This window comes from Klebsiella indica, assembly GCF_005860775.1.
Classification (GTDB): Bacteria; Pseudomonadota; Gammaproteobacteria; order Enterobacterales; family Enterobacteriaceae; genus Klebsiella; species Klebsiella indica.
This window is the reverse complement of the sequence record NZ_VCHQ01000020.1, coordinates 1-57,671: the sequence shown is the minus strand read 5'-3', so window position 1 is coordinate 57,671 and position 57,671 is coordinate 1. Positions and strand designations below refer to the sequence as shown.

Genomic DNA, 57,671 nt, shown 5'->3' with positions numbered 1-57,671 from the left:
CGCGCATAACGCAGTGCATTACGCATACCGCCACCGCGCCGCACGGCAGTCGCGCCGTCACCAACTCGCATACCGCGCACCGCCAGCAACATCGTTATCAGCCCGCAAAGTGAGAGGCAGAAACCGGCCTCCGGGCCATAATGGTTAAAACTCCATGCCGCAATCGCCGGGCCAAACATCCGTCCAAGATTAAATACCATGGTGTTGGTGGCCACGGCGTTATACATCAGCGACTTATCCTGCAGGCTGCTGGTCAGCAACAACTGACGGGTGGGGAGTTCCATCGACGCCACACACCCCGCTATCGCCGCCATCAGCAGAATAAATAGCGGAGAGACAAACCGGAGCAACACACTGGTCAGCAGCAGACTGCTGACCAGCATCGACATGCAGAGGATGCGCAGCATAATGCCCTTCACCCGCGCTGGCGTTAAGCGGCTGCCAAACAACAACGGTACGATCAGTGACGGGCAGTAGAGCAAAAAGTTCAGCACTCCCAGCAACCACGGTGAATGACTGAGTTGCCACATCAGCAGGTTGAGCGTCACATTCTGCGTCCATAAGCCGATGATGGACGCCGCCTGGCCCATCAGGTATCTGCGCGTCATCGGTTCCTGTAATACCGGAAAAGCACCTGCCAGTATCATGTTCTGTCCTTCCGCTGCGGGTCTCCTCCGCAGCGCATTGCAAGGGGTCGGCGGCAGACCGCTTATGGTCTGCCGTCAGTATTATTTCAGAGTGCGACAGAAACGCTGGATGCGCGTACAGGCGTCTTCCAGTTGCGCCATTGACGCGGCATAGGACAGGCGAAAATTAGGCGCTACACCGAATGCCTCGCCATGCACTAATGCCACACCTTCGCTCTCCAGCAGCGCCTCCGTGAAATCTTTATCACTGCGGATCACCCGCCCCTGCGGCGTGCTTTTATTCAGCAGATCCGCGCAGGAAGGATAAACATAAAACGCGCCCTGCGGCGTCAGACACGACAATCCCGGCGCATCATTCAGCGCCGCAACCACATAGTTGCGGCGAGCGACAAAGCTGGCGCGCCATTCGGCGAAGAATTCCTGCGGTCCCGTCAGCGCGGCGACTGCCGCCCACTGGGAAATCGACGAAACGCCTGAGGTCGTCTGACCCTGAATAGTCTCCATCGCTTTGATCAATGCAGCCGGACCCGCGCCGTAACCGACGCGCCAGCCGGTCATGGCATAAGCTTTCGACACGCCGTTAATCACCAGAGCACGCTCGATTAACGCGGGCTCAACCTGCGGGAAAGTAACGAATTGACTGTCGTCATATACCAGTTTTTCGTAGATATCATCCGCCATCACCCAGACATGAGGATGGCGCAGCAGTACATCCGCCAGAGCGCGTAACTCCTGCCAGCTGTAGACCGCACCGGACGGATTCGACGGAGAGTTAAACAGTAGCCATTTGGTGTTCGGCGTAATGGCCTGCTCCAGTGCCTGCGCCGTCAGTTTGTAACCCTGTTCAGCGCCGGTCGCCACCGTGACGGGCGTGCCGCCGCACAGCGCCACCATTTCCGGATAAGAGACCCAGTACGGCGCGGGAATAATCACCTCATCTCCGGGGTTCAGCGTCGCCATGAAGGCATTGGCGATAATCTGTTTCGCGCCATTGGAGATAATGATCTGTTGGTTGTGATACGCCAGTTGATTATCCTGGCGAAATTTCTCTACCACGGCCTCACGCAAGGCCGGGATGCCGGCAATCGGCGGATATTTGGTTTCGCCCCGTATCATCGCCTGCAGCGCCGCCTGTTTAATGTGTTCCGGGGTATCAAAATCCGGCTCACCGGAACTCAGGGCAATCACATCAATTCCCCGCGCTTTCATATCACGGGCCCGCTGGCTGGCGGCATTACTGGCGGAAGGTTTAATTCGATCAAGGGTCCGGGAAAACATCTTCATCTGTGAGTCCTGTCAATGGCGAATATCGGCGACAAATTTCTGTGCGCGTGGATGTTGCGGGTGATGGAAAAAGGTTTCAGGTGGGGCGCGCTCAATAATTTCGCCCTGATCCATAAAAATGACGCGATCGGCGACTTCGCGTGCGAACCCCATCTCATGGGTAACGCACACCATCGTCATGCCCTCTTTACCCAGTTGTTTCATTACCTGTAAGACTTCCCCCACCATTTCCGGATCGAGGGCGCTGGTCGGTTCATCAAACAGCATGACGGGAGGTTTCATTGCCAGCGCACGGGCTATCGCCACGCGCTGCTGCTGGCCGCCGGACAGTTGATGCGGATAAGCCCGCAATTTGGTCGCCAGCCCCACTTTCTCCAGCAGCGTACTGGCGATGTCATCCGCTTCGTGCTTGCTGGTTTTACGTACCCGACGCTGCGCCAGGGTGACGTTCTGCAATACCGTCAGATTAGGAAACAAGTTGAACTGCTGGAAAACAAAACCGATATTGCTGCGAAACTGATTCAGATCGACGCCTTCCGCACGGCTGTCAACCCCATCCACCAGAATGCGCCCGCGCTGAATCTCTTCCAGCCGATTAATCGTGCGGATCAGCGTTGATTTGCCCGAACCGGAGGGGCCGCATACCACTACGACCTCACCTTTAGCGATCTCTTCGCTGATGCTATTAAGCACTTTATGCGGACCATACCATTTTTCGACATTTTCAAGCTTTAGCATTGCCATTGCTTCACTCCTGGGGATTAATCTGACGTTTACGCTGAATCATATTTTCCAGTTTGCCGACCGCGCGCGTCAGTGAAAAACAGATGATAAAATAGATAATTGCCAATATTGCAAAAACCTGCAGAGGCTGAGTTAATTCCAGTGTATTAATCTGATATGCGGAATACGTCAGTTCCGCCACGCCGATGACATACCCCAGCGAGGTATTTTTAATCAAATTAATAAACTGATTCAGAATGCTGGGAATCATGGTAAACAACGCCTGCGGTAAAATAATTTCGCACATGGTTTGCGAATAGCTAATTCCCAGCGTACGAGCGGCTTCAATTTGGCCACGCGGCACGGAGTTAATGCCCGCGCGCACAATTTCCCCTAAAAATGCCATTTCATAAATCACCAGTGCGACGATCAACGTTTTTACACCGGAAATAGAGTGGCCTGAAATCAGCGGCACGGCAAAATAGGACCAGAACACCAGCATCAACACCGGCAATCCTCGTACCACGCTGCTGAATAGCGTCACCGGCAGATAAAAAATCTTATATTTGCTGGTACGCGCGATACCGACCAGAATCGCCAGCGGAAAGGCGCAGAGTAATCCAGCGGCGGCAATCAGCAGCGTCAGCGCCAGCCCGCCTAATGGTCCATTGGGGTAACTGCCGGTAAAAAGTAAATGGTGATACTTCGTAACAATATTCAGCATATCGTTCATTAGCGGCTCCCGGAACGCAAGGCAAAACGGTCATACGCCGCGCCGACGGTGACAATCAGTAGTGAACCCGTCAGGTAAATCACCGAAATAATGGCAAACGCATCAAAGGTACGAAACGTTTCATTCTCGATCTGTTTCGCCGCGTAGGTCAGCTCCGCGACGCTAATTGCCATTGCCAGACTGGTGGATTTATACAGCGCCAGCGACTGGCCGATCAGCGGCGGAATCGACACACGAATCGATTGAGGCAGAATCACATCGCGCATCGCCTGCGAAAAGTTCAGCCCTAATGCACGACAGGCCTCCATCTGCCCGCGGGCAATGGAACGCAGGCCGCTGCGCAAATCCTCCGACATAAACGCAGCGCTGTTCAGCGTCAATGCTACATAAGCAAAAAAGAATTCACTGCCATGTTGATTGACCCAATCCGACCAACTGTATGGCAAGATGGCGGATAAGCCGAAATACCACAGCAGTAATTGCACCAGCGCCGGTACATTACGGTGATATTCCACATAACACACCACAAACCAGCGCAATGGAGCAATGCCAGAAATACGCATCGAGGCAAGTAGCAGCGCCAGAATGAACCCCGAAATAAGACAAAGAAAAAACAGCAGTAGCGTATTTTCCAGACCGGACAATATCCACTGTAAATATTCACCTTGCAGTAAGGTAATGGGGTTAAAACTTACCATCAGACTTCACTCCCTGATGCAGAAATAACGACATAAATACGCAGCCATGTTTCGGGAAATAGCCCGAGCGACTTTCCGCGCAAACTATTCCCCGCCATGAAAAAATTCGCCCATCGGATGCAGATTGTTATTTATTATGACTCAATTACTGCAGAGTTTGTTTCACCTGGGCAATAGACTCTAATTTATGTTCACGTTTAATTTTATAAACCGTATCAGCCCCCAGCCATTTATTCCAGATAGTATCAAGTTTGCCGTCCTGATCCATTTTTGCCAGTGCATCATTTACCGCCGCAAGGAATTCTGGCTCATTTTTGCGAATCCCCAGGGCATTCGGTTCCCAACCGATCGCCTGGTCAATAAAGGTGTAAGCGCCTTTACCGGCACGTAAATAACGCACTCCTGACGTTTGTGCAAATGCCTGACCACTGATTTTACGCTGCTGCAAGGCAAGGAACGCCGAAGGTGAATCGTGATAGGTCACCACGTGAATATTCGGGAAGGATTTGCGTAGCCAGTATTCCGAGGTCGAACCGGAGGTCATACCAACCCGTTTACCCGCCAGATCTGCCAGCGTTTTATAGCCCGCCGCCGTCGGCACCAGCACTTTCAATGGCACCTGGAAATGCGAAGATGAAAAATCAATCTGCTTTTCACGTTCAGCGGTATAACCCAGCGCTGCGGAAAGAATATCTACCCGACCAATCTGCAGTTCCGGAATACGCGCTTCCACTGACAAACTTTTCTGTACCATTTTGACGCCCAGTTGATCCGCCAGCGCCTGGCAGACATCCACATCAAAACCCACCACTTTCAGGGTTTTCGGATCGGTAAAACCCAACGGTTCAGTCGTGGACAGCGTGCCGCATACCATTTCACCACGCGCTTTGATATCCGCCAACTGATTCGCGGAAGCGAGCCCGGCGATACTGAACAACCCCAGCATCAATAGCGCCAGCATGCCGGGTTTTTGGGATTTCGGAGTAAAGCTTGTTGCATTTCTGACCACAGGTTAACCCTCCAGAGTAAGCACAAGGGAACAAGCCGTTGCGGGCTGTCCGGACCATGTTTAAACGCCAGCACTTATGCAAATCACATTTTCATAATTGCATTATGATTTTGTAAAAAGCATGAATGATGCCAATCCTGAAAAAAACTGGAAACATTAATTTAACACAATGAAATTCAGATAATTACAATCACCGGCATCGCCAACACGCCGATCAGATCGGAACAGACAACCGCGTTTTTCTCTCGCCTGACTGCACTTTTTCGGTGAGCGCTGTTCCATATTGGTGAAAAGATCCTCTCCCCGATCCGCATTTATCGGCGTGAAAATCTTTTTTAGGGGGTTTTGGGCGAAACGAGGTATTTTTTGTTTTTTACCACGTTTGGATCAGTTTGGATCAGCAACCTGTTCCGCTCACACCGCACATTGCGGGTGACGACAAGCGTCAACATGGCGCTCGCCAACGATGAACACGTCATACTGCAATCCAAGACATCCGCAACCAGCATCAACAACTATCGCCACATTATGATGGCATCAGAGGAGTCCGTATGATGGAAAATAAAACCGCTTTTCCACAGGGGTTCTTGTGGGGTGGCGCGATCGCCGCAAATCAGGCCGAAGGGGCATGGAACATCGATGGCAAAGGGCCTTCAGTGGCGGACGCCATTAGCTGGAAACCAGGTCTGGACCTCACCGACTATCGCGGGCATATGGCGCTGACCGATGAGAATATTTCCGACGCGCTAAACGGCAAAAACGACAAACTGTACCCGAAACGGCGTGGGATTGATTTCTATCATCGCTATAAAGAAGATCTGGCTTTGTTTGCCGAAATGGGATGCAAAGTGCTGCGAACCTCCATTGCCTGGTCTCGTATTTTCCCGACCGGTGAAGATGCGCAGCCGAATGAAGCCGGACTGCAATTCTATGAAGATTTGTTCCGCGAAATGCGCCGTCTGAATATTGAACCACTGGTCACCCTGTCACACTATGAAATGCCGCTCATCCTGAGTGAAAAATATAACGGCTGGGTTCACCGCAATGTGCTGGATGCGTTTGTGCGTTTTAGCAACGTCTGCTTCGATCGCTATAAAGATCTGGTGCGCTACTGGCTGACCTTTAATGAAATCGACAGTATTCACCGTCATCCGTTTACCACTGCCGGTATTCGGAAAGAGAAAAGTAAACCAGGTAAAGAGACTCAGGATATTTATCAGGGGCTGCATCATCAGTTTGTCGCCTCAGCGCTGGTGACGCGCGACTGCCACAGGAAGATCCCGGGCAGCCAGATGGGCTGTATGCTGACTAAACTGACCACCTATCCGCGCACCTGTCATCCGAATGATGTCGAAGCGACGCTAAAAAAGAATCTGGAAAACTATTTTTATGCTGACGTACAGGTGTTCGGTAAATATCCGCCGCTGATTAAGCGCGATCTGGCACTGCGTGGCATCAGACTGGAGATGCAGCCGGACGATCTGGCTATCCTGCAGCAGTACACGGTAGATTTTGTCTCATTCAGTTACTATATGTCGCTCACCGAATCGACCCAGCCAGAGATGGAGCGTACGCCTGGCAATACCCTACTCGGCGTAAAAAACCCGTACCTGCCCTCTTCCGCATGGGGCTGGCAGATCGATCCTCAGGGGCTGAAAATCTCGCTGCTGGAGTTGTATGACCGCTATCAGAAGCCACTGTTTATTGTGGAAAATGGTATCGGCGCGAAAGATATTGTCGAAGACGGCAAAGTACACGATCGCTACCGCGTCGATTATTTCCGTGCGCATTTCGAACAGATGCTGGCGGCAATTGACGAAGGTGTGGAATTAATGGGCTACACCAGCTGGGGCGCGATTGATCTTATCAGCGCTGGCACTTCGCAAATGTCGAAACGTTATGGCTTTATTTATGTTGATCAGGATGATAAAGGCAATGGGTCGCTCGCTCGTCTGAAGAAAGACTCGTTTTACTGGTATCAGAAAGTCATCGCCAGCAATGGCGGCGACCTTGCCTGATCGCCGACGGCGGTGTCGTTAGATGGATTGATTACGAGTGTAAACGGTCATATTCGGTCTGACGACTAAGCTGGCGGAATCCGGGAGTCAATACGGCATAACTTAGGGGGCGGGAACGCCCCGGAAGCGAACAGATCGTACATCCACCGATAAGTGCTGGCGACGAGAAAAATGCTGCTTAAAATGCAATAAATATATAAAAATCAATTATATACACATGTTAATGCCGGTGAATACAGGTTTTGTATCACATAGGCATTTTTCATCTTCTGGATTTTGATATACCGTCCGGAATTTGGATCCGGACTAAAAAAAACTTTCTGCATTACACTTTCAACCATGTTGTCCGCCTCTCTTTTGGAAAGCGAGGTTCTGACTAAGTGGTAAATATTATTGCCCTGATTTTCATATTCAAAATGATACGATCTTGCAACGTTGTAACGGGTATCGTTGAGCATTACCTTGCCTGACACATCAAAATATCCGGAATGATTATCCCGCATAATTAAGAAAGTCTTCAATTGGGCATCAAACGCGGGTGACGTGGATTCAATACGCAAATTTGCTGAACAATCAAAACCACGTCTATGATGACCGGCGTAGATCAACAGGCCAAAAACCAAAATGAGGCATAACACTGCAGAGATAATATACCCCCTAACGCCCCGGCGTTTACTGAACAATTGCATAATCAGCCCTGTAATAGTTTTCACATGAATAAAAATCACCTTTTTTTTCATCTAAATATATGCAGTGCGCTAGAAATACCCGTCCCGGATTTCCATTTAGTACCGTCTCTGCAACATTAAAGTAAAAAACACTGTTATCTGAACAGCGCATGCCCTCTTTTACGATGAGATCTTTGGCCATCGCAATAACCTGCTTTCTGTATTCCATCGGTACGATGCTAAAACTCTGAATCCGGCATTTTCCTGTATCCCCTAAAGAATAGACCTGAGCCTGCCCCGTCAACAAACGCGGATGATAAAAATCCGTTTTAAAACCGACAAACAACAACGTAAACAGGAGCAGTGCAAAGCACATATACGAGGCGGCTTTAATCACCGCGACCGATACGCTGCTTTTTTCTTGGTCAGGGCGGTTTTCATGGTGATTAACACTGTCGCTGCCATGCTCTTTTTGCGCGTTAACCTCATGGGCAGGGGGCGTTATTCTCTCTATCACAATACGTTCAGACACCATAAATCCAACCCTGGGCACAGTAACAATAACGTCCTCGTCACAGCCCATATTCCTGAATACGGCTCTCAGATCCGAAATATACTTATTGAGACTATGGCTGGAAGTCCGTAATCCATGTGCATCCCAGACATTTTGCAGTATCTCATCCCGATAAACCACATGTTCTTTGTGGTCTAAAAGATATTTAAGCAGACGACTTGTTGTTGCCGTCAACGTGACGCCCGATTCATCATCGAGCCATAGCAGTCCATCATCACTGCGGAAATGAATCGTATCTTGAATTTTGTAGATCATATACTAGCCTTAACAATCATCCTCAGAAGCACACCCCCTCTATACACCTTGGTATATCAAGCATTTTATGCTGAAATTGGTTATATTTTTCTTATAATCCAGATTATAACACCTAAAAAACAAAAAAACAAAATACATATAACCAAATGAAAATGCGATGGTATTATTGTCCTCAGCAAAACGACGGGCTACCTGCCATCCTGTGCAACGCACAGCAGGCATGTCAGCGCAGCGACGCGTTCAACGTATCCGGACGCATTGGCAGTATCTGTCACCATGATGAAAATGAGGACAAAGACATGATCGCATAATAGTCACTCAGGCAATTAACGGCCTGATACAAGAAAGTGTTGCTAATGAGATTTTCCTTAGTGGAATAAAAGAACTAAAAGCAGTGCAAATACTCTTGCGCAAGCATTTTTATCGGGATATTTAAAATTGAGAAAAAGAAAATCTGACATGTTAAGGATAAAAAAATGCAGGTCCAGCAGAGAATGTTCCCTAAGAAAAATCCAATATAAAGAGTGTGCCTATTGTTCTGGTTAAAATGATAACCAGCCCCTATCGCATTTTTTATAAAAAACACCAACTTAAGGAAAAATTACGATATATATATCTGTTTTTTATATAAAAACAAGATTATAACACCACAATAAACCACTCATGCAGACATAAGAACTTTTAGGGCTTCTACCGCATGTGTCATTGATATGGGCGATGATAGATTACTCTCAATTCGCTGAATGGTTTTATTAACGATGAGTTAAAGGTCAACCCAAGGATGAGATTGCGTTCAGATATGAATCTATCAAATAATATTTTATCTAAGGATAAATATTTTACTCTGGGCCTTATTGAATTGCTCGGGGTAGAGTTTATTGACAATTTCTTCCTGATTATAGACCTGGATTGCAACGATCTTACGGGGGCGGAATGGATTTATTTTTCAAATAAGAACATTGTCGCCTTTGCATCCAATGACTTAGCTTTTTATAAGTCTGAACTATTTGAAAAAATAACCGTACTGGACAAAAAGAGTAACACGAAAAGTATCCTGAACTTTTTCCTGAAAAAGGAAATGTCGGGCAATTACCATACAAAATTCCATCTGAGTCTGCGCGAAAAGCAGATGTTAAATATGTTGAGTAGAGGGGAAAGCAACCAGGAGATCGCAGAAGAGTTTGGCGTGAAACTTAAGACTATTTATACGCATCGCCGTAACCTGATGAATAAATTAGGTTGTAAAAACAGGATTATGTTTCAAAAGCTATTTTTTAACAACAAGTGTTTTATTAAGTGAAGCACCGCTTCCGAATTATTTAGTTAACAGGAGATTTATCATGAAAAAATTAGCACTCATCGTTGCTTCAGCACTGTCCCTGAGCTCTGCAGTCGCCCTGGCCGCCGAGTCCACGTCTACCACCGTCAATGGCGGTACGGTGCATTTTAAAGGAGAAGTAGTGAACGCCGCCTGTGCGGTTGATGCTGGTTCTCTCGACCAGACCGTACAGTTAGGCCAGGTGCGTTCGGCAAAACTGGCAAAAGCGGGCGCCACCAGCTCCGCTGTCGGTTTCAACATCCAGCTGGATGACTGTGATACCACGGTTGCAACCAAAGCTTCTATCGCGTTCGCCGGTACATCTATTGACAGCACTAACACCACCGTACTGGCGCTGCAAGGTTCCGCGGCGGGCAGCGCGACGAACGTCGGCGTACAGATCCTTGATCGCACCGGTACTCCGCTGGCGCTGGATGGCGCAACATTCGGCGCTGCCACCACGCTGAACGACGGTACTAACGTCATTCCGTTCCAGGCTCGCTACTACGCAACCGGTGCCGCCACTGCCGGTACTGCTAACGCTGACGCCACCTTTAAAGTTCAGTACGAGTAATTCATCAGGCAGGGAAGCATGTGGGGCCAGGATGGCCCGCTATCCGAATAAACCTGAGGTGATAAAGATGCAAAGGATGAAATCAGGTCTGTTGCTATTTTTGCTGCCACCGCTGGCGCTGGCCGGCAACCAGTGGAACGTCATGCTGCCCGGCGGCAGCATGCGTTTCCAGGGGATTGTCATTGCCGAGTCCTGCCGCGTTGAAGCGGGCGACCGCCAGATGACGGTCAGAATGGGGCAAATCAGCAGCAACCGCTTTCATTCCACAGGGGAAGATACCAATCCCATCCCCTTTGATATTCACCTGCAGGAGTGTAGTACCACCGTGAGCCAGCGCGTTGGCGTCGCGTTTCACGGCATCGCCGATGGTAAAAACCCGGACGTGCTCTCGGTTGGCGAGGGGCCGGGTATCGCTACCGGCATTGGTATCGCGCTGTTTGATAAAACCGGCAGGCAAATCCCGCTGAATGCGCCGCCTGCGTCATGGACACAGCTGCACACCGGCCCGACCACGCTGCACTTTGTCGCCAAATATCGTTCCACCGGGAATCAGGTCACCGGAGGCGCTGCAAATGCTCAGGCCTGGTTCTCCCTGACCTACCAGTAATCAGTACCGGTAACAGGAAATAACAGTGAGTAAGAAAGAGGTAAGCATGAAAAATACACTGGGTACCCTGCGTCGGATGCGCGGTTTACTGGCAGGTCTTTTACTGGCCGCCACAGCGGGCTTCAGCGTTCAGGCGGAAGCGGGCGTATCATTGGGCGCAACGCGCGTCATTTACCCGGCTGGACAAAAGCAGGTTCAGCTGGCGGTGACCAATAATGATGACAAAAGCACCTTTCTGATCCAGTCATGGGTGGAAAATGCCGACGGAGCAAAAGACGGCAGCTTTGTCATCACGCCGCCGCTGTTCGCCATGCAGGGGAAAAAAGAGAGTACCCTGCGCATCCTCGATGCCACCAGTAACCAGTTACCCCAGGACCGGGAAACCCTGTTCTGGCTGAACGTTAAAGCGATTCCGTCCATGGACAAATCAAAGCTTAGCGACAACACCCTGCAACTGGCGATTATCAGCCGTATCAAGCTCTACTACCGCCCGGCGAATCTGCCGCTGCCGCCGGATCAGGCTGCGGAAAAACTGCGGTTTCGCCGCAGCGCGGGCTCGCTGACGCTGATCAACCCTACGCCTTACTACCTGACGGTCACCGAACTTAATGCCGGTACCCGGGTGCTGAAAAATGCACTGGTTCCACCAAAAGGGGAAGCCAGCGTTAGTTTACCGTCCGATGCGGGTAGCGACATTACGTACCGGACGATTAACGACTACGGCGCGCTCACCCCGCGAATGAAAGGCGTAATGCAATAACTGTCCGGGGAGCAGCGTTCTCCCCGGAACGAAAAAATACCGAATGCCGGGCGATTTTGGACCGGAGGGACTATGTCACATCTTAAATATGGACCTGAGCGTTTGGATACCCGCCGTATGACCCCAGGATCTGTTCACCTTTTAGCTCAGATCCCCATTGCTCTTCTGCTTGCCTCCCCGGCTTTTTTCGCCCAGGCAGATCTCTATTTTAACCCTCGTTTTCTGGCGGACGATCCCGCAGCCGTGGCAGACCTGTCCGGCTTTGAAAAAGGGCAGGAACTCCCGCCAGGCACCTATCGTGTGGATATCTATCTGAATGATGGCTATATGACCACCCGCGATATCACCTTTAATGCCGGAGAAAACGGGCACGGGCTGACGCCCTGTCTGACCCGCGGACAGCTTGCCGGTATGGGCGTCAGTACGTCTGCCATTCCGGGAATGAACGCACTGGCGACTGACGTCTGCCTGCCATTAACTGAGCTCATCAAGGACGCAACCACCCGTTTCGACGTCGGTCAGCAGCGGCTCTGGCTGACTATCCCACAGGTGTTTATGGGCAACCGCGCCCGCGGCTATATTCCGCCCGAACTCTGGGATAACGGCATTAACGCCGGGCTGCTGAACTACAACTTTACCGGCAACAGCGTCCACAGCGGCGCAAACGGCAACAGCAACTATGCGTATCTGAATCTGCAGAGCGGGCTGAATCTGGGCCCGTGGCGTCTGCGCGACAACACCACCTGGAGCTACAGCAGCGGCGGCAGCGCATCGACCAGTGAAAACAAGTGGCAGCACGTCAATACCTGGCTGGAGCGCGACATCACGTCGCTACGTTCCCGCCTGACGCTGGGCGACAGCTACACCAACGGCGATGTCTTCGACGGCATCAATTTTCGCGGGGCGCAGTTAGCGTCTGATGACAATATGCTGCCGGACAGTCAGAAAGGATTCGCACCAACGATCCACGGGATTGCCCGCGGCACGGCGCAGGTGTCGGTTAAACAAAACGGCTACGAGATTTACCAGAGTACGGTGCCGCCCGGCCCCTTCACCATCAACGATCTCTATGCCGCCGGTAATGGCGGCGACCTGCAGGTGACCATCAAAGAGGCGGATGGCAGCAGCCAGGTCTTCACCGTGCCCTACTCCTCTGTTCCGGTACTCCAGCGTGAGGGACATACCCGCTATGCCCTTACCGCCGGGAAGTACCGCAGCGGCAACGGCCAGCAGGACAAACCAGCATTTTTCCAGGGCACAGTGATGCGCGGGCTTCCCGCGGGCTGGACGCTGTACGGCGGCACGCAACTGGCGGATCGTTACCGCGCGTTTAATGTCGGCGTGGGTAAAAACCTGGGAGAACTGGGCGCCCTGTCGCTGGATATCACCCAGGCGAACGCCACCCTCCCCGATGACAGTGAGCATCAGGGGCAGTCGGTGCGCTTCCTCTATAACAAGTCGCTGACCGATACCGGCACCAATATCCAGCTGGTGGGTTACCGTTACTCCACGCGCGGCTATTTCAGCTTCGCCGACACCACGTATCACCGGATGAGCGGCTACAGCGTCGAAACCCAGGACGGTGTCATTGACGTGAAGCCGACCTTCACCGATTACTACAACCTTGCTTATAACAAGCGTGGAAAAGTACAGCTAAGCGTCACCCAACAACTGGGGCGTACCGCCACCTTCTACCTGAGCGGCAGCCATCAGACTTACTGGGGAACCGGCAAAGCGGACCAGCAACTGCAGGCCGGGCTGAACGCCGCCGTCGACGACATCAACTGGACGCTGAGCTACAGCCTGACCCGAAACGCCTGGCAGCAGGGGCGCGACCAGATGCTGGCCGTCAATGTCAATATTCCGTTCAGCCACTGGCTACGCTCGGACAGCAAATCCGCCTGGCGACACGCCAGCGCCAGCTACAGCATGTCGAACGATCTGAACGGGCGGACCACCAGCCTCGCGGGGCTGTACGGCACGCTGCTGGAGGGCAACAACCTGAGCTACAGCGTGCAGACCGGCTACGCGGGCGGCGGCGATGGCGACAGCGGCGGTAGCGGCTACGCCGCGCTGAATTACCGCGGCGGTTACGGCAATGCCAACATCGGTTACAGCCACAGCGACAGCATTAAGCAGCTTTATTATGGCCTCAGCGGCGGCGTGCTGGCTCATGCCGATGGCGTCACGCTGAGCCAGCCGATGAACGATACCGTCGTGCTGATCAAAGCCCCCGGCGCCGACAATGTGAAGGTGGAAAATCAGACCGGCGTGCAGACTGACTGGCGCGGCTACGCCGTACTGCCCTACGCCACCGAATACCGTGAAAACCGGGTGGCGCTGGACACCAACACGCTGGCCGATAACGTCGATCTGGACGACGCGGTGGCCAGCGTGGTGCCGACCCACGGCGCAATTGTCCGCGCTGAATTTAAAGCCCACGTCGGCCTCAGGCTGCTGATGTCGCTTACCCACAACGGTAAGCCGGTTCCCTTCGGCGCGCTGGTCACGTCAGACAGCAGCCAGGGCGGCAGCATCGTGGCAGACAATGGCCAGGTCTATCTCAGCGGGATGCCGCTGGTCGGCAAAGTACAGGCGAAATGGGGTGAAGGCCCGGGCGCCAGTTGCGTGGCTGACTACCGGCTGCCGCCAGAAAGCCAGAATCAGACGCTGAGTCAGTTGTCAGCCACGTGCCGCTAAGGAAACCCTAATGATGAAAAAAACCTTCTGTCTGTTGATCGCCCTCGTATCACTGGCGATGGCCAACGCCAGCGCGGCGGACAGCACCATCACCATCAGCGGCTACGTGCGGGATAACGCCTGCGCCGTCGCCGGCGAGTCAAAAGATTTTACCGTCGACCTGATGGATAACGCTGCAAAACAGTTCCATGCGGTGGGCGCCTCCACGCCGCTGGTTCCCTTTCGTATTGTGCTGTCTCCCTGCGGCAGTGCAGTCACCGCGGTGAAAGTGGGCTTTACCGGCGTAGCCGACAGCATCAATACCGATCTGCTGGCGCTCGACAGCGGGGCTTCAGCCGCGGCGGGCATTGGCGTGCAAATCCTTGATGGTCAACAGTCGGCGCTGCCGCTCAACGCCGACTCATCGGCCATTCCGTGGACCACGCTGACGCCGGGCCAGAGTAACACGCTGAATTTTTATGCCCGGCTGATGGCCACTCAGGTACCGGTCACCGCCGGGCACGTTAATGCAACCGCCACCTTCACCCTCGAATTTCAGTAACCGGAGACGCTAATGAAATGGACCTGTACCGGATGGCTTCTGGCAGCCATGCTGGCAACCACCCCCCCGGCGCTGCATGCCGCCGACGTCACCATTACCGTTAATGGCAAAGTGGTGGCAAAGCCGTGCACCGTTTCCACCACTAACGCAACCGTCGATCTCGGGGATCTCTACACCTTCAGCCTGGTCTCCGCCGGTTCTTCCTCGGCCTGGCACAGCGTGGCGCTTAACCTGAGCAATTGCCCGGTGGGTACATCGCGGGTCACCGCCAGTTTCAGCGGCACAGCGGACGCTACCGGCTATTACAAAAACCAGGGCACCGCCGGGAATATCCAGCTGGAGCTGCAGGATGACAGCGGCACCACGCTGAACACCGGCGCGACCAAATCGGTGCAGGTGGATGAGGCAACCCAGTCCGCCAGTTTCCCGCTGCAGGTACGCGCGCTGACGGTTAAGGGCGGCGCCACTCAGGGAACCATTCAGGCAGTGATTAACGTCACCTATACCTACGCCTGAACCAGGAGAAATATGTTATGAAAAAGATAATAACTCTGCTGATTACGCTGTTGCTGGGTGGCTGGTCGCTTAGCGCCTGGTCTTTCGCCTGTAAAACCGCCACTGGCGTGACGATCCCCATAGGAGGGGGCACAGCAAACGTTTACGTTAACCTCGCACCAGCAGTCAGCGCCGGACAAAACCTTGTCGTGGATCTCTCGACGCAAATTTTTTGCCATAACGACTATCCGGATACCATAACCGACTATGTGACGTTGCAACGCGGCTCAGCCTACGGCGGTGTGCTATCAAATTTTTCCGGCACAGTTAAATACAACGGTGTCAGCTACCCATTTCCGACCACCAGCGAAACGGCGAGAATAACGTATGATTCCCTCACGGATAAACCGTGGCCAACCATTCTTTATCTGACTCCCGTCAGCACCGCGGGCGGCGTGGCGATCTCTGCTGGTTCATTAATTGCCATATTGATCTTGCGTCAGACCAACAACAAGGATAGCGACGACTTTCAGTTTGTCTGGAACATTTATGCTAATAACGATGTGGTTGTGCCCACCGGAGGCTGTGACGTCTCTGCCCGCGATGTAACGGTAACGCTGCCGGACTATCCTGGCTCAACGGCAATCCCGCTGACGGTTTACTGTGCTCAAAGCCAGAAGCTGGGCTATTACCTCACCGGCACCACAGCAGACGCCGCCAGCACTATCTTTACCAATACCGCGTCGGCCTCGCCCGCCCAGGGAATTGGCGTTCAACTGACGCGCAGCGGCAGCGTCGTTCCCACCAACAGCATGGTGTCGTTAGGTACCGTGGGCAGCTCGGCGGTCAGTCTGGGTTTAACCGCGAACTACGCGCGGACCAGCGGGCAGGTTACGGCAGGTAACGTGCAGTCGATTATCGGGGTGACCTTTGTTTACGAGTAACCCTTCTGCCCCCGACCGCAGCCCGCCAGTGGACTACATTCTGTCACCCTGCGCGCTGGTCGCCGAAGGCGTGGCGCGAATAATAGAGGAAGGGGGAACGCCAGCCATCGTGCTGCCAACTGAAGCCCCCACACTCTTCACCTGCCCGCGCCGCATGGTGGTATATCTGCCCGATGCCCCTGACCTGATGCTCGCAACCCTGCAACAAGCCGCCACATTGCTGGAACAATCCGCAACGCCGTTACCGGTGCTGATCCTTAGCCGCTGCCCGACAAGTTGGCTATGGCACACGCTGTTGCACCAGGTTACGGACTGCCACCGGCTTTCCGCCGTGCGTGCCGTCGCCTCCGATCTGCCGCTCCCTTACCTTTCAGCATTACTGCGGGATGCCCTCTTTGAGGGATATCCATCGCTTGAACAACTGTCAGGCGAAGAGACGCGAATGGGCGGAAAGCGCCCTGCCGGGCTTACCCGGCCTGAGCTGAACGCCACCCTCGGGTTGTTCAACGGATACAGCGCCTTCGAACAGGCAAAACGCCGCGGTATCAGCCATAAAACGCTCTACAATCAAAGAACCGCAGGACTGAAAAAAATGGTGCAACATCACCCTCACATGCGCCCCCGTTTTCCCGGCAGCCAGATAAGAGAACAGAAAAACGCGGCGTTTCCCGCCCTTTCCGCTTTCGAACGCGAATTTGTCCACGCCATTCACAGTCGACACGTTTTCCCGGTCTTTCAGCCCATTACCAGTCAACACCTGCGGCTTCAGGGAATGGAAATCCTCTGTCGCTGGGCGCGCAACGGCGACGTTCTGCTTCCCGGTGATTTTTTACCGCGGATACATTCCGGGTATGCATGGCTGGTACTGACCGCGTTTATGCTCCAGCAGGCGGTACAGCATATCAACCGCTATCCTGGCGAGTTTTATTTCTCGGTGAATATTGCCGCCGCTATCGCCGGTCATGAGAACCTGCTCCCCATGATGGAAACCGCGCGCAAACAGATCCATCAGCCGCGAATGGCAGACAGGCTGGTACTGGAGCTGGCCGAAACCACCGACCTCAACCGTCATAGCAAAGCCAGTGAAAATATTGTCCGGTTACACAAGCACGGTTTCCGTATTATGCTCGATGACTACTTCTCGCAAAGCAGCGTTCTGTTTCCGGTACGCACATGCAGGTTTAGCGCCTACAAGCTGGATATGAGCATCGTGAATGATATGCAGCGCGATCCCCATGCCCTCGCGCTGATTAAGAGCCTGCTTTACTATTGCCAGTTGACCGGCAGCGACTGTATTGCTGAAGGCGTGGACAGCCTGGATAAATTCAATAAACTGAAAGCGCTGGGGATCGCGCATTTTCAGGGATTTTATCTCTCTATGCCCGTGGGCACAGAGGCGATAGCCGGGCTTATACAAAAACTCTCGCCCGGGGTTAATAATCAGTCCAGCGCCGTGATAAACAGTGCGGCACACGATTACCAGCCGCAGACGTTGGTCTCTTCATCAGACTCATAGCCACGAACAATATTAATAAGGTCTTTTACCGCATCAGCCGCCGTTTGCGGTTCCTGAAGCGCGGCCAGGGTAGCAAACTCGCTATCCACCGATACGCCATTATTATTATTCGTGACCGTCAATATAAATCCTTTTTCTTTGGCGTTGTCCGCTGACAGCGTGGAAATAAGCGCTGTCACAGCCTCCACGGCAACATCGGGAATATAAAGCGCCATTGGCTTAAGATACACTTTCTCTTTTTTATCGTTATTATTACAGTTAATAACCGCTAATGAATAACCTCTATTTTCACTGTCCATAATATCCCTCAACCCTCAATCAAAATTGAGGGGTCGACATAAAAATCCACATTAAAAACGGTATCTTCCGTTAACGCCTCAATGCAGTGCCATGTCTCCGGCGGGAAAACGCCAAATTCACCTTCTGCAATCGTCAGGGTGTCCACCGGATCCGGGCTGGTCTCATCAGCATAGCCAAGATAACGTATCGCCCCCCTCATCACCGACAGGCGCGGGTAGACCCCCTGCCGCGTACCGGCATCCAGATGCCGCTTCCAGATTGACGCCGGAGCCGTCTTTGTCGTCCACAGCGGGGTAGTACGTGTATGGACATAGTGGGTTGGAATAATGATTCGCTGCATGATTCTGCCTCTCTCTGCGCACCATCAATACAATCGGAACAAGAATATATGTTGCATATCATATACCCTTTTTAATCCAGAAAGGTATTATTTTTTGGTAAACGTCAATTCTACTCCTGTTTATACCCTAAATTATTCGAGTTGCAGGAAGGCGGCGACGCAGTGAATCCCCGGGAGCGTACTCCAGTACGTGACTGGGGTGAACGAGGAAAGCCAACGCACATGCAACTTGAAGTATGACGGGTATATACTCCATAAGTGTTATATCCGACATACTTTATATTGCATATATATTGACAACGCTCGCACACCGCAGCGAGCATAGCTATCTCTGCTGCCGGGGAATAATTTTATTAATAACAAAAATAATTTTTTTCGCTTTCTGATATATCAGAATCGACTAAAAAGATCAGGCCTATTATTTATTTTCAGACCCGATCAGCGGCTCCGGTTTGCCAATTAAATATCCCTGAACCAAATCGCAGCCTAATACCTGCAATGATTTCAACTGTTCTTCCGTTTCGACGCCCTCAGCCACAATACGCATATGCAGGCTCTTGCCCATACTGATGATCAAACGAACAATATCGAGGTCATCTTTCTGACCCGGGATATTCACGACAAATGAACGATCGATTTTTATCTTATCAAAGGGAAAATAGCTTAAACGTGACAGCGACGAATACCCGGTACCAAAATCATCAATCGAAATTTGCACTCCGAGCGCACGCAGTTGGCTAAGGATCTCCAGCGAACTGGTATTTTCGTTAAACACGTCTGACTCGGTAACCTCCAGATCGAGACGATGCGGATCGAGCCCGGTGCTTTTCAGTATTGAGATAACGGAATCGGTCAGCGAATGGTCAATCATCTGAACAGGTGAAACATTAACCGAAACCTTTAACCGCGATGGCCAACGGGCAGCCGCTTCACAGGCGGTTTTCAGCACCCACTCTCCCAGCGAATTAATCAGGCCGATTTTCTCCGCCACCGGAATAAATTCCGTCGGTGCAACAGTGCCACGCACGGGATGAAACCAGCGAACCAGGGCCTCATAACCGTAAATTTCGCCATTACGCGCATCGGCAATCGGCTGGTAGTAAACCCTGAACTCATCTTTAGCAAGCGCATGTAGCAGATCATCCTCAAAGGATTTATTCTCCTGGAGACGCTCAAGCATACCGGGGCGAAATATCTGCACGTTAGCGGCGCTCTCCTTCTTCGCCTCATACAGCGCCAGATCGGCGCACTTGTACAAATAATCCGTACGACACTCTCCAGTGGAAATCACAATCCCGATGCAGGCATCAATATGGATGAATGAATCGTAAATCTGATACGGCTGGCCGATCTTTTCGCGAATAACGTTCGCCCGTTCCAGGGCCATCTCTTCACTCAAATCATATGAAATCAGCGCAAACTCATCTCCTCCCAGCCGATAAAGCATCTCAGGCGTTTTGCGGAAAAACGAGAGACGGCGCGCTAGATCCTGCAGCAGTTTATCCCCGGCATCATGACCATGGGTATCGTTAACATCTTTGAAATTATCCAGATCGAACAGCATAACCACCGCCGACCCCTTATCGAGCCGCGCCTGGTTGACAATTTCCTGCAAACGCTGCCAGAAAGAGAGTCGGTTGGGCATACCGGTCAACGAATCGTGATAGGCATCGTACTGCAGTCGACGGTTCTGTACCTGTAACGTCTCTTTCGACGCCTGAAGATCGTCCGCCAGCAACTTCATCCGCACATGGGCCCTGCGCAGACTGTTATTTTGCCTTAACATCAATACGCCAAGGGTAATGCTAAGAACAATCAACAGAACAGAAATAACCGAATAGATGTAATACAGATTCTGTATTTTATCATGGGTCAGATTAATCGTATTAATGTCATGAGTCAGCGATATTGATGCCATCGAGGTCATCGGCCCGTCGAGGGTGCTCATCTCCTGCAGAATCGCTTTTAACTGCCCGGGATCCATCGTTTCCAGTTGTTTATCCAGTTTGTTCAGGAGACGAATTAAACTGGCAACCGTCGCCTTACGCTGGGCATCTTTAGCAATAAACTTCCCCAGATCGCCCTGCTGAAGCAGCGGAATCTGGCTCATCATGATCTCAAGGCGCAGGCGTACCTCATCGTGGTTGCTGCCCTCAATCCCCAGTCCCATCGCACTTAGCCGCGCTTCAAGACGCATATACTCTGAGACTATCTGGGAAACGGACCACGAATCCGTATAACGGGTCAATTTTTGCAACTCACTTTGCCGCTCATGTACCAGATAAGTAATGTAACCAGTAACAATAAAAAGTGACAAAATAATAACAGTGAGTATTCGATTCAAGATCAAACCCTTACTCAATGATAATCTTCGAAACCTGCCATACCGATCGGGAATAATAAATCTGATTCTGCAATTCCGGGCTGCTGTCATACGGATAAACAATAAATAAAGGCCCTTTATCGCGAATGCGCATATATTCACCGTTCATTTTTAACGCCAAAACAACCGGGAATTTATAAAAATCGTCCAGCGGGATGACTGAGATATAATCATTAAGCGCCACCACCCTGGCTGACTTGCCTTTAGCGCCAACTAACTTCATGAGTTTATTGAGGGAAATACCATCAAAACGAACCTTTCCTGAATACCATGGCGTGGTTGTCACGACCGTTTCCATACCCAGTTTTTCTAATGTCGCCACATCAAAAATGGCAGTATCACCCTGATTCGTATTCTCAATCTTGCCGGAAATAGTTAAAACGGTTTTACCTGCGGGCACAGGCAGTTTTTCTGCAAATGCGGGAGGCAAAACCATGGCACAAAATAAAACCGCAAAAATTAACCGCATTTAACTCACCATTCCGAAACTGGAGACGCGTTAATTGTAAACCATTTAAGTCATTTGTTAAAAGGCGTCCCTCCCCGATTCAAAAATTAAAATTAAAACAATAAGAGAACGCCGATACTCACCTGCGCGCGGACCGGCAGACCGTTATCCCGCGCAGTCAGGCAGGGGCCAGATCTCGTTATACGCGCAGAGCAGGTAAAAATCTTTTCTCTTGCCCTTCGGCGAGGTAGTCTCACTGCAGCCCTGAATCAGGAAAAAATCTCATTCCAATAATTAAACTCAGCAACAGACAGGACAGCTATGGACTCAACGCTTATTTCTAATCGCCCCGGCAAGGAGGCATATTCACTTAATCGCGCCCGCAGGGCGGCCTGGGGCAGCTTCGCCGGGGCTGTCGTCGACTGGTACGATTTTCTTCTCTATGGCATCACCGCCGCGCTGGTGTTTAACCGGGAGTTTTTTCCGCAGATCGGCCCGGCGATGGGTACCCTTGCCGCCTTTGCTACCTTTGGCGTTGGTTTCCTCTTCCGCCCGCTGGGGGGCATTATCTTCGGCCATTTCGGCGATCGCCTCGGGCGTAAACGCATGCTGATGATGACCGTCTGGATGATGGGGATCGCCACCGCCTGCATCGGTCTGCTGCCCTCATTCAGCCAGATTGGCTGGTGGGCCCCGGTTCTGCTGGTTCTGCTGCGCGCCGTACAGGGATTTGCGGTCGGTGGTGAATGGGGCGGCGCGGCGCTGATGGCGGTTGAAAGCGCCCCCAAAAATAAGAAAGCATTCTACAGCAGCGGCGTACAAGTGGGATACGGCGTCGGGTTACTGCTCTCCACCGGCCTGGTGTCGCTGATAAGCGCCAGCACCACTAACGAACAATTTCTGAGCTGGGGCTGGCGTCTGCCGTTCTTGTTCAGCGTCGTGCTGGTACTGGTGGCGGTGTGGATCCGCAACGGTATGGCGGAATCCGCTGAGTTCGAACAGCAACTGCGCGAACAGCAGCGGCATCCGCAGAAAAAACGCCTGCCGGTGGTGGACGCGCTACGTCGCCATCCCGGCGCGTTTGTATTGATTATCGCCCTGCGCCTGTGCGAACTGCTGACGATGTATATCGTCACGGCTTTCGCCCTCAACTACTCCACGCAGAATCTCGGCCTGCCGCGGGAACTGTTCCTCAATATCGGCCTGTTAGTCGGCGCCATAAGCTGCCTCACTATCCCCTGCTTCGCCTGGCTGGCCGACCGCTTCGGCCGACGCCGCGTCTACATTACCGGCGCATTGATCGGCGCGCTCAGCGGCTTCCCGTTCTTTATGGCCCTTGAAAGCCAGTCATACTTCTGGATCCTGTTCTTCGCGCTGATGCTGGCGAATATCGCTCACGATATGGTGGTTTGCGTCCAGCAGCCAATGTTCACCGAAATGTTTGGCGCCAGCTATCGCTATAGCGGCGCCGGAGTAGGATATCAGGTCGCCAGCGTCGTCGGGGGCGGATTTACGCCATTTATCGCCGCCGCGCTGGTCACCCTTTCCGGGGGCACCTGGCACAGCGTCGCGATCTATTTAACTGCGGGCTGTCTGCTCTCGGCCTTCACCGCAATGCTGATGAAAAAAAGCCGCCACGGCGATATAGACGCAGTTTAAGGAGACAGGATGACTCAGCTTCCCTGCTGGCCGACGCGTTTTGATCACCATTCGTTATCGGTGCAATATTGCGCCGATCCAACGCTGGCTGAGCAACCGCTGCTCGACCGGGCGCGCGCCGGTGACGCTGTCGCTCAGCTCTGGCAGGCCCCGCGGGGGTTTGTGGTGCCCGGAAGCTACCGTAAATTTGCGGCGCTTTCGACGGTGAGCGAGCAGTTTTCCCGTCGGGGATGGCCGATCTGGCTGCGCCGTTCCGGCGGCGGACTGGTGCCGCAGGGACCGGGGATTATCAATCTCAGCCTGGCATGGCCGCTTTATCAGCCGCTGGGAGAAGCCGCAGAGCCGGTTTATCTTTTCCTCTGCGCGCTGCTCCAGCGTACGCTGGCAAGTTTCGGCGTCGCCAGTCATTTCCAGGCAGTCAGCGGTTCATTTTGCGATGGCCGCTATAATCTGGCCTGCGGCGAAGGCGAGCATGCGCGGAAAATCGCCGGTACCGCTCAGTACTGGCGGCCAATGCCGGGCGGTAAAGGGCATGTGGTTCTCGCCCATGCGGTGATATTACTCGACGCCGATCTCCAGGCGGCCCATCTGGCGGCCAACGCTTTTGAGGCCCGGCTCGGCAGCGGCCGGATCTACCGTGCCGATAAAACCGTAACGCTGGCTGAGCTGGCGCCTGCGGCGCCCGCGTTACTTCCTCGCTTTCGCGAGGCGCTGGTGCAACAGTTGCAAAATATCAGCTGAAGGTCGCCTTCAGATAGCGGCTAAAGGTCTCTACCGCCCGCGATACGCGTGGCGCATAGGGGCGAATGACGTAAAGATTTTCGGCAAAGACATCCACCGGTCGCCAGTCCGGCAGCAGTTCCTGCACCAGCCCACGGCCAATCGCCTCTCTGGCGCTGAAATCCGGCAGCAGCGCAATCCCCAACCCCGCCAGTACCGCATCCCGCAGGGATTCGCTATTGTTGGTGGCAAACGGCCCCTGCACCTTCACGCTCACCCGCTCATCGCCACGTTCAAAGGTCCAGTGCGGGCTTTGCGGCCCGCGCGGATAGGTCAGACACTGATGCTGGCGCAATGCCTCAGGCGAGTCCGGGCGGCCAAAGCGGCGAATATAATCCGCCGATGCGACAACCAGCGTCGCCGTCCGGCACAGCGGCCAGGCGACATGCGTTTCCGGCAGCAGTTCACGGCGACAGTGCCGAATGGCGAGGTCAAACCCTTCGCTGGCCAGCGAGATCAGACGGTCAGTGACCTCCAGCTGGAGATGAAGCTGCGGGTGCTGATGCAGAAAGGGCGTGATCGCCGGGACCAGTTGCTGGCGCGAAAATGCTACCGGCGCAGTCAGGCGTAGCGTCCCGCGCAGCGGCCCGCCCTCTTCATCGCAGGTGCCGGTAAAGATCTCACGAATTTGCCCAAAAGGCTCATTAAGCTCCGCCACCAGCCGCAGGCCATCATCGCTGAGGGTGACGCTGCGGGTCGTGCGGTGCACCAGCGTTTTACCGGTCACCCGTTCCAGCTCGCTAATTTTCTGACTAATGGCCGATTTGCTGACCGCCAGCTTTTCTGCGGCGCGGGTATAGCTTTTCTGCTCCTCCAGTACCGTAAGCCAGTACAGATGAGTCCAGTATATTTCAGGACGAATGTCGCTCATATGGATTGTTCACACAGGAAAACAATGAATTCAAATATAGCGGTTTTTACCCGCGTCAGCATTGGTTAGCATCACTTTCAAGAATTATTAACCCGACAATAAGGCGCATCTGCTATGCCATTACTGACATTTGATATCATTGAAGGCCGTACCGAAAGCGAAATCAAAACCCTGCTTGATGCGGCGCACCGGGCTGTCGTGCAGGCATTCAACGTGCCGGCGCGCGATCGCTACCAGATTGTTCACGAAAATAAAGCTCACCATATGATCATTGAAGATACCGGTCTGGGGCTGACGCGGAGTAAAAACGTGGTTGTGGTGAGGGTCTATACCAGCCCACGCAGCGAACAGCAGAAGCAGACTTTTTATGCCGTGCTGCAGGCTGAGCTTCAGGAACACTGCGGGATAAGCGGCGAGGACCTGATGATTTCGGTGATAAGCAACCACAAGGGCGACTGGAGTTTTGCCCACGGCGTTGCACAGTACATCACCGGCGAGCTTTAGGCGGTTTCGTCACTGCGCGCTGGCGTAGCGCCGCGCGCAATTCCTGAAAAGTCACCTTGCCAGCCATCTGAATTCACTCGGTGAATATAATAATTCGCCCGCCTGCCACTCCAGGCTAAACTCACCCTCTTCCACCGGGATTTCCCCACTCTCTGGACTGAAGGTTAAACACATTGAATTACAAAACACACTTAGAAAAAGAAGTGGCATGGGCCTGTCAGAACATGCCGCGCACTCTGCGGCAGGTCGCTGCGCTTCCCGATCTCAGTCAGGTTCGTCTGGCCTGCTGTATGCACCTTGACATGAAAATGATCCCGCTGGTGCAAGGCATTCTGGCAAAGGGAGCCCGGGTTTTCCTCACCACCTGCAACCCAACGACGGTGCAGGATGAGGTGGTTGCCTGGCTGGTGGAACGCGGCGCAGAAGCCTGCGCATGGCGCAATATGAGCGACGCCGACTGGCGACAATCCTGGGAAAAAGCGATTGCCTGGCAACCAACGCACCTGTGTGAAATGGGCGCGGATATTACCACCCTGCTACATCAGCGCGGAGAGTTCGGTAACGTCGTGGCCGGGCTTGAAGCGACCGGCTCCGGCGTCAGTCGCCTGGGTGATATCCGTCCTGGCTATCCCATTTTTAACTGGGATGATTTGCCGGTTAAAGAAGGGCTCCATAACCGTCATATGGTCGGTCTGACCGCCTGGCACACCTTCTTCCAGACGACCCACCTGACCCTGCACGAGAAAAAAGTGCTGGTCATCGGCTATGGTCTGGTCGGCCAGGGCGTCGCGGCGGCGGCTAAAGCTTTCGGCGGTCAGGTAATGGTGGCGGAAATCGACCCGGCGCGGCGATTACAGGCGGCCTACGATGGCTGGCATGTCGTTGAACTACAGCAGGCGATTGCCCTGGCGGATGTCGTCGCCACCGCGACCGGCGGCAAAAAAGTGGTTAATCGCGAGGCGCTGGATAAAACTAAAGATGGGGTCTTTATCCTCAACGTGGGTCACGTGGCGGAGGAGATTGACTGCGGGTATCTGCATCAGTTCAGTCATACCGAGGTGATGCCGTATATTAACGCCTACCGGATGGACAATAAAACCCTGTATCTGATGGCTAACGGTTCGATGCTCAACCTGACAGCCGGTTTTGGCGATAGCCTGAACGCTTTCGATGTCACCCTGGCGGTGATGGCCAGCGGCATTCAGCATATCGTTACCGATGGGATGAACGTGCCAGCGGACGTTTATCTGCTGCCGCAGCGCGTATGGCAAAACGCGCTGTAAGCGTACGCCCGGACAATGCCCCGGAAGCGGCGCCTGACACACCGCATCCGGGCGCGTCTGATACTCTCTCCTGCCGCGCCTACAGCAGGGCCAGCAGAAATATCACTTCGCCCAGTTCAATCGCCGCGCCCAGGGTGTCGCCGGTTTGCCCTCCCAGGGTGCGCTTCAGCGCCATGCCCAGTCCCCAGACCAGCACCAGCGTGATCATTGCCGCCCGCAGACCGCTGACCCCAAGCAGCAGCGTCGCCAGTACCACAGCTATCCCCAGGGCGATCAGCGTCTGACGCAGCGTAATTTTGCCGATAAACAGATTACCCAGTCCCTCTTCCCGGGCATAACGCTGACGATACATCAGCGCCACCACCATGCCGCGCCCCACGGCGCAGGCGGACGCCAGCGCAAAAACCGCCGATGTACCACGCAGAGACACTTCGGCGATCGCCAGCACTTTCGCGACCAGTACAAAGATCAGCGCCAGGCCGCCGTGGGTACCTAATCGGCTATCGCGCATAATTTCCAGCATCCGTTCACGACGACGGGCAGAGAAAATGCCATCGCAGGTGTCCGCCAGGCCATCAAGATGGAAGCCGCCGGTCAGCAGCGCCAGCGTCAGCACGCCAAGCAGCGCGGCAAGCGGTCCGCCGCACCACGGCTGGAGCAGCATCGCCACTGCGCCGCTGATGGCCCCCAGCAGCAAGCCGACAAAGGGAAAAGTGACGATACTGCGCTGATATTGTTCGATCTCCAGCCCCTGGGATAAACGTGCCGGCACCGGTAATCGGCTGATAAACGATAATGCGACAAAAAAAGACTTAATCATTGAAAGAGGACCCCCGTCGATAAATTCCACGGTCAGCGGTTATTTATCACCGACCACAATCTGCGTTATCCGCGTTGCGGTTACGCGGAAAAATCTGCGCTGCGCTCTTCCAGACGCCAGTGGGCCAGACGGGTATCACGATGGTGCTGAATGCGGGCGGCGATTTGGTTATCGGAAATCCAGGACGTCGCGATATAGATCGCCGAGACAAAAGAATTGAGTAAAGATTCGGCATCACGGCGTTGGCCGCTACGCGCACCGCCGGTAATCAGTATCATCGCGGCGGGACCTGTTGCAGGAACAGCATAAGATAAACCCTTCCGATATCAATATGTTTACGGCGGGAGTATACCAAATTCCGGCGAAAAGGTTCAGCGCTTGAGGGCGGCTTTTGCCCGGGAGTGAAGAGAGGATGCCGCAGTGAAGGACGGGATTCCGGCAGCGAAAGCCGCCGGAGCGCTAATAACGGATTACTCGCCAGATTTCTCTTCTGCTTTGGCTTCCCCCATCACTTTCAGTTTTTTAGAGATGTCGCGACGTTCTTTGGAGATTTCAGCATTTTTGATGATGTAATCATCAACGCGATCTTCATAATCGCTCTTCATGCTGGCAATAATGCCCTGAATAGCTTCAACGCTCATGCCGGGCTTGATGTAGTCACTGAGGTTGTCCAGCAGCAGGACACGTTTTTGGTTATCACGGATCTTTTTCTCAACGTCCTGAATTTCACGCTGCAGTTTGTTCTTACGACGGTACAGACGAACAAACTCCAGTACGTCCTGAAAAGAAGGCTTAGTTGTTTCCATTTTTATACCCCTGATATTTGAGATTCGGATTCGTTAAAGCGGCTACCCTATAGGGCTAACATAACTGTTCGCAGCCGCTGATGACAATATTTTTTCCCTTGCGTTTATCATAACCCTAAATGCGGCTGAATCGAAGCAAGCGACAGGACAAATCACACACATCAGACAACCGACAACGTGTCATTTCGCGGCAATGGCAGCACAACGCACGTTGTCAGTAACCTGATATCTCTCTGATATCTCGTCTTTATTTACGCAATGCCCGACAAATCAAATGCGACAGCAGTTCGAGCTGACGCGCCAGCTCTATGGTTAACCAGACATAGCCGTGGATTGGCGTTTCGGAGAAATTCTCATCCTGCTGCTCTTTAATCAGCTGGCGCAGTTCAGCCACAATTTCATTCAGTTTTTCGTTGTTGGCGAGAATCGGCTGCGGGTTCCCTTCATACAGCGCGTGGGCGATGGTGAGCAACGTTTGCTGAGTCATTTGCTGAGTTTCGCGCAGCGTATGCGCATTAAGCATGACAAAATGGCCGGGACGAGAGGCCCAGTAAGCATTGATTTGCAATTCCAGCATGCATACCAGATTACGGCTGACGGTCTGAATCGCCTCGAAGATAGCTTTCTGAATGTGCGTTTCTTTACTGGCCGGGGTGATCAGACCGCGCATTTTCACCACATCATTGAGCACCTTTTGCAGATGCTTTTCCAGCCGCGGACGCTCAACAAGGTTTGGCGAAAATCCTGCCTGATACAGCCGGTTGAAAGCGGTGACGTAGCTGGCCATCTGGATGCGCCAGTGCAAAAACGCCCGCTGCGGCCAGATACCGGTAAACAGCATCGCCAGCAGAGAGCCGAAGATAACGTCGCCGCTTCGCCACAACGCGGTGGTCATATCTCCCGGCGGCGCACCCACCACCACCGCCAGCGTAATGCCAATCAGCAGCGCCTGGTAGGGCTTTTTGCCAAGGGCCAGCCAACCGCAGAGGAACATCGCCGCCGCGCACCATAGCAGCATGGCGGGCAGCGCGATAAGCTCCAGCTTCAGCGCCACCAGCCCGAGGGCCGAGCCGAGGATCGTGCCGCCAATACGCTGAAACGCACGCGGTACCACGTTACCCCAGAAAGAGATTGGCCCCATCACCACCACCAGAGTGATGAGAGGCCAGGTCCCTTCCGGTATGTTCAGCAGGCGCACCAGCATAAAGGTGAGCACAAAGGCCAGCGCTATTCGCACGCCATGAACGATGCGGTAATGGCGATACAGCCGAATTTCAAATGGCTTAAGTGATTTATCCGTGCGCACAACCCACTCCGACACAACGAAAAAACCAATTGTAACCGCTTTTTCACCGCAGGCATCACGCGAATGTAAGAAACCTTGTCGACAGAAGGGATAAATCTCTGCTTCACTGAATGCCGGACTGCGACAACCTTATGTAACCCAATGATAGCATTGACGGTCATCCCATAGCCGCCGGGCGAAATACGAGATGCCGCTCCGGAACGGAGCGGCAGGAGAGTTACAGCTTCTGATGCAGATAATCGCTGAAGCGTGAGAACACACTGCCCTTGCCAACGCTTTCCAGCGTCACCAGCGGCCAGTGGGCCACCTCTTTATCCCCATCGTAGAGCGAGATTTCGCCGACCCGCTGATGAGCGGCAATCGGCGCTTCCAGCTCTTTTTTATCCAGCACATATTTCGCTTTGATGCGCGGCACCTCCGACTTTGGCAACGCCAGCCAGAAGTCCTGATCGGTCCCCAGCTTAATCCGCTCTTTATCGCCATACCAGATGCGCTCAACGCCGACCTGTTTACCGTTTTGCAGCACCTGCACCGTGTCGAAGTTTTGCTGGCCCCAGTGCAACAGCTTCGCCGCCTGCTGTTCACGCCCTTTTGCGCTGTCGGCGCCCATGACTACCGCTATCAGCCGACGATGACCGTCCACCGCCGAAGCGATCAGATTAAATCCGGCCCCGGAGGTATGGCCGGTTTTCAGGCCATCGACGTTCATGGTTTTGTCCCACAGCAGCCCGTTGCGGTTCTGCTGAGTGATACCGTTCCACGTCAGGCTCTTCTGGCTGTACATATGGTACACCTCAGGTTCGCCGTGAATGATCGCCCGGGAAAGCACGGCCAGATCGTAGGCCGAGCTGTGCTGCCCCGGCGCATCCAGGCCGTGGACGGTTTCGAAATGGGTATCCTTCAGATGCAGTTTTTCCACGTAGTGATTCATTAGCGCGACAAACTGCGGCTGACCGCCCGCAACATAGTCCGCCAGCGCCACACAGGCGTCATTGCCGGAATCAACGATCAGCCCACGGCTTAAATCACGCACGCTGACCCGATCGCCCGGTTTAAGGAACATCAGCGAGGAGCCGTTAAATACCGGGTTACCTTGCGCCCAGGCATCTTTTCCTACGGTGACAATGTCATCAAACGTGATGCGGTGGCTATCGATGGCGCGATCCACCACGTAGCCGGTCATCAGTTTGGTCAGGCTGGCAGGATTGCGCTGTTGGTGCTCGTTACCGGCGGTCAGCACCTGACCGGTCGTATAATCCATCAGCACCCAGGACGCGGCCTGAATGGCGGGTGGCGCCAGGTTGACGGGAAAATCATTGGCGGCAAATGCGCAAGAAACGCTCGTAGCGAGCAAAGATACAGCAATAAACAAACGGCCTTTCAACAGCATATCCTCTAAATTGATAGATTCGCCGTCCTTTTTACGGAACTTCTCGTTTTATATCAGGGATTAATTGCAAGAAAATATGACACCGCAGACGCGCGGCAAAGCCGATGCCCTTCTGATGGCCCGGTAAATCGTTTACCATGATGGCTGCTTGCCACCAGGAATAACGAACAGATTATGCAAGATAGCGCCAACCAGCCCGGATTTTTGTTCCACGATTACGAAACCTTCGGCACCCACCCTGCACTCGACCGCCCGGCGCAGTTTGCTGCCATCCGCACCGATGAAGATCTCACTATCATCGGCGAACCAGAAGTCTTCTACTGTAAGCCTGCCGACGATTATCTGCCGCAGCCGCAGGCGGTGATGGTGACCGGGATTACTCCGCAGGAGGCCCTTGCCAAAGGCGACAACGAAGCCGCCTTTGCCCGCCGCATTCACGATCTGTTCACGGTGCCGAAAACCTGCGTTGTCGGCTACAACAACGTGCGCTTCGACGACGAAGTGACGCGTAATATTTTCTATCGTAATTTTTACGATCCTTACGCCTGGAGCTGGCAGCACGACAACTCGCGTTGGGATCTGCTGGACGTGATGCGCGCCTGCTATGCGCTGCGCCCGGAAGGGATTAACTGGCCGGAAAATGAAGAGGGCTTACCGAGCTTCCGTCTGGAGCATCTGACCGTCGCTAACGGCATTGAGCACAGTAACGCCCACGACGCCATGGCGGACGTTTACGCCACTATCGCGATGGCGAAACTGGTCAAAACCCGGCAGCCGCGTCTGTTTGACTATCTGTACGCCCATCGCAACAAACGTAAGCTGGCGACGCTGATTGACGTGCCGCAAATCAAACCGCTGGTGCATGTTTCCGGCATGTTCGGCGCAGCGCGCGGCAATACCAGCCTGGTGGCCCCGCTGGCGTGGCACCCGGATAACCGTAACGCGGTGATTATGGTCGATCTGGCGGGGGATATTGCGCCGCTGCTGGATCTGGACGCCGATACGTTGCGTGAACGGCTGTATACGCCAAAAAGCGATCTGGGCGAACTGGCGGCGGTGCCGATTAAGCTGGTGCACCTCAATAAATGCCCGGTGCTGGCGCAGCAAAATACCCTGCGTCCACAGGATGCCGATCGGTTAGGCATCAATATTCAGCGCTGCCTGGATAACGCGCAGCAGCTGCGGGCCAATCCGCAGGTACGCGAGAAAGTGGTGGCGATTTTTGCCGAAGCCGAGCCTTTTGTGCCGTCCGCTAACGTCGATGCGCAGTTATATAACGGCTTTTTCAGCGATGCCGATCGTGCGGCGATGAAAATCGTGCTTGAGACCGAGCCGCGTAATCTGCCGGCGCTGGATATTACCTTCGCCGATGCGCGCATTGAGCGACTGCTGTTCAACTATCGCGCGCGTAATTTCCCCGGCACTCTTGATGAAGCCGAGCAGCAGCGCTGGTTAGAACATCGCCGGGAGGTGTTTACACCGGAATTTCTACAGGCCTATGCCGATGAGCTGCAACTGCTGTATCAGCAGCACGCGGACGATAAAGAGAAGCTGGCGCAACTGAAGGCGCTGTGGCAGTACGCGCAGGATATCGTTTAATTTGCGAGATTTCCCTGGCCCCGGGCCTGCATTTATGGGTTTGTCGATCACGCCAGCCGCCACCTGGCAGGAATGCGGGCCCGGCCTGTTATCCCCCGGTGGCGCCTCATATTCCGGTTCCGTGGGCTGTTCCGTTCACCGTCAGTACGAGGATATATGTTATCTCCACAGCCGGTGAACGGCATTGCGCTGGAAACCTGCCGCTTCGCGGTCCGCTCCACTCCGGCTTCATCTGGCGGACCGGGCGGGACTCGTGATTACTCGTCCCATCCCTGGGACTCGCCCTTTCAGGGCCAGCGCAAGCGCTGTTCAAAATTGCTCCGGGCAATTTTGTCCTGTCTCGACACGCCCTCTGGCCGCCGTCCTGGCGGCCAGTCCTGGATGTGCGCCTGCGTTCCCGCCAGGTTTCCCTGATGCGCCCAACCCCCATGCGGTGAGCCCGCAGTAAACCTGGAACTGTCTGGCCGCTGAGGGTGATAAAACACAGAACCTCTCCTGAAAAAACGAACAGCGACGAATACCCTGCTGAAACCACAAAACTCGCAGCGATGCCCTGGTGCCCGCTGAAACCGGCGAACCGGAGACCCGAAGACAAGGGCTGGACGCCAGGGATGGCGGCCAGAGGCGAATCGAGACAGGCCGTCGAGTTGAGCCGACCGCAGGCTGAGGGCCGGGAGGTGAGCGCAGTGCGCAGCACCGGTTTCTTTGCGGGACCGCGGGGATTGTAAAGGGGGAGACGGTTTTCTCCCCCTTTACCCGTTCACGGGCGACGGTAGTTCATTTTCTGCGGGATTACGGTGAACGGAACCGGTGGCGCAGGGCTTATATTTATGGGGTTTGTAGGTCAGTGTAGGTCAGGTAAAACACCATCCGCCACCTGACAAAAATACGGGCATGGTAGCTAAAACCGGCCTCTCATCCCCCGGTGGCGCTGCGCTTACCGGGGCTACGGGTCCTCAGCCATCTGAAAGACGGGAGCCCGGTATTCATGAATTTGTAGGTCAGGTAAGGCGCCAGCCGCCACCTGACGAGAATGTGGCATGGTAGTCAAAACTGGCCTCTCATCCCCCGGTGGCGCTGCGCTTACCGGGGCTACGGGGCCTCAGCCGTCTGAAGGACGAGTAGCCCGGGTAAGGCGTAGCCGCCACCCGGGAACGTTATTTAGCCTTTCGCCCGGCTGGCGATAATCGCCTCCGCCACGTTACGCGGCGCTTCCGCATAATGATGGAATTCCATGCTATAGGTCGCCCGCCCCTGGGACATCGAACGCAGAGTGGTGGAATAGCCAAACATCTCGGCCAGCGGCACGTCGGCGCGGATAATCTGGCTACCGAAACGCGCCTCCATCCCCTGTACCATCCCCCGGCGGGAAGAGAGATCGCCCATGATATTCCCGGCGTACTCTTCCGGCGTTTCCACTTCCACATGCATCACCGGCTCAAGGATCACCGGGTCAGCTCTGCGCGCCCCCTCCTTGAAACCGAATATCGCCGCCATGCGAAAAGCCATTTCCGAAGAGTCGACCTCATGATACGAGCCAAAGGTCAGGGTCGCTTTGATATCCACCACCGGGTACCCCGCCAGCACGCCGCTGCCCATCGCTTCGCGCAGCCCTTTTTCCACGGAAGGAATGTACTCGCGCGGCACCACGCCGCCTTTCGTGGCATCTTCAAACACAAAGCCGCTCCCCGGCGCCAGCGGTTCAAGGGTCAGCACCACGTGACCATACTGCCCTTTCCCGCCGGACTGGCGAACAAACTTGCCTTCCACCTCTTTGACCGTTTTGCGGATCGTTTCGCGATAGGTCACCTGCGGACGGCCAATATTCGCGTCAACGGCAAACTCACGTTTCATCCGGTCAACGATAATCTCCAGATGCAACTCGCCCATCCCGGAAATAATCGTCTGACCAGACTCCTCGTCCGTGTGCAGACGAAACGACGGATCTTCCGCCGCCAGTCGTTGCAGGGCGATGCCCATTTTCTCCTGATCGGCTTTGGTCTTCGGTTCAATCGCCAGCGAAATCACCGGTTCCGGAAACGCCATCCGCTCCAGCGTGATGATCGCATCCGGGTCGCACAGCGTATCGCCGGTGGTGACATCCTTCAGGCCAACACAGGCGGCAATATCCCCGGCGTGCAGTTCATCCACCTCATGGCGATCGTTGGCCTGCATCAGCACGATCCTGCCGATGCGCTCTTTCTTCTCTTTCACCGGGTTCCACACCGCATCGCCTTTTTTCAGCGTACCGGAATAGACGCGGATAAAGGTCAGTTGCCCGACATAGGGGTCGGTCATCAGTTTAAAGGCCAGCGCCGAGAACGGTTCGTCATCGCCAGGATGACGTTCGGCGGGCCGCCCTTTCTCATCCACGCCCTGAATCGCCGGAATATCCAGCGGCGACGGCATCAGCTCAACCACCGCATCAAGCATCCGCTGTACGCCCTTATTTTTAAACGCGCTGCCGCACAGTACCGCCTGGATTTCGCCCTTCACGGTACGCTGACGCAGCCCGGCAACGATTTCCGCCTCGCTCAAATCGCCGGTTTCCAGATACTTATCCATCAGTTCATCGCTGGCTTCCGCGGCGGCGGAAACCATTTTTTCCCGCCACTGCCGGGCGGTATCCAGAAGCTCATCGGGCACCGGAACATAGCTGAAGGTCATCCCCTGGGTAGCGTCATCCCACAAAATGGCGCGCATCGTGATCAGATCCACCACGCCGGTGAAGTGATCTTCCGCGCCTACCGGAATAACAATCGGCACCGGATTCGCTTTCAGGCGATCTTTCATCATCTGCACCACGCGGAAAAAATCCGCGCCGGGACGGTCCATCTTGTTAACAAAGGCCAGCCGCGGGACGTGATATTTATTCGCCTGCCGCCAGACGGTTTCCGATTGCGGCTGTACGCCGCCGACGGAGTCGTAAACCATTACCGCGCCGTCGAGTACCCGCATGGAACGCTCCACTTCAATAGTGAAATCCACGTGCCCGGGGGTGTCGATAATATTAATGCGATGCGGCGCGAAGCGGCGGTCCATGCCGGGCCAGAAACAGCTTACCGCCGCGGAAGTAATGGTGATCCCACGCTCCTGCTCCTGCGCCATCCAGTCGGTGATTGCCGCGCCATCGTGTACTTCCCCCAGCTTGTGGCTCATCCCGGTGTAAAACAGGATACGCTCGGTGGTGGTGGTTTTACCGGCATCGATATGCGCGGAGATACCGATGTTGCGATAACGTTCGAGGGGGATGGGTCGGGGCATGATGCGTCCTTAGTCATTTTGACTGTCAGTTAGCGGCCGGATACGCCGCGATTTATTCAACCGCATCTATCATAGTACAATTGTACGAGTATATTCGAACTATTTTTGCTATCGTAACTATCGGTAAAGCTGCGACGACGCCCGTGGCGTTAGAACCGCAGTTTGAGTATATTACCGGCCAGCCGCCGATACGGGCCGCCGCTTGCAGAGCGGCGCAACCGCCGACACAGGAATATTATGATCGCCAATCACCCCGAACCTGAACAAATTCGCCTCGAAAATGTCCTTTTCGCCCTCGGTAATCCGCTCCGTCTGGAGATTATTCGCATCCTTGCCGACGGCAGCGAGCAGAGCTGTAACGCTCTGCGTCATGAGGATGTGGCCAAATCGACCATGACCCACCACTGGCGCGTACTGCGCGACAGCGGCGTGATCTGGCAACGGCCTCAGGGGCGGGAAAACTTGATTTCGCTGCGCCGGGAAGATTTAAACGCGCGTTTTCCCGGCCTGCTGGATACGCTGCTCAGGGTGATGCAGCAAGAAGAATAAACCGCTGGCGCAGCCTCTTGCCCGCCCGCCGTTGCCTCGCGCTACTCTTCGCCGGCCAGCCGCTGATACTGCCTGAAGCGGTCCCGGGCATCCTCTTCGGTTTTACTGAAAAGCGCATCCGCCAGTTGCGGCGTCGTTTTGTGCAAAGAGGCATAGCGCACTTCCCCCAGTAAAAAGTCGCGGAAGCTCTCTTCCGGCTCTTCGGAATCCAGCACGAACGGCGTTTTGCCTTCCGCTTCACGCTGCGGATGATAGCGCCACAGATGCCAGTAGCCTGCCTCAACCGCCCGCTTCGCCTCACGCTGGCTACAGCGCATCCCGGCTTTCAGGCCGTGGTTAATGCAGGCGGCGTAAGCAATCACCAGTGACGGCCCCGGCCAGGCTTCGGCTTCCGCGATAGCCCGCAGCGTTTGATCTTTATCAGCGCCCATGGCGACCTGCGCGACATAAACGTTGCCATAGCTCATCGCCATCATGCCGAGATCCTTTTTGCGCGTGCGTTTCCCCTGCGCGGCAAATTTAGCGATTGCCGCCACCGGGGTCGATTTCGACGACTGTCCGCCGGTATTAGAGTAAACCTCAGTATCAAACACCAGAATATTCACATCCTCGCCGCTCGCCAGCACGTGGTCGAGGCCGCCGAAGCCGATATCGTAGGCCCAGCCGTCGCCGCCGAAAATCCACTGTGAGCGGCGAATAAAATAGTCACGGTTCTGCCAGAGATGCTCCAGCAGCGGCTCCCCGGCTTTTTCCACCGCCAGCAGTTCACTTAGCCGATCCGCACGCTCGCGGCTCCCTTCGCCGTCATCCTGATGGGCCAGCCACTGCCGCATCGCGTCAATAAGTCTGTCGCTTAACGGCAACGACAGGGCGGCGGTCATGTCGTCGGCAATCTGTTTGCGCACCGCCTGCCCGCCCAGCATCATGCCGAGGCCAAATTCGGCGTTATCTTCAAACAGCGAATTCGCCCATGCAGGACCATGACCGCGATGGTTAGTGGTGTAAGGCATCGACGGCGCGCTGGCCCCCCAGATAGAAGAGCAGCCGGTGGCGTTAGCAACCATCATCCGGTCGCCAAACAGTTGGGTGATCAGGCGGGCGTAAGGGGTTTCCCCGCAGCCCGCGCAGGCGCCGGAAAACTCCAGCAGCGGCGTTTCAAACTGGCTGCCTTTAACCGTTGTTTTGCGAAACGGGTTACTTTTTGGCGCCAGCGACTGCGCGTAATCCCAAACCGACGCCATCTGGCGCTGGCTATCGAGAGATTGCATTTTTAGCGCCTTACCGCGCGAAGGACAGATATCCACGCAGTTGCCGCAGCCAGAACAGTCCAGAGGGGAAATCGCCAGGTGGTAGTGATACGCTTTCGCCCCCTGAGCGGGCTTACTTAACAGCGCTACCGGCGCGGCGTCCTGCTCTTCAGGACTGAGCAACGCCGGACGGATCGCCGCATGGGGGCAGATAAACGCGCACTGGTTACACTGCGTACAGCCGTCCGGTTGCCAGACCGGGACCTCCAGGGCAATGCCGCGCTTCTCCCAGGCCGCGGTGCCCGACGGGAAGGTGCCATCCTCCATACCGACAAACGCGCTCACCGGCAGTTGGTCGCCGCACTGGCGGTTCATCGGTTGCAGAATATCGCGAATGAAGTCCGGCATCATGGCGGACGCTTGCGCTTCAGGCTCTTCCAGAGTCGCCCAGTGCGGCGGAATCGTCACCTGATGCAGCGAAGCCATCCCCAGGTCGATCGCCCGCTGGTTCATCTCAATAACGCTCGCCCCTTTACTGCCGTAGCTTTTTTCCACCGCCTGTTTGAGATAGTCCGAGGCGGTTTGCGGGTCAATAATCGCCGCCAGCTTAAAGAACGCCGCCTGCATCAGCATATTAAACCGCCCGCCAAGACCGAGCTCACGGGCGATATCGACGGCATTAAGGGTGTAAAAGCGGATATTTTCCCGCGCCAGATAACGCCGGAAGCGGGCAGGCAAATGCTGCTCCAGCGCCGCATCGGACCAGTTGCAGTTCAGCAAAAAGGTTCCGCCCGGTTTCAACCCGTCCAGCAGCTCATAGCGTTCGACATAGGATTGTTGCGAGCAGGAGATAAAATCGGCCCGGTGAATCAGATAGGGCGAAGTTATGGGCCGGTCGCCGAAGCGCAGGTGTGAAACGGTGATGCCGCCGGATTTTTTCGAGTCATAGGAGAAATAAGCCTGCACGTAGAGAGGGGTCTTGTCGCCAATAATTTTAATGGCGCTTTTATTCGCGCCAACGGTGCCATCTGAGCCCATGCCCCAAAATTTACAGGCGGTGATCCCGGCATGCGATACCGCCATCGCGCCCTGATACGGCGGTAATGACGTAAAGGTGACATCATCGACAATACCCAGCGAAAAGCCATCTATCGGCAGCGGTTTGTTCAGGTTGTCAAACACCGCGGCAATATCGCCGGGCAGGACATCCTTGCCGCCCAGCCCGTAACGGCCACCGACAATCAGCGGCGCAGCGTCATGGTGATAAAATGCGTTTTTAACATCGAGACACAGCGGCTCGGCCTGGGCGCCAGGCTCTTTCGTGCGGTCCAGTACCGCAATCCGCTGCACGGTTTTTGGCAGTTGCGCAAAGAAGTGCGCCAGTGAAAAGGGGCGAAACAGATGCACGCTGAGTAACCCGACCTTCTCCCCTGCGCTATTCAGCGTATCCACCACTTCCTGAATGGTGTCGCAAACCGAACCCATGGCGATGATGACCCGTTCGGCATCCGGCGCGCCGGCGTAGTTAAACAGATGGTATTCCCGTCCGGTGAGGGCGCTAATTTGCGCCATCGTGTTTTCAACAAGCTCAGGAAGCGCCTGATAAAAACGGTTGCCCGCTTCCCGTTCCTGAAAATAGATATCCGGGTTTTGTGCGGTTCCGCGAATAACCGGATGATCCGGATGCAGCGCGTTACGCCGGAAACTGTCCAGCGCGGAGCGGTCGAGCAGCGTTGCCAGTTGCTCATATTCCAGCACCTCGATCTTTTGAATTTCATGCGAGGTACGAAAACCATCAAAAAAGTTAACAAACGGGATGCGCCCCTTAATCGCCGCCAGATGGGCGACCGCGGAGAGATCCATCACCTGCTGAACGTTGTTCTCCACCAGCATGGCGCAGCCGGTCTGACGAACCGCCATCACATCCTGGTGATCGCCAAAAATATTCAGCGAATTGGTGGCCAACGCCCGGGCGCTGACGTGAAAAACCCCCGGCAGCAGTTCACCGGCAATCTTGTACAGATTGGGGATCATCAGCAGCAGCCCTTGCGAAGCCGTGTAGGTCGTGGTGAGCGCCCCGGCCTGTAGCGCGCCGTGTACCGCGCCTGCCGCACCGGCCTCTGATTGCATCTCCATTAAGCGCACCGGCTGACCAAACAGGTTCTTTTTCCCCTGCGCCGCCCATTCGTCGACGTTTTCCGCCATCGGCGTAGAGGGAGTAATAGGATAGATCGCGGCAACATCGGTAAAGGCATAGGAAACCCAGGCCGCCGCGGCGTTGCCATCCATTGTTTTCATTTGTCCGGACATTGTTCAATCCTCGAAGGTGAGAGGCATCTTCGCCGCGTCGGAAAGCGGCAAACCCAGTGATGGCCTCAAGCACAGCCTGTGCCAGCTCGCGCATAACAAAATAGTTACTGTAAATTCAGCACGTTATTTAAATAACCGCCCGGTATTGCGCAGAGAGATTGCGCGGAATAAGACACAGCACGCGACAAGCTGTTGAACAGGCGACAAAGCGCCACAATCGGTCCGACGCGTGGAATTGTTCTGTTTCTCACATTTGGTCGCCTTATTGTGCCGTTTTGTTTTACCCCTGCCGCAGGGATTTTAAGACAATTTCATGTATATCAATGTGTTAATCAATCAGGCACGACTGGTATGTTCCCTGCACTTCTCTGCTGGCAAACACTCAACAACAGGAGAAGTCACCATGACCATGCGTCAATGCGCTATCTACGGTAAAGGCGGTATCGGCAAATCCACCACCACGCAGAACCTCGTCGCCGCGCTGGCGGAGCTGGGCAAGAAAGTGATGATCGTCGGCTGCGATCCCAAAGCGGATTCCACCCGCCTGATCCTGCACGCTAAAGCACAGAACACCATTATGGAGATGGCCGCCGAAGTGGGGTCGGTCGAGGATCTGGAGCTGGAAGATGTTCTGCAAATCGGCTACGGCAACGTGCGCTGCGCGGAATCCGGCGGTCCGGAGCCCGGCGTCGGCTGCGCGGGCCGCGGCGTTATCACGGCAATCAACTTCCTGGAAGAGGAAGGCGCCTACGAGGACGACCTCGATTTCGTCTTCTATGACGTGCTCGGCGACGTAGTCTGCGGCGGCTTCGCCATGCCGATCCGCGAAAACAAAGCCCAGGAGATCTACATCGTCTGTTCCGGCGAGATGATGGCGATGTACGCCGCCAACAATATCTCCAAGGGGATCGTCAAATACGCTAAATCCGGCAAGGTGCGCCTCGGCGGCCTGATCTGTAACTCGCGCCAGACCGACCGCGAAGACGAACTGATTATGGCCCTGGCGGAAAAACTCGGCACGCAAATGATTCATTTTGTGCCGCGCGACAACATCGTGCAGCGCGCGGAAATCCGCCGGATGACGGTTATCGAGTACGACCCGACATGTAATCAGGCCAATGAATACCGCACTCTGGCGCAAAAAATCGTCAACAACACCATGAAGGTGGTACCGACCCCCTGCACCATGGATGAACTGGAATCGCTGCTGATGGAATTCGGCATCATGGAAGAAGAAGACACCAGCATCATTGGTAAAACCGCCGCCGAAGAAAACGCGGCCTGATCACAGGATAATGACCATGACCAACGCAACAGGCGAACGTAATCTGGCGCTCATCCAGGAAGTCCTGGAGGTGTTCCCGGAAACCACGCGTAAAGAGCGTAAAAAGCACATGATGGTCAGCGATCCGCAAATGGAAAGCGTTGGCAAGTGCATGACCTCCAACCGCAAATCGCAACCCGGCGTGATGACCGTGCGCGGCTGCGCGTATGCGGGTTCCAAAGGGGTGGTTTTTGGGCCAATTAAAGATATGGCTCATATTTCCCACGGGCCGATCGGCTGCGGCCAGTACTCGCGCGCCGGACGACGCAACTATTACACCGGCGTCAGCGGCGTCGAGAGTTTTGGCACGCTGAACTTCACCTCAGATTTCCAGGAGCGCGACATCGTCTTCGGCGGCGATAAAAAACTCAGCAAACTGATTGAAGAAATGGAGCTGCTGTTCCCGCTCACAAAAGGCATCACCATTCAGTCGGAATGTCCGGTGGGGTTGATTGGCGATGATATCAGCGCCGTGGCGAATGCCAGCAGCAAAGCGCTGAATAAACCGGTGATCCCGGTTCGCTGCGAAGGCTTTCGCGGCGTATCGCAGTCGCTGGGGCACCATATCGCCAACGACGTGGTACGCGACTGGGTGCTGAACAACCGCGAAGGGCAGCCGTTTGAAGCCACGCCTTACGATGTGGCGATTATCGGCGACTATAACATCGGCGGCGATGCCTGGGCTTCGCGCATTCTGCTTGAAGAGATGGGGTTACGGGTCGTTGCGCAGTGGTCCGGCGACGGTACGCTGGTCGAAATGGAAAATACGCCATTCGTGAAGCTGAACCTCGTCCACTGCTACCGTTCGATGAACTACATTGCCCGGCATATGGAGGAAAAGCATCAGATTCCGTGGATGGAGTACAACTTCTTCGGGCCAACCAAAATCGCCGAATCGTTGCGCAAAATCGCCGACCAGTTTGACGACACCATTCGCGCCAACGCCGAGGCGGTGATCGCCCGATACGAGGCGCAAATGGCGGCGATTATCGCCAAATATCGTCCGCGCCTGGAGGGGCGCAAGGTGCTGCTCTATATGGGCGGCCTGCGGCCACGCCACGTTATCGGCGCCTATGAGGATCTGGGCATGGAGATCATCGCTTCCGGGTATGAGTTTGGCCATAACGATGATTACGACCGCACCCTGCCGGAACTGAAAGAGGGAACCCTGCTGTTCGATGATGCCAGCAGCTATGAGCTGGAGGCCTTCGTTAAGGCGCTGAAGCCCGATCTGATCGGCTCCGGCATCAAGGAAAAGTACATCTTCCAGAAAATGGGCGTGCCGTTCCGCCAGATGCACTCGTGGGACTATTCCGGCCCGTACCACGGCTACGATGGTTTCGCTATTTTCGCCCGCGATATGGATATGACCTTAAACAACCCGGCGTGGAGCGAACTGACCGCTCCGTGGCTGAAGTCTGCGTGATTGCCCACTCACTGTCCCGTCTGTTCACCGATTTGTGGCGCGGGAGGAGAACACCATGAGCCAAACAATTGAGAAAATTAATAGCTGCTATCCGCTATTCGAACAAGATGAATATCAGCAACTGTTCCGCAATAAACGCGGTATGGAAGAGGCGTATGACGCGCAGCGCGTGCAGGAGGTCTTCGACTGGACGACCACCGCCGAATATGAAGCGCTCAATTTCCAGCGCGAAGCCCTGACCGTCGATCCGGCGAAAGCCTGCCAGCCGCTGGGCGCGGTGCTCTGTGCGCTCGGATTTGCCAACACCCTGCCCTATGTACACGGTTCCCAGGGGTGCGTGGCCTACTTTCGCACCTATTTTAACCGCCATTTCAAGGAGCCGATCGCCTGCGTTTCCGACTCAATGACCGAAGACGCGGCGGTTTTCGGCGGCAACAACAATATGAACAAGGGCCTGCAGAACGCCAGCGCGCTATACAAACCGGAGATCATCGCCGTCTCGACCACCTGCATGGCGGAAGTTATCGGCGATGACCTGCAGGCGTTTATCGCCAACGCCAAAAAAGATGGTTTTGTCGACAGCAGCATCGCCGTGCCGCACGCCCATACGCCAAGCTTTATCGGTAGCCACGTCACCGGCTGGGACAATATGTTTGAAGGGTTCGCCAAAACCTTTACCGCCGACTACCAGGGGCAGCCAGGTAAACTGAAAAAGCTCAATCTGGTGACCGGTTTTGAAACCTATCTCGGCAACTTTCGCGTATTAAAGCGGATGATGCAACAGATGGCGGTGCCGTGCAGCCTGCTTTCCGACCCGTCAGAGGTGCTCGATACCCCTGCCGATGGGCATTATCGGATGTATGCGGGCGGCACCAGCCAGCAGGAGATAAAAGAGGCCCCGGACGCCATTGATACGCTGCTGCTGCAACCGTGGCAGTTGCTGAAGAGTAAAAAAGTGGTTCAGGAGATGTGGAATCAGCCCGCGACTGAAGTGGCGATCCCGCTGGGGCTGAGCGCCACCGACGAACTGCTGATGACCGTCAGCCGGCTTAGCGGCAAACCGATTCCCGACGCCCTCACCCTTGAGCGCGGACGGCTGGTGGATATGATGCTCGATTCCCACACCTGGCTGCATGGCAAGAAATTTGGCCTCTACGGCGACCCGGATTTTGTCATGGGGCTGACTCGCTTCCTGCTGGAGCTGGGCTGCGAGCCGACGGTTATTCTGAGCCATAACGCCAACAAACGCTGGCAAAAAGCGATGAAGAAAATGCTTGATGCCTCGCCCTACGGGCGTGAAAGCGAAGTGTTTATCAACTGCGATCTGTGGCACTTCCGTTCGCTGATGTTCACCCGTCAGCCGGATTTTATGATTGGCAACTCTTACGGCAAGTTTATTCAGCGCGATACCCTGGCAAAGGGCAAAGCCTTTGAAGTACCGCTCATCCGTCTCGGCTTTCCGCTGTTTGACCGTCACCATCTGCACCGCCAGACCACCTGGGGCTATGAAGGCGCAATGCAGATTGTGACAACGCTGGTCAACGCGGTACTGGAGAAACTGGATAGCGATACCAGCCAGTTGGGTAAAACCGATTACAGCTTCGACCTCGTCCGTTAACCATCAGGCGCCCCGCATTATGCGGGGCCAGGAGGGAATATGCCCATCGTGATTTTTCGTGAGCGCGGCGCGGATCTGTATGCCTATATCGCCAAACAGGACCTGGAAGCGCGTGTGATACAGATTGAGCATAACGACGCCGATCGCTGGGGCGGCGCCATTTCGCTGGAAGGAGGACGCTGTTATTACGTTAATCCTCAGCCTGCACGGCCTGTCTTCCCGGTAAGCCTGCGCGCGACCCGCAATACGCTGCTATAAGGAGCTGAAGATGTCCGACAACGATACCCTTTTCTGGCGTCTGCTGGCGCTGTTTCAGACTTTACCGGACCTGCAACCGGCGCAAATCCTGGACTGGCTGGCGCAGGAGAGCGGAGAGACGCTGACGCCATCGCGGCTGTCCACCCTGACGCAAACGCAATTAGCCGCCCGCTTTCCCTCGCCTGATGCGGTGATGTCTCCCGCCCGCTGGTCACGGGTGATGTCTTGTCTGCGAGGCGAACTGCCCGCCCATTTACGTATCATTCGCCCCGCTCAGCGCACGCCGCAGCTGCGGGTCGCCTTTTGCTCGCAGGATGGTCTGGCGATTAACGGTCATTTCGGTCAGGGGCGGCTGTTTTTTATCTATGCGTTCGATGAGCAAGGCGGCTGGCTGTACGATCTGCGCCGCTATCCCTCCGCGCCCCTCCAGCAGGAGCCCGGCGAAGTGCGCGCCCGGCTTGTGGACGACTGCCAGTTGCTGTTTTGTCAGGAGATTGGCGGGCCTGCCGCCGCCCGGCTGATTCGTCACCGGGTACATCCGATGAAAGCGCAGCCCGGTACCACTATTCAGGCCCAGTGCGACGCGATCAATACGCTGCTGGCAGGGCGTTTACCGCCGTGGCTGGCGAAGCGACTTAACAGGGATAACCCTCTGGAGGAGCGCGTTTTTTAATCCCTGTATTGTGCCTGTTGCCCGCTGACCCCGCGGGCTTTTTTAGCGTTACCGGGAGCGGTGGAATGCGTGCCGTCTACGCGGCCCATGCCGCCGGGTAATTGCTGACAACGTGCGTTTTTCAGCAATTGCCCGGCGGCGCTTCGCTTGCGCGGGCCTACGTCGCTTGATCGGTTCTACAGAGTGAGTAGGTCGGGTAAGGCATCAGCCGCCACCCGGCAAAAATGCGGACGCAATATCTCATGCAGATTCGGCATCACGCTCAAACCTGCTTCACATTCTGGTTCAGTGAGTAGGCCGGGTAAGGCGTCAGCCGCCACCCGGCAAAAATGCGGGCATGGTAGCGAAAACCGGCCTGTTATCCCCCGGTGGCGCCTCATATTCCGGTTCCGTGGGCTGTTCCGTTCACCGTCAGTACGAGGATATATGTTATCTCCGCAGCCGGTGAACGGCATTGCGCTGGAAACCTGCCGCTGCGCGGTCCGCTCCACTCCGGCTTCATCTGGCGGACCGGCTGAGACGCGGCATCCTTGCCGCGACTCAGCCTCTGGCCGCCGTCCTGGCGGCCAGTCCTGGATGCGCGCCTGCGTTCCCGCCAGGTTTCCCTGATGCGCCCAACCCCCATGCGGTGAGCCCGCAGTAAACCTGCAACTGCCTGACCGCTGAAAGTGATAAAAAACTGGGGAAAATACCGCCCTCATCTGAAAGACCGACAGCGACGAATACCCTGCTGAAACCACAAAACCCACAGCGATGCCCTGGTGCCCGCTGAAACCGGCGAACCGGAGACCCGAAGACAAGGGCTGGACGCCAGGGATGGCGGCCAGAGGCGAATCGAGGCATGACGCCGAGTTGAGCCGACCGCAGGCTGAGGGCCGGGAGGTGAGCGCAGTGCGCAGCACCGGTTTCTTTGCGGGACCGCGGGGATTGTAAAGGGGAGACGGTTTTCTCCCCCTTTACCCGTTCACGGGCGACAGTCATCCATTTTCTGCGGGATTACGGTGAACGGAACCCGTGGCGCAGGGCCTGTATTTATGGTTTTCCAGGTCAGGTAAGGCGTCAGCCGCCACCCGGCAAAAATACGGGCATGGTAGCGAAAACCGGCCTGTTATCCCCCGGTGGCGCCTCATATTCCGGTTCAGAGGGCTGTTCCGTTCACCGTCAGTACGAGGATATATGTTATCTCCGCAGCCGGTGAACGGCATGGGGGCGTTTCGCTCGCCCCCATGACCCCCGGCATTGCGCTGGAAACCTGCCGCTGCGCGGTCCGCTCCACTCCGGCTTCATCTGGCGGACCGGCTGAGACGCGGCATCCTTGCCGCGACTCAGCCTCTGGCCGCCGTCCTGGCGGCCAGTCCTGGATGTGCGCCTGCGTTCCCGCCAGGTTTCCCTGATGCGCCCACCCCCCCGGCGGTGAGCCCGCAGTAAACCTGCAACTGCCTGACCGCTGAAAGTGATAAAAAACTGGGGAAAATACCGCCCTCATCTGAAAGACCGACAGCGACGAATACCCTGCTGAAACCACAAAACCCACAGCGATGCCCTGGTGCCCGCTGAAACCGGCGAACCGGAGACCCGAAGACAAGGGCTGGACGCCAGGGATGGCGGCCAGAGGCGAATCGAGGCATGACGCCGAGTTGAGCCGACCGCAGGCTGAGGGCCGGGAGGTGAGCGCAGTGCGCAGCACCGGTTTCTTTGCGGGACCGCGGGGATTGTAAAGGGGAGACGGTTTTCTCCCCCTTTACCCGTTCACGGGCGACGGTCATCCATTTTCTGCGGGATTACGGTGAACGGAACCCGTGGCGCAGGGCCTGTATTTATGGTTTTCCAGGTCAGGTAAGGCGTCAGCCGCCACCTGACAAGAATGCAGGCATGGTAGCTAAAACCGGCCTCTCATCCCCCGGTGGCGCTGCGCTTACCGGGGCTACGGGCGCTCAGAGTGAGTAGGCCGGGTAAGGCGTCAGCCGCCACCCGGCAAAAATGCGGACGCAATATCTCATGCAGATTTGGCATCACGCTCAAACCCGCTTCACATTCCGGTTCAGAGGGCTGTTCCGTTCACCGTCAGTACGAGGATATTCGTTATCTCCACAGCGTGTGAACGGGCAGGGGGACGTTTCGCTCGTCCCCCTGCACCCCCGGCATGGCGCTGGAAACCTGCCGCTTCGCGGTCCGCTCCACTCCGGCTTCATCTGGCGGACCGGGCGCGACTCGTGATTACTCGTCCCATCCCTGGGACTCGCCCTTTCAGGGCCAGCGCAAGCGCTGTTCAAAATTGCTCCGGGCAATTTTGTCCTGTCACGACTCAGCCTCTGGCCGCCGTCCTGGCCGCCAGTCCTGGATGCGCGCCTGCGTTCCCGCCAGGTTTCCCTGATGCGCCCACCCCCCCGGCGGTGAGCCCGCAGTAAACCTGCAACTGCCTGACCGCTGAAGGTAATAAAACACAGGTTTTCTATTTTCTATTAAGCAGCGACGAATATCCTGCTGAAAGCACAAAACCCGCAGCGATGCCCTGGTGCCCGCTGAAACCGGCGAGCCGGAGACCCGAAGACAAGGGCTGGACGCCAGGGATGGCGGACAGAGGCGAATCGAGGCATGACGCCGAGTTGAGCCGACCGCAGGCTGAGGGTCGGGAGGTGAGCGCAGTGCGCAGCACCGGTTTCTTTGCGGGACCGCGGGGATAGTAAAGGGGGAGACGGTTTTCTCCCCCTTTACCCGTTCACGGGCGACAGTCATCCATTTTCTGCGGGATTACGGTGAACGGAACCCGTGGCGCAGGGCCTGTATTTATGCGGTTTCCAGGTCCGGTAAGGCGTCAGCCGTCACCTGACAAAAATACGGGCAGGGTGGCGAAAACTCGCTCGTCACCCCCCGGTGGCGCTGCGCTTACCGGGGCTACGGGGCCTCAGCCGTCTGAAGGAGGCGAGCCAGGACCAGGCTTTAGCCGCACTTAACAGCGTCTGGCAGACACCTTTTCATCAACAAAACCTAACGTTATCGCGGTAAGTGATAAAAACCCCCTTCCCCCCACCACGGCATTGTCTGATTGTTGGCTTTGTCGCAAAGCCAACAACACTTTTCCCTTAAAAATCAATGCACCTTTTCTGGAGCGCGAATTGCATCACCTCGTTATCCCCCACCGTCAACGAGGTCACTATGAAGGGAAATGAAATTCTGGCGCTGCTGGATGAACCGGCCTGTGAACACAACCATAAGCAAAAATCCGGCTGTAGCGCCCCCAAACCCGGCGCCACTGCCGGCGGCTGCGCGTTCGACGGCGCTCAGATAACCCTGCTGCCCATCGCGGATGTGGCGCATCTGGTACACGGCCCCATCGGCTGCGCCGGCAGCTCGTGGGATAATCGCGGCAGCGTAAGCTCCGGGCAAACCCTCAACCGGCTCGGATTCACCACCGATCTCAACGAACAGGATGTGATTATGGGCCGCGGTGAACGCCGCCTGTTTCACGCGGTACGCCATATTGTCACGCGTTATCATCCGGCGGCGGTCTTTATCTACAACACCTGCGTACCCGCGATGGAGGGCGACGATCTGGAAGCGGTATGCCAGGCCGCGCAAACCGCCACCGGCGTACCGGTCATCGCCGTTGATGCCGCCGGTTTTTACGGCAGTAAAAATCTCGGCAACCGGCTGGCGGGCGACGTAATGGTTAAACGGGTGATTGGTCAGCGCGAACCCGCCCCCTGGCCCGAAACATCGCCGTTTCCCCCGGAACACCGTCACGATATCGGCCTGATTGGCGAATACAATATCGCCGGTGAGTTCTGGCATATTCAGCCGCTGCTGGATGAGCTGGGCATTCGCGTGCTCGGCAGCCTCTCCGGCGATGGCCGTTTTGCCGAGATCCAGACCATGCACCGGGCGCAGGCGAATATGCTGGTCTGCTCGCGGGCGTTAATCAATGTCGCCAGAGCGCTGGAGCTGCGCTACGGCACGCCGTGGTTCGAAGGCAGTTTTTACGGTATCCGCGCCACCTCCGACGCGCTGCGTCAGCTGGCGACGCTGCTTGGCGATGATGATTTATGCCGCCGCACCGAAGCGTTAATCGCGCGGGAAGAGCAGGCGGCGGAACAGGCGCTTATCCCGTGGCGCGAGCAGCTTCGCGGACGCAAAGCGCTGCTTTATACCGGCGGGGTCAAATCATGGTCGGTGGTGTCGGCGCTACAGGATTTGGGCATGACCGTGGTGGCGACCGGCACACGTAAATCCACCGAAGAGGATAAACAGCGTATCCGCGAACTGATGGGCGATGACGCGGTCATGCTGGAGGAAGGCAACGCCCGCAGCCTGCTGGACGTGGTTTATCGCTATCAGGCTGACCTGATGATCGCCGGTGGACGCAACATGTACACCGCGTATAAAGCCCGCCTGCCGTTTCTCGATATCAATCAGGAGCGCGAACACGCCTTCGCTGGCTATCAGGGAATCGTCACTCTCGCCCGCCAGCTCTGTCAGACCCTCGACAGCCCCATCTGGCCACAAACCCATTCCCGCGCCCCCTGGCACTAAGGAGAACAGTATGGCAGACATTTTCCGCAGCGATAAACCCCTGGCGGTCAGCCCAATCAAAACCGGTCAACCGCTCGGGGCGATCCTCGCCAGTCTCGGGATCGAGCACAGCATCCCCCTGGTCCATGGAGCACAGGGATGCAGCGCCTTCGCCAAAGTCTTTTTTATTCAGCACTTTCACGACCCGGTGCCGCTGCAATCGACGGCCATGGACCCGACCTCGACGATTATGGGCGCCGACGGCAATATTTTTACCGCCCTCGATACCCTGTGCCAGCGTAACAACCCGCAGGCCATCGTGCTGCTGAGCACCGGCTTGTCGGAAGCCCAGGGGAGCGACACTTCCCGCGTGGTTCGCCAGTTTCGCGAAGAGTACCCCCGACACAAAGGGGTCGCGATACTGACGGTCAATACCCCGGATTTTTACGGCTCCATGGAAAATGGCTATAGCGCGGTGCTGGAGAGCGTTATTGAGCAGTGGGTTGCGCCTGAACCGCGCCCCGGTCAGCGTAATCGCCGGGTCAATCTGCTGGTCAGCCATCTCTGTTCCCCGGGCGATATCGAATGGCTGCGCCGATGCGTCGAAGCCTTTGGCCTGCAGGCGATTATTCTGCCGGATCTGGCGCAATCGATGGACGGCCACCTGGCGCAGGGCGATTTCTCACCGCTGACCCAGGGCGGAACGCCGTTGCGTCAGATAGAGCAGATGGGGCAAAGCCTGTGCAGCTTCGTCATCGGCGTCTCCCTGAGTCGGGCTTCATCGCTGCTGGCCCAGCGCAGCCGCGGGGAGGTGATGACCCTGCCGCACCTGATGACCCTCGAACGTTGCGACGCCTTCATTCAGCAACTGGCGAAAATTTCCGGACGCGGAGTACCCGCATGGCTTGAACGCCAGCGCGGCCAGCTACAGGATGCCATGATTGACTGTCATACGTGGCTGCAGGGCCAGCGCATGGCGATGGCGGCGGAAGGCGATCTGCTGGCGGCGTGGTGCGATTTCGCCAACAGCCAGGGGATGCAGCCCGGCCCGCTGGTGGCGCCCACCGGCCATCCCAGCCTGCGCCAGCTGGCGGCTGAACGGGTAGTTCCTGGCGATCTGGAAGATCTGCAAACCTTGTTATGTTCCCAGCCTGCCGACCTGCTGGTGGCCAACTCCCACGCCCGCGATCTGGCGGAACAGTTTGCGCTGCCGCTGGTTCGCGCCGGCTTTCCGATTTTTGACCGGCTCGGCGAGTTCCGTCGGGTACGCCAGGGATATTGCGGAATGCGCGATACGCTGTTTGAACTGGCGAATCTGCTGCGCGAGAGACACCACCATCTTCCCCTCTACCGCTCGCCGCTTCGCCAGCACGTGGACCCCTCACTCACCGCAGGAGCCGCTTATGCCGACCATTAACCGTCAGTTTGATATGGTCCACTCCGACGACTGGTCAATGAAGGTCGCCTTCGCCAGTTCCGACTACCGTCACGTCGATCAGCACTTCGGCGCCACGCCGCGGCTGGTGGTATACGGCGTCAAAGCGGATCGGGTCACCCTGATCCGGGTGGTTGATTTCGCTGTCGAAAATGGCCATCAGGCGGAGAAGATCGCCCGGCGGATCCACGCCCTTGAGGGGTGCGTCACCCTGTTCTGCGTGGCGATTGGCGATGCGGTTTTCCGCCAGTTATTACAGGTTGGCGTTCGCGCCGAACGCGTTCCGGCGGACACCACCATCGTCGGTCTGTTACAGGAGATCCAGCTCTACTGGTACGACAAAGCGCAGCGTAAAAGCGCCCGCCAGCGCGACCCGGAACGTTTTGTCCGGCTGCTGCAGGAGCAGGAGTGGCAGGAGGATCTGGATCCACGCCGCTAACCATGTCGTTTCTGTGACAAACCCCACAATAAATAACGACAGTGTCGGCCGCGGGTTGTCATGTTAAACCGTTAACCCATTAAGAATTAACGTATTTACGCATTGGTACTGCATTTGCTTGTTGGTTATCACCACCGCATTTTTTGCGGTGGACCGCGCCCCGGCGTTTTCCGTCATCATCCCTGGAGCTGACAGCATGTGGAATTACTCCGAGAAAGTGAAAGACCATTTTTTTAATCCCCGCAACGCGCGCGTGGTGGACAACGCCAACGCGGTAGGCGATGTGGGTTCATTAAGCTGCGGCGATGCGCTGCGTCTGATGCTACGCGTTGACCCGCAAACCGAAATTATCCAGGAGGCGGGCTTCCAGACCTTCGGTTGCGGGAGCGCGATCGCCTCCTCTTCCGCCCTGACCGAACTGATTATCGGCCATACCCTTGATGAAGCCGGGCAAATCACCAACCAGCAGATCGCCGATTATCTCGACGGCCTGCCGCCGCAAAAAATGCACTGCTCGGTGATGGGCCAGGAGGCCCTGCGCGCGGCCATCGCCAACTTTCGCGGCGAAAGCCCGGAAGCGGAGCATGAAGAGGGCAAACTGATCTGCAAATGCTTCGGCGTCGATGAAGGGCATATTCGCCGGGCGGTGCTGAACAACGGCCTGACCACCCTCGAAGAGGTAATCAACTACACCAAAGCGGGCGGCGGCTGCACCGCCTGCCATGAAAAAATCGAGCTGGCGCTGGCGGAAATCCTCGCGCAGCAGCCGCCGTCGCCCCTCCCGGTCACCAGCAGCAAAGATCCGCACTGGCAGAGCGTCGTCGATACCATCAATGAACTGCGCCCGCATATCCAGGCCGACGGCGGCGATATGTCGCTGCTTAACGTCGCCAATCATCAGGTGACCGTCAGCCTGTCCGGCAGCTGTAGCGGCTGCATGATGACCGATATGACTCTGGCCTGGCTGCAGCAAAAGCTGATGGAGCGCACCGGCTGTTATATGGAAGTGGTGGCGGCATAGGCCGCGGTTAACTGACCCAAGGGGGACAAGATGAAACAGGTTTATCTCGATAATAACGCCACCACGCGCCTGGATCCGATGGTTCTGGAAGCGATGATGCCCTTTTTGACGGATTTCTACGGCAACCCGTCATCAATACATGATTTCGGCATTCCGGCTCAGGCCGCTCTGGAGCGCGCACACCAGCAGGTTGCGGCGCTACTGGGCGCGGAATATCCCAGCGAGATAATCTTTACCTCCTGCGCCACCGAGGCCACCTCCACCGCTATCGCCTCGGCGGTCGCCCTGATGCCGGAACGTCGCGAAATTATTACCACCAGCGTCGAGCATCCGGCGACGCTGGCGGCCTGCGAACATCTGGAGCGTCAGGGGTATTTGATCCACCGGATCGCGGTCGATAGCGAGGGCGCGCTGGATATGGCGCAGTTCCGGGCGGCGCTCAGCCCGCGCGTCGCGCTGGTCAGCGTGATGTGGGCCAATAACGAAACCGGCGTGATTTTCCCGGTGGTCGACATGGCGGATCTGGCCCATGAACAAGGGGCGCTGTTTCACTGCGACGCGGTGCAGGTGGTGGGAAAATTGCCGATAAACGTCAGTAAGACCCGCATCGATATGCTCTCCTGTTCGGCACATAAGTTCCACGGGCCGAAAGGCGTCGGCTGCCTCTGGCTACGCCGGGGAACGCGCTTTCGTCCGCTGCTGCGCGGCGGCCATCAGGAACACGGTCGGCGAGCCGGAACCGAAAACATCACCGGCATCGTCGGCATGGGCGCGGCCTGCGAACTGGCGCACATTCATCTGCCGGGAATGGGGCACATCAGCCAGTTGCGCGATCGCCTGGAACAGGGCCTGTTGGCTGACGTTCCCTCCGTGATGGTGATGGGCGGCAACCAGCCGCGCGTGCCGGGCACGGTAAATCTGGCTTTCGAGTTTATTGAAGGCGAGGCCATTCTGCTGCTGTTAAATAAGTCCGGGATCGCCGCGTCCAGCGGCAGCGCCTGTACATCAGGTTCGCTGGAGCCTTCCCACGTGATGCGGGCGATGAATATTCCCTACACCGCGGCCCACGGTACTATCCGTTTTTCCCTCTCGCGCTACACCCGGGAAAAAGAGATTGATTACGTCATCGCCACCCTGCCACCGATTATCGACCGGCTGCGCGCGCTGTCGCCCTACTGGCAAAACGGCAAGCCGCGCCCGGCGGATGCGCTATTCACGCCGATTTACGGCTAAGACGGGGTCGCGATGGGACGCATACTGATTAACGATACCACTCTGCGCGATGGTGAGCAGAGCCCCGGCGTAGCCTTTCGCACCAGCGAAAAGGTCGCCATTGCCGAGGCGCTGTATGCCGCGGGAGTAACGGCGATGGAAGTGGGCACCCCGGCAATGGGGGACGAGGAGATTACGCGGATCCAACTGGTGCGCCGCCAGTTGCCTCACGCCACCCTGATGACCTGGTGCCGGATGAACGCGCTGGAGATCCGTCAAAGCGCCGATCTGGGCATCGATTGGGTGGATATCTCCATTCCGGCGTCGGACAAACTGCGACAGTACAAACTGCGCGAGCCATTAGCGGTACTGCTGGAGCGGCTGGCGAAATTTATCCATCTTGCCCATACCCTCGGTATGAAGGTATGCGTGGGTTGCGAGGATGCCTCGCGGGCCAGCGAACAGACCCTGCGCGATATCGCCCTGGTGGCGCAGCAAGCCAGTGCCGCCCGCCTGCGCTACGCCGATACGGTCGGCATACTTGACCCGTTTACCACCGTGGCGCAAATCTCCGCCCTGCGTAACGTCTGGCCCGGCGAAATCGAAATGCATGCGCATAACGATCTTGGCCTTGCCGCCGCCAATACCCTGGCGGCGGTCAGGGCTGGCGCCACCAGCGTCAATACCACCATTCTTGGTCTTGGGGAACGGGCGGGCAACGCGGCGCTGGAGACCGTCGCGCTGGGTCTTGAACGCTGCCTCGGCGTCGAGACCGGCGTTCAGTTTGCGGCGCTGCCCGCGCTCTGTCAGAAAGTGGCGGATGCATCCTTGCGCCCCATCGACCCGCAGCAGCCGCTGGTGGGCGAGCTGGTCTTTACCCATGAGTCCGGCGTCCACGTGGCGGCGCTGCTGCGCGATAGCGAAAGCTATCAATCCATTGATCCGGCGCTGATTGGCCGCCGCTATAAGCTGGTACTGGGGAAACACTCCGGGCGTCAGGCGGTCAACGGCGTGTTCGACCAGATGGGGTATCACCTGAGTTCGGCGCAAATTAATCAACTGCTGCCCGCGATACGCCGCTTTGCCGAAAACTGGAAGCGCAGCCCGAAAGATTACGAACTGGTGGCACTCTATGATGAGATCTGCGCTGAACCCGTACTGCGAGCGAGGGGGTGATCATGGAGTGGTTTTATCACATACCCGGCGTTGACGAACTGAGCTCCGCCGAATCCTTTTTTCAGTTTTTTTCCGTCGCCTATCAGCCGGAGCGCCTTGCGCCCTGCTGTCTGCCGGTGCTGGCTACATTTCATCGCAAACTGCGCGCTGCAGTTCCGCTACGCAACCAACTGGAGGAAAACGCCCACGCACACTGGCTGCTGGCGCGGCGCTTGCTCGCTGAGAGCTATCAGCAGCACGTTCAGGAGAGCGGCACATGAGACCGAAATTCACCTTCAGCGACGAGGTCCGCGTGGTACGCGCGATTCGTAATGATGGCACCGTCGCGGGCTTCCCGCCGGGCGCGCTGCTGGTCAGGCGCGGCAGCACCGGGTTTGTGCGCGACTGGGGCATTTTTTTGCAGGATCAGATCATCTACCAGATCCACTTTCCCGACAGTGACCGGATTATCGGCTGCCGCGAACAGGAACTGATCCCCATCGCTCAGCCCTGGTTGGCCGGGAATTTGCAATATGGCGATACCGTCACCTGTCTGATGGCGTTGTCGGTCAACGGCGATGTGGTCGTGGCCGCTGGTCAGCGGGGACGCATTGAAGCCACCGATCAGGGGGAGTCCGGCGACGACTATACCGTCGACTTTAGCGGCCGCTGGTTCAGGGTCCCGGTACAGGCCATCGCCCTGGCTGAGGAGAGAGAATCATGAACGCATGGGAACGTTTTGGTCGACAGCGGCTGGCGCGCAGCCGCTGGAACCGTGAACTGAGCGCATTAAACGCAGCCGACAGAGAGGCTTTTGAGCAGGCCTGGCAGCGCCAGCACCAGATGGAACAGGCGATCGTCGCGCTGGTCCCGCCAGGCGATATTACCGCCGCGCTAAAAGAGAACATTGCCGCTTCCCTTAGCGTCTGGCTCGACGAAGGCGGTTTTACCCCGCCGGAACGCGCGGCTATCATACTACATCACGCCCGGCTGGAAATCGCCTTTGCCGATATTGCCCGACAGGTGCCGCAGCCGGATCCCTCTACGGTACAGGCCTGGTATCTGCGCCATCAGACGCAGTTTGTGCGCCCGGAACAGCGTCTGACCCGTCACCTGCTGCTGACCGTCGATGATGACCGCGAAGCGGTTCACCAGCAAATCCTGCATTTTTATCAGCAAATCGACGCTTCCCGCGACGCCTTTGCCCTGTTGGCGCAGCGCCATTCCCAGTGTCCGAGTGCGCTGGAGGGCGGGCGTTTAGGCTGGATTAGCCGAGGGTTACTTTATCCGCAACTGGAGGAAGCGTTGTTTTCGCTGGCGGAAAACGGGCTGAGTCAGCCGGTCGCCAGCGAGCTGGGCTGGCATCTGTTATGGTGTGAAGCGATTCGCCCTGCCGAACCGATGGCGCCGCAGCAGGCGCTGCAGAGCGCCCGGGATTATCTCTGGCAGCAGAGTCAACAGCGCCACCAGCGCCAGTGGCTGGAACAGATGATCTCCCGTCAGCCGGGGCTGTGCGGGTAGCCGCGTCTAGGCTGTTGCCCCTCAGATGACCGGAAACCCGTAGCCCCGGTAAGCGCCACGCCGCCGGGGGATAACAAGCCGGTTTTCGCTACCATGCCCGCATTCCTGTCAGGTGGCGGCTGGCGCCTTACCTGACCTACAAATTCATGAATACCGGGCTCCCGTCTTTCAGACAGCTGAGGACCCGTAGCCCCGGTAAGCGCAGCGCCACCGGGGGATAACAAGCCCATTTAGCTACCATGCCCACATTTTGCCGGGTGGCGGCTAACGCCTTACCCGGCCTACTCGGTTGTGTTTTATCACCTTCAGCGGTCAGGCAGTTGCAGGTTTCCTGCGGGCTCACCACATGGGGGTTGGGCGCATCAGGGAAACCTGGCGGGAACGCAGGCGCGCATCCAGGACTGGCCGCCAGGACGGCGGCCAGAGGGCGGGTCGAGACAGGACAAAATTGCCGGGAGCAATTTTGAACAGCGCTTGCGCTGGCCCTGAAAGGGCGAGTCCCAGGGATGGGACGAGTAATCACGAGTCGCGCCCGGTCCGCCAGATGAAGCCGGAGTGGAGCGGACCGCGAAGCGGCAGGTTTCCAGCGCCATGCCGGGGGTGCAGGGGGACGAGCGAAACGTCCCCCTGCCCGTTCACACGCTGTGGAGATAACATATATCCTCGTACCGGCGGTGAACGGAACAGCCCACGGGACCGGAATGTGAAGCAGGTTTGAGCGTGATGCCGAATCTGTATGAAATTATTGTGCCCGCATTTTTGCCGGGTGGCGGCTGACGCCTTACCCGGCCTACTCACTCTGAGCGCCCGTAGCCCCGGTAAGCGCAGCGCCACCGGGGGATGAGAGGCCGGTTTTAGCTACCATGCCTGCATTCTTGTCAGGTGGCGGCTGACGCCTTACCTGACCTGGAAAACCATAAATACAGGCCCTGCGCCACGGGTTCCGTTCACCGTAATCCCGCAGAAAATGGATGACCGTCGCCCGTGAACGGGTAAAGGGGGAGAAAACCGTCTCCCCTTTACAATCCCCGCGGTCCCGCAAAGAAACCGGTGCTGCGCACTGCGCTCACCTCCCGACCCTCAGCCTGCGGTCGGCTCAACTCGACGGCCTGTCTCGATTCGCCTCTGTCCGCCATCCCTGGCGTCCAGCCCTTGTC

General features: G+C 56.1%; 49 protein-coding genes and 1 pseudogene (1 of these 50 running past the window's edge). 30 read left to right on the top strand and 20 right to left on the bottom strand.

The window, feature by feature from the left end; genetic code table 11:
- From FE839_RS15670 to FE839_RS15645, 6 genes are all read right to left on the bottom strand, one after another.
- Window positions 1-647, bottom strand: the 5' portion of a protein-coding gene (locus FE839_RS15670; RefSeq protein ID WP_138361733.1) for an MFS transporter. It extends 586 nt beyond the left edge of the window; only the first 647 of its 1,233 coding nucleotides appear in the window; it begins with the start codon at window positions 645-647; the stop codon falls past the left edge of the window.
- Between the two features lie 81 nt (window positions 648-728).
- Window positions 729-1,931 carry a pyridoxal phosphate-dependent aminotransferase gene (locus tag FE839_RS15665; protein ID WP_138361732.1) on the bottom strand — a complete coding sequence of 401 codons (1,203 nt, stop codon included), beginning with the start codon at window positions 1,929-1,931 and terminating at the stop codon, window positions 729-731.
- A 12-nt stretch (window positions 1,932-1,943) separates the two neighbouring features.
- Window positions 1,944-2,669 (bottom strand): amino acid ABC transporter ATP-binding protein, encoded by a 726-nt coding sequence (locus FE839_RS15660; RefSeq protein WP_138361744.1) that lies wholly within the window; start codon window positions 2,667-2,669, stop codon window positions 1,944-1,946.
- 10 nt (window positions 2,670-2,679) lie between these two features.
- Entirely contained in the window at window positions 2,680-3,387 is a 708-nt protein-coding gene (locus FE839_RS15655) for an amino acid ABC transporter permease (RefSeq protein WP_138361731.1), read from the bottom strand.
- Window positions 3,387-4,085, bottom strand: coding sequence for an amino acid ABC transporter permease (locus FE839_RS15650; protein WP_138361730.1), 699 nt, complete (start codon window positions 4,083-4,085; stop codon window positions 3,387-3,389). Before FE839_RS15650 ends, FE839_RS15655 begins: the two co-directional genes overlap by 1 nt.
- A gap of 145 nt (window positions 4,086-4,230) precedes the next feature.
- Window positions 4,231-5,094: a transporter substrate-binding domain-containing protein gene (locus tag FE839_RS15645; protein ID WP_241675637.1), complete on the bottom strand. Its 864-nt coding sequence runs from the start codon at window positions 5,092-5,094 to the stop codon at window positions 4,231-4,233.
- Between the two features lie 554 nt (window positions 5,095-5,648).
- Between FE839_RS15645 and FE839_RS15640 the strand changes: the two genes are divergently transcribed.
- Complete coding sequence (locus tag FE839_RS15640) at window positions 5,649-7,112, top strand: glycoside hydrolase family 1 protein (RefSeq protein ID WP_138361742.1); 1,464 nt, start codon at window positions 5,649-5,651, stop codon at window positions 7,110-7,112.
- 203 nt (window positions 7,113-7,315) lie between these two features.
- On the opposite strand, the gene FE839_RS15635 is transcribed toward FE839_RS15640, so the two are convergent.
- Both FE839_RS15635 and FE839_RS15630 read right to left on the bottom strand, forming a co-directional pair.
- Complete coding sequence (locus FE839_RS15635) at window positions 7,316-7,801, bottom strand: hypothetical protein (RefSeq protein ID WP_138361729.1); 486 nt, start codon at window positions 7,799-7,801, stop codon at window positions 7,316-7,318.
- Window positions 7,785-8,609: a winged helix-turn-helix domain-containing protein gene (locus tag FE839_RS15630; protein ID WP_138361728.1), complete on the bottom strand. Its 825-nt coding sequence runs from the start codon at window positions 8,607-8,609 to the stop codon at window positions 7,785-7,787. Before FE839_RS15630 ends, FE839_RS15635 begins: the two co-directional genes overlap by 17 nt.
- Window positions 8,610-9,390: 781 nt before the next feature.
- Here FE839_RS15630 and FE839_RS15625 point away from each other — a divergent pair.
- The 9 genes from FE839_RS15625 to FE839_RS15585 all read left to right on the top strand — a co-directional run bounded on the left by FE839_RS15625 (window position 9,391) and on the right by FE839_RS15585 (window position 18,064).
- Window positions 9,391-9,909, top strand: a complete 519-nt coding sequence (locus FE839_RS15625; RefSeq protein WP_241675636.1) for a helix-turn-helix transcriptional regulator — start codon at window positions 9,391-9,393, stop codon at window positions 9,907-9,909.
- 40 nt (window positions 9,910-9,949) lie between these two features.
- On the top strand, window positions 9,950-10,501 hold the full coding sequence (gene fimA, locus FE839_RS15620; RefSeq protein ID WP_138361726.1) for a type 1 fimbrial major subunit FimA: 552 nt from the start codon (window positions 9,950-9,952) through the stop codon (window positions 10,499-10,501).
- A gap of 67 nt (window positions 10,502-10,568) precedes the next feature.
- Window positions 10,569-11,108, top strand: a complete 540-nt coding sequence (fimI, locus tag FE839_RS15615) for a type 1 fimbrial minor subunit FimI (protein WP_138361725.1) — start codon at window positions 10,569-10,571, stop codon at window positions 11,106-11,108.
- A gap of 46 nt (window positions 11,109-11,154) precedes the next feature.
- Window positions 11,155-11,868, top strand: a complete 714-nt coding sequence (locus tag FE839_RS15610; RefSeq protein WP_171034896.1) for a fimbria/pilus periplasmic chaperone — start codon at window positions 11,155-11,157, stop codon at window positions 11,866-11,868.
- A 72-nt stretch (window positions 11,869-11,940) separates the two neighbouring features.
- Complete coding sequence (locus FE839_RS15605; RefSeq protein ID WP_138361723.1) at window positions 11,941-14,568, top strand: fimbrial biogenesis usher protein; 2,628 nt, start codon at window positions 11,941-11,943, stop codon at window positions 14,566-14,568.
- Window positions 14,569-14,578: 10 nt separating this feature from the next.
- A complete protein-coding gene (gene fimF / locus FE839_RS15600) occupies window positions 14,579-15,109 on the top strand; it encodes a type 1 fimbrial adaptor subunit FimF (RefSeq protein WP_138361722.1) in 531 nt (176 codons plus the stop codon).
- Between the two features lie 12 nt (window positions 15,110-15,121).
- Entirely contained in the window at window positions 15,122-15,625 is a 504-nt protein-coding gene (gene fimG, locus FE839_RS15595) for a type 1 fimbrial minor subunit FimG (RefSeq protein WP_138361721.1), read from the top strand.
- 17 nt (window positions 15,626-15,642) lie between these two features.
- A complete protein-coding gene (locus FE839_RS15590; protein WP_138361720.1) occupies window positions 15,643-16,548 on the top strand; it encodes a fimbrial protein in 906 nt (301 codons plus the stop codon).
- 28 nt (window positions 16,549-16,576) lie between these two features.
- The gene (locus FE839_RS15585) at window positions 16,577-18,064 is read left to right on the top strand and encodes an EAL domain-containing protein (RefSeq protein ID WP_179951938.1); all 1,488 of its coding nucleotides are present in this window, start codon (window positions 16,577-16,579) and stop codon (window positions 18,062-18,064) included.
- Here FE839_RS15585 and FE839_RS15580 read toward each other — a convergent pair.
- The 4 genes from FE839_RS15580 to FE839_RS15565 all read right to left on the bottom strand — a co-directional run bounded on the left by FE839_RS15580 (window position 18,025) and on the right by FE839_RS15565 (window position 21,556).
- Window positions 18,025-18,363 (bottom strand): DUF1869 domain-containing protein, encoded by a 339-nt coding sequence (locus tag FE839_RS15580; RefSeq protein ID WP_138361719.1) that lies wholly within the window; start codon window positions 18,361-18,363, stop codon window positions 18,025-18,027. The two genes, FE839_RS15585 and FE839_RS15580, sit on opposite strands and share 40 nt — an antisense overlap.
- 8 nt (window positions 18,364-18,371) lie before the next feature.
- Entirely contained in the window at window positions 18,372-18,704 is a 333-nt protein-coding gene (locus FE839_RS15575; protein WP_138361718.1) for a TehB family protein, read from the bottom strand.
- Between the two features lie 418 nt (window positions 18,705-19,122).
- Window positions 19,123-21,048, bottom strand: coding sequence for a putative bifunctional diguanylate cyclase/phosphodiesterase (locus FE839_RS15570; RefSeq protein ID WP_138361717.1), 1,926 nt, complete (start codon window positions 21,046-21,048; stop codon window positions 19,123-19,125).
- 10 nt (window positions 21,049-21,058) lie between these two features.
- Complete coding sequence (locus tag FE839_RS15565) at window positions 21,059-21,556, bottom strand: putative pterin-binding protein (protein ID WP_138361716.1); 498 nt, start codon at window positions 21,554-21,556, stop codon at window positions 21,059-21,061.
- A 300-nt stretch (window positions 21,557-21,856) separates the two neighbouring features.
- Here FE839_RS15565 and shiA point away from each other — a divergent pair, with 300 nt between their 5' ends.
- Window positions 21,857-23,194: a shikimate transporter gene (gene shiA, locus FE839_RS15560; protein WP_138361715.1), complete on the top strand. Its 1,338-nt coding sequence runs from the start codon at window positions 21,857-21,859 to the stop codon at window positions 23,192-23,194.
- A gap of 9 nt (window positions 23,195-23,203) precedes the next feature.
- Window positions 23,204-23,935 (top strand): lipoyl protein ligase domain-containing protein, encoded by a 732-nt coding sequence (locus tag FE839_RS15555; protein ID WP_138361714.1) that lies wholly within the window; start codon window positions 23,204-23,206, stop codon window positions 23,933-23,935.
- Here FE839_RS15555 and FE839_RS15550 read toward each other — a convergent pair.
- Window positions 23,928-24,845, bottom strand: coding sequence for a LysR family transcriptional regulator (locus FE839_RS15550; protein ID WP_138361713.1), 918 nt, complete (start codon window positions 24,843-24,845; stop codon window positions 23,928-23,930). The genes FE839_RS15555 and FE839_RS15550 overlap by 8 nt on opposite strands.
- A gap of 114 nt (window positions 24,846-24,959) precedes the next feature.
- Here FE839_RS15550 and FE839_RS15545 point away from each other — a divergent pair, with 114 nt between their 5' ends.
- Together FE839_RS15545 and FE839_RS15540 are read left to right on the top strand one after the other, a co-directional pair.
- Window positions 24,960-25,349 carry a tautomerase family protein gene (locus FE839_RS15545; protein WP_138361712.1) on the top strand — a complete coding sequence of 130 codons (390 nt, stop codon included), beginning with the start codon at window positions 24,960-24,962 and terminating at the stop codon, window positions 25,347-25,349.
- A gap of 173 nt (window positions 25,350-25,522) precedes the next feature.
- Window positions 25,523-26,632, top strand: coding sequence for an adenosylhomocysteinase (locus FE839_RS15540; RefSeq protein WP_138361711.1), 1,110 nt, complete (start codon window positions 25,523-25,525; stop codon window positions 26,630-26,632).
- A 79-nt stretch (window positions 26,633-26,711) separates the two neighbouring features.
- On the opposite strand, the gene cobS is transcribed toward FE839_RS15540, so the two are convergent.
- The 5 genes and pseudogenes from cobS to dacD form a co-directional block, all read right to left on the bottom strand.
- Window positions 26,712-27,452 carry an adenosylcobinamide-GDP ribazoletransferase gene (gene cobS, locus FE839_RS15535; protein ID WP_138361710.1) on the bottom strand — a complete coding sequence of 247 codons (741 nt, stop codon included), beginning with the start codon at window positions 27,450-27,452 and terminating at the stop codon, window positions 26,712-26,714.
- Window positions 27,453-27,553: 101 nt separating this feature from the next.
- Window positions 27,554-27,730: pseudogene (locus FE839_RS15530) on the bottom strand (bifunctional adenosylcobinamide kinase/adenosylcobinamide-phosphate guanylyltransferase); the annotation flags it as partial.
- 192 nt (window positions 27,731-27,922) lie between these two features.
- Window positions 27,923-28,258: a DUF496 family protein gene (locus FE839_RS15525; protein WP_138361708.1), complete on the bottom strand. Its 336-nt coding sequence runs from the start codon at window positions 28,256-28,258 to the stop codon at window positions 27,923-27,925.
- A gap of 247 nt (window positions 28,259-28,505) precedes the next feature.
- Window positions 28,506-29,564: an FUSC family protein gene (locus FE839_RS15520; protein WP_138361707.1), complete on the bottom strand. Its 1,059-nt coding sequence runs from the start codon at window positions 29,562-29,564 to the stop codon at window positions 28,506-28,508.
- Window positions 29,565-29,781: 217 nt separating this feature from the next.
- Window positions 29,782-30,948 (bottom strand): serine-type D-Ala-D-Ala carboxypeptidase DacD, encoded by a 1,167-nt coding sequence (dacD, locus tag FE839_RS15515; protein ID WP_171034899.1) that lies wholly within the window; start codon window positions 30,946-30,948, stop codon window positions 29,782-29,784.
- Between the two features lie 180 nt (window positions 30,949-31,128).
- On the opposite strand from dacD, the gene sbcB reads away from it, so the two are divergent.
- On the top strand, window positions 31,129-32,553 hold the full coding sequence (gene sbcB, locus FE839_RS15510; RefSeq protein ID WP_138361705.1) for an exodeoxyribonuclease I: 1,425 nt from the start codon (window positions 31,129-31,131) through the stop codon (window positions 32,551-32,553).
- Window positions 32,554-33,714: 1,161 nt separating this feature from the next.
- On the opposite strand, the gene fusA is transcribed toward sbcB, so the two are convergent.
- Window positions 33,715-35,817, bottom strand: a complete 2,103-nt coding sequence (gene fusA, locus FE839_RS15505; RefSeq protein ID WP_138361704.1) for an elongation factor G — start codon at window positions 35,815-35,817, stop codon at window positions 33,715-33,717.
- 237 nt (window positions 35,818-36,054) lie between these two features.
- Between fusA and FE839_RS15500 the strand changes: the two genes are divergently transcribed.
- On the top strand, window positions 36,055-36,366 hold the full coding sequence (locus FE839_RS15500) for an ArsR/SmtB family transcription factor (protein ID WP_138361703.1): 312 nt from the start codon (window positions 36,055-36,057) through the stop codon (window positions 36,364-36,366).
- A 41-nt stretch (window positions 36,367-36,407) separates the two neighbouring features.
- Here FE839_RS15500 and nifJ read toward each other — a convergent pair whose 3' ends face one another.
- Window positions 36,408-39,923, bottom strand: a complete 3,516-nt coding sequence (nifJ, locus tag FE839_RS15495; RefSeq protein ID WP_138361702.1) for a pyruvate:ferredoxin (flavodoxin) oxidoreductase — start codon at window positions 39,921-39,923, stop codon at window positions 36,408-36,410.
- 403 nt (window positions 39,924-40,326) lie between these two features.
- Here nifJ and nifH point away from each other — a divergent pair, with 403 nt between their 5' ends.
- From nifH to nifM, 14 genes are all read left to right on the top strand, one after another.
- Window positions 40,327-41,208, top strand: a complete 882-nt coding sequence (nifH, locus tag FE839_RS15490; RefSeq protein ID WP_138361701.1) for a nitrogenase iron protein — start codon at window positions 40,327-40,329, stop codon at window positions 41,206-41,208.
- Between the two features lie 16 nt (window positions 41,209-41,224).
- Entirely contained in the window at window positions 41,225-42,673 is a 1,449-nt protein-coding gene (nifD, locus tag FE839_RS15485) for a nitrogenase molybdenum-iron protein alpha chain (RefSeq protein WP_138361700.1), read from the top strand.
- A 55-nt stretch (window positions 42,674-42,728) separates the two neighbouring features.
- Window positions 42,729-44,291 (top strand): nitrogenase molybdenum-iron protein subunit beta, encoded by a 1,563-nt coding sequence (gene nifK / locus FE839_RS15480; RefSeq protein WP_138361699.1) that lies wholly within the window; start codon window positions 42,729-42,731, stop codon window positions 44,289-44,291.
- A gap of 39 nt (window positions 44,292-44,330) precedes the next feature.
- Window positions 44,331-44,549: a putative nitrogen fixation protein NifT gene (nifT, locus tag FE839_RS15475; RefSeq protein ID WP_138361698.1), complete on the top strand. Its 219-nt coding sequence runs from the start codon at window positions 44,331-44,333 to the stop codon at window positions 44,547-44,549.
- A gap of 10 nt (window positions 44,550-44,559) precedes the next feature.
- Complete coding sequence (locus FE839_RS15470; protein ID WP_138361697.1) at window positions 44,560-45,222, top strand: NifB/NifX family molybdenum-iron cluster-binding protein; 663 nt, start codon at window positions 44,560-44,562, stop codon at window positions 45,220-45,222.
- A gap of 3,156 nt (window positions 45,223-48,378) precedes the next feature.
- Window positions 48,379-49,752 carry a nitrogenase iron-molybdenum cofactor biosynthesis protein NifE gene (nifE, locus tag FE839_RS15465; RefSeq protein WP_138361696.1) on the top strand — a complete coding sequence of 458 codons (1,374 nt, stop codon included), beginning with the start codon at window positions 48,379-48,381 and terminating at the stop codon, window positions 49,750-49,752.
- A gap of 10 nt (window positions 49,753-49,762) precedes the next feature.
- The gene (gene nifN, locus FE839_RS15460) at window positions 49,763-51,148 is read left to right on the top strand and encodes a nitrogenase iron-molybdenum cofactor biosynthesis protein NifN (RefSeq protein ID WP_138361695.1); all 1,386 of its coding nucleotides are present in this window, start codon (window positions 49,763-49,765) and stop codon (window positions 51,146-51,148) included.
- Window positions 51,135-51,605: a NifB/NifX family molybdenum-iron cluster-binding protein gene (locus tag FE839_RS15455; protein ID WP_138361694.1), complete on the top strand. Its 471-nt coding sequence runs from the start codon at window positions 51,135-51,137 to the stop codon at window positions 51,603-51,605. The genes nifN and FE839_RS15455 overlap by 14 nt, the downstream gene beginning before the upstream one ends.
- Before the next feature lie 196 nt (window positions 51,606-51,801).
- Complete coding sequence (gene nifU / locus FE839_RS15450; protein ID WP_138361693.1) at window positions 51,802-52,626, top strand: Fe-S cluster assembly protein NifU; 825 nt, start codon at window positions 51,802-51,804, stop codon at window positions 52,624-52,626.
- Window positions 52,627-52,656: 30 nt separating this feature from the next.
- A complete protein-coding gene (gene nifS, locus FE839_RS15445) occupies window positions 52,657-53,859 on the top strand; it encodes a cysteine desulfurase NifS (RefSeq protein WP_138361692.1) in 1,203 nt (400 codons plus the stop codon).
- Window positions 53,860-53,871: 12 nt separating this feature from the next.
- Complete coding sequence (gene nifV / locus FE839_RS15440) at window positions 53,872-55,014, top strand: homocitrate synthase (RefSeq protein WP_138361691.1); 1,143 nt, start codon at window positions 53,872-53,874, stop codon at window positions 55,012-55,014.
- On the top strand, window positions 55,014-55,274 hold the full coding sequence (locus FE839_RS15435; RefSeq protein WP_171034898.1) for a nitrogenase-stabilizing/protective protein NifW: 261 nt from the start codon (window positions 55,014-55,016) through the stop codon (window positions 55,272-55,274). The genes nifV and FE839_RS15435 overlap by 1 nt, the downstream gene beginning before the upstream one ends.
- Window positions 55,271-55,717: a nitrogen fixation protein NifZ gene (locus FE839_RS15430; RefSeq protein ID WP_138361689.1), complete on the top strand. Its 447-nt coding sequence runs from the start codon at window positions 55,271-55,273 to the stop codon at window positions 55,715-55,717. Before FE839_RS15435 ends, FE839_RS15430 begins: the two co-directional genes overlap by 4 nt.
- On the top strand, window positions 55,714-56,514 hold the full coding sequence (nifM, locus tag FE839_RS15425; protein ID WP_138361688.1) for a nitrogen fixation protein NifM: 801 nt from the start codon (window positions 55,714-55,716) through the stop codon (window positions 56,512-56,514). The genes FE839_RS15430 and nifM overlap by 4 nt, the downstream gene beginning before the upstream one ends.
- Window positions 56,515-57,671: the final 1,157 nt, after the last annotated feature.

Excerpts from the sequence above, each read along its gene's own strand:
- FE839_RS15665 (WP_138361732.1), bottom strand. The coding sequence starts at position 1,931 with ATGAAGATGTTTTCCCGGACCCTTGATCGAATTAAACCTTCCGCCAGT.
- fimA (WP_138361726.1), top strand. The coding sequence starts at position 9,950 with ATGAAAAAATTAGCACTCATCGTTGCTTCAGCACTGTCCCTGAGCTCT.
- FE839_RS15500 (WP_138361703.1), top strand. The coding sequence starts at position 36,055 with ATGATCGCCAATCACCCCGAACCTGAACAAATTCGCCTCGAAAATGTC.
- fimI (WP_138361725.1), top strand. The coding sequence starts at position 10,569 with ATGCAAAGGATGAAATCAGGTCTGTTGCTATTTTTGCTGCCACCGCTG.
- FE839_RS15470 (WP_138361697.1), top strand. The coding sequence starts at position 44,560 with ATGTCCGACAACGATACCCTTTTCTGGCGTCTGCTGGCGCTGTTTCAG.
- FE839_RS15455 (WP_138361694.1), top strand. The coding sequence starts at position 51,135 with ATGCCGACCATTAACCGTCAGTTTGATATGGTCCACTCCGACGACTGG.
- shiA (WP_138361715.1), top strand. The coding sequence starts at position 21,857 with ATGGACTCAACGCTTATTTCTAATCGCCCCGGCAAGGAGGCATATTCA.
- FE839_RS15640 (WP_138361742.1), top strand. The coding sequence starts at position 5,649 with ATGGAAAATAAAACCGCTTTTCCACAGGGGTTCTTGTGGGGTGGCGCG.
- cobS (WP_138361710.1), bottom strand. The coding sequence starts at position 27,452 with ATGATTAAGTCTTTTTTTGTCGCATTATCGTTTATCAGCCGATTACCG.
- fimG (WP_138361721.1), top strand. The coding sequence starts at position 15,122 with ATGAAATGGACCTGTACCGGATGGCTTCTGGCAGCCATGCTGGCAACC.
- nifV (WP_138361691.1), top strand. The coding sequence starts at position 53,872 with ATGGGACGCATACTGATTAACGATACCACTCTGCGCGATGGTGAGCAG.
- fimF (WP_138361722.1), top strand. The coding sequence starts at position 14,579 with ATGATGAAAAAAACCTTCTGTCTGTTGATCGCCCTCGTATCACTGGCG.
- nifN (WP_138361695.1), top strand. The coding sequence starts at position 49,763 with ATGGCAGACATTTTCCGCAGCGATAAACCCCTGGCGGTCAGCCCAATC.
- sbcB (WP_138361705.1), top strand. The coding sequence starts at position 31,129 with ATGCAAGATAGCGCCAACCAGCCCGGATTTTTGTTCCACGATTACGAA.
- nifT (WP_138361698.1), top strand. The coding sequence starts at position 44,331 with ATGCCCATCGTGATTTTTCGTGAGCGCGGCGCGGATCTGTATGCCTAT.
- nifE (WP_138361696.1), top strand. The coding sequence starts at position 48,379 with ATGAAGGGAAATGAAATTCTGGCGCTGCTGGATGAACCGGCCTGTGAA.
- FE839_RS15580 (WP_138361719.1), bottom strand. The coding sequence starts at position 18,363 with ATGGACAGTGAAAATAGAGGTTATTCATTAGCGGTTATTAACTGTAAT.
- FE839_RS15605 (WP_138361723.1), top strand. The coding sequence starts at position 11,941 with ATGTCACATCTTAAATATGGACCTGAGCGTTTGGATACCCGCCGTATG.
- FE839_RS15525 (WP_138361708.1), bottom strand. The coding sequence starts at position 28,258 with ATGGAAACAACTAAGCCTTCTTTTCAGGACGTACTGGAGTTTGTTCGT.
- FE839_RS15565 (WP_138361716.1), bottom strand. The coding sequence starts at position 21,556 with ATGCGGTTAATTTTTGCGGTTTTATTTTGTGCCATGGTTTTGCCTCCC.
- FE839_RS15650 (WP_138361730.1), bottom strand. The coding sequence starts at position 4,085 with ATGGTAAGTTTTAACCCCATTACCTTACTGCAAGGTGAATATTTACAG.
- nifU (WP_138361693.1), top strand. The coding sequence starts at position 51,802 with ATGTGGAATTACTCCGAGAAAGTGAAAGACCATTTTTTTAATCCCCGC.
- nifJ (WP_138361702.1), bottom strand. The coding sequence starts at position 39,923 with ATGTCCGGACAAATGAAAACAATGGATGGCAACGCCGCGGCGGCCTGG.
- FE839_RS15655 (WP_138361731.1), bottom strand. The coding sequence starts at position 3,387 with ATGAACGATATGCTGAATATTGTTACGAAGTATCACCATTTACTTTTT.
- FE839_RS15555 (WP_138361714.1), top strand. The coding sequence starts at position 23,204 with ATGACTCAGCTTCCCTGCTGGCCGACGCGTTTTGATCACCATTCGTTA.
- FE839_RS15545 (WP_138361712.1), top strand. The coding sequence starts at position 24,960 with ATGCCATTACTGACATTTGATATCATTGAAGGCCGTACCGAAAGCGAA.
- nifS (WP_138361692.1), top strand. The coding sequence starts at position 52,657 with ATGAAACAGGTTTATCTCGATAATAACGCCACCACGCGCCTGGATCCG.
- FE839_RS15635 (WP_138361729.1), bottom strand. The coding sequence starts at position 7,801 with ATGCAATTGTTCAGTAAACGCCGGGGCGTTAGGGGGTATATTATCTCT.
- FE839_RS15590 (WP_138361720.1), top strand. The coding sequence starts at position 15,643 with ATGAAAAAGATAATAACTCTGCTGATTACGCTGTTGCTGGGTGGCTGG.
- nifH (WP_138361701.1), top strand. The coding sequence starts at position 40,327 with ATGACCATGCGTCAATGCGCTATCTACGGTAAAGGCGGTATCGGCAAA.
- FE839_RS15430 (WP_138361689.1), top strand. The coding sequence starts at position 55,271 with ATGAGACCGAAATTCACCTTCAGCGACGAGGTCCGCGTGGTACGCGCG.
- FE839_RS15625 (WP_241675636.1), top strand. The coding sequence starts at position 9,391 with ATGAGATTGCGTTCAGATATGAATCTATCAAATAATATTTTATCTAAG.
- nifD (WP_138361700.1), top strand. The coding sequence starts at position 41,225 with ATGACCAACGCAACAGGCGAACGTAATCTGGCGCTCATCCAGGAAGTC.
- nifK (WP_138361699.1), top strand. The coding sequence starts at position 42,729 with ATGAGCCAAACAATTGAGAAAATTAATAGCTGCTATCCGCTATTCGAA.
- nifM (WP_138361688.1), top strand. The coding sequence starts at position 55,714 with ATGAACGCATGGGAACGTTTTGGTCGACAGCGGCTGGCGCGCAGCCGC.
- FE839_RS15630 (WP_138361728.1), bottom strand. The coding sequence starts at position 8,609 with ATGATCTACAAAATTCAAGATACGATTCATTTCCGCAGTGATGATGGA.
- FE839_RS15550 (WP_138361713.1), bottom strand. The coding sequence starts at position 24,845 with ATGAGCGACATTCGTCCTGAAATATACTGGACTCATCTGTACTGGCTT.
- fusA (WP_138361704.1), bottom strand. The coding sequence starts at position 35,817 with ATGCCCCGACCCATCCCCCTCGAACGTTATCGCAACATCGGTATCTCC.
- FE839_RS15575 (WP_138361718.1), bottom strand. The coding sequence starts at position 18,704 with ATGCAGCGAATCATTATTCCAACCCACTATGTCCATACACGTACTACC.
- FE839_RS15660 (WP_138361744.1), bottom strand. The coding sequence starts at position 2,669 with ATGCTAAAGCTTGAAAATGTCGAAAAATGGTATGGTCCGCATAAAGTG.
- FE839_RS15610 (WP_171034896.1), top strand. The coding sequence starts at position 11,155 with ATGAAAAATACACTGGGTACCCTGCGTCGGATGCGCGGTTTACTGGCA.